This window comes from Nostoc sp. FACHB-892, assembly GCF_014698795.1.
GTDB lineage: Bacteria > Cyanobacteriota > Cyanobacteriia > Cyanobacteriales > Nostocaceae > Nostoc.
This window is the reverse complement of the sequence record NZ_JACJTR010000027.1, coordinates 57,672-99,622: the sequence shown is the minus strand read 5'-3', so window position 1 is coordinate 99,622 and position 41,951 is coordinate 57,672. Positions and strand designations below refer to the sequence as shown.

The window sequence follows — 41,951 nt, the reverse complement described above, 5'->3', positions numbered from 1 at the left end:
CAGGCTTTGGCACAGGTAGTCTGTTTGCCAACATTGATAACGATAACAATGCATCCACAACATCACCTGTGTTGAGAACTATAAACTTTGAGATCGTTGCTTAACTAATGATATGTCTGCAAGTTTGCAGCTAGATGCCAATAGCCGCAATTGCAATCATCAGCATTGCTAATTAGGGGTCTTGAATCCTCCTCGCACATAATGTGCAAGGAGGATTACAATTTAAACTATGGGAGTTCAACAAAGCTAAAAAGCCAGCGCAGGCAAAGCAGGTAAATCTTTAGGGTTAATATCTGAATGGCACTAAGATAACGCCAAACCCATTATATATAAGGCTTTTGGGTATGGGGTATGGCTGAGTGGGTGTAGTAAGGAAGAAATTTATTTGTGTCTACACTCTTATTTACTTTTATTGATTTTTCCCTATACCCCACACCCTACCCCCAACACCCGGCCCAGACGAGCTTTCAGCTTTTCTTAGTGCCATTCGGTCACGGGCAGAGAGCAGAAAACAGTATTCCAACTGAGCCTCCAGCAAGAACTGCCCTCTACCTTTCTAGATAAAAAGTCACTGTACATCTGACTTCCACCCGCGTTCAGGATTTCCGTAGGTTTGATCCCGCCTCGATCTACGATCACCGATGATCGGTTGAAGTTACGCCTAGAAACTCCTCGAAGAGCTTTTCGCTAAGACTGCGCGAAGGTCATAGCGGTCAAGGTTCATCACCTTATCCCATGCTGCTACAAAGTCATTCACAAATTTCTGCTGCGAGTCCACACATCCGTAAACCTCCGCAAGGGCCCGTAGCTGAGAGTTTGAGCCGAAGATGAGGTCAACACGGGTAGCGATCCACTTAGGTTCACCAGTTTTGCGATCACTCCCCTCGAACTCATATTCATCTTCAGAGCTTGCCTTCCACGTCGTGCCCAGATCGAGCAGGTTCACGAAGAAGTCATTGGTCAACGTCTCTGGTCGATGGGTGAAGACGCCGTGTTTGAACCCTCCAAAGTTCGCACCCAGGACGCGCAAACCGCCCACAAGAGCCGTCATCTGAGGGGCTGACAGGGACAGCAATTGCGCTCGATCGACCAGCAGCTCTTCGAGCGATTCGCTGTGTTTGCCACTAGTGTAGTTGCGGAACCCGTCCGCAGTCGGCTCAAGCACGGCAAAGGACTCGACATCTGTTTTCTCTTGCAGCGCATCTGTGCGCCCTGGCTTGAAGGGAACCGTCACGTCGTGGCCAGCGTTCTTCGCCGCTTGCTCAATGCCTGCACATCCGCCCAGAACGATCAAGTCAGCGAGCGAAACCTGCTTCTTGCCAGACTGCGATCTGTTGAACTCCTGTTGGATCGCCTCTAGGGTTTGTAGCACCGTTGTCAGTTGAGTTGGCTGGTTGACTTCCCAATCCTTCTGCGGCACGAGACGAATGCGCGCGCCGTTCGCTCCACCCCGCATATCGGAGCAGCGGAACGTTGATGCCGATGCCCAAGCGGTCGAAACCAGTTGGGAGACAGACAATCCCGAAGCAAGAATCTTGGCTTTGAGAGCGGAAATGTCTTGCTCATCAACCAATTCGTGGGTGGCTGGAGGGATGGGATCTTGCCATAAGAACTCTTCCTCAGGAACCTCCGGGCCTAGATAGCGTGAGCGGGGACCCATGTCGCGGTGCGTCAGCTTGAACCACGCCTTAGCGAACGCCTCGGCAAACTCATCCGGGTTATCGTGATAACGCCGCGCAATCTGGTTGTAGATGGGGTCCATTTTCATAGCCATGTCCGCCGTAGTCATCATGGGGGCGTGCCGTTTCGACGGATCGTGTGCGTCGGGTACTGTACCCGCACCAGCGTCGTCCTTGGGCTTCCATTGCCACGCGCCAGCGGGACTCTTCGTCAGCTCCCAGTCATATTTGAACAGGGTTTCGAGATAGCTGTTGTCCCACTGCGTCGGAGTGGGGGTCCATGCGCCTTCGATACCGCTGGTGATCGCATCGACGCCGACACCCGTGTTGAAGGTGTTTTTCCAGCCGAGACCCTGATCCAGGATGGTAGCACCCCCAGGATCAGCACCTACGTGCGTTGCTTCGCCCGCACCGTGACATTTGCCAAAGGTATGCCCACCGGCGGTGAGTGCGACTGTCTCCTCGTCGTTCATTGCCATCCGACCAAAGGTCTCGCGAATATCGCGTCCTGAGCCGACCGGATCAGGCTCGCCGTCTGGCCCTTCCGGGTTCACGTAGATCAATCCCATCTGAACAGCGGCGAGAGGATTCAGGAGCACCCGATCGCCTTCGTAACGCTCATTGCCGAGCCAGGCTTTCTCAGAACCCCAGTAGATGTCTTCCTCTGGCTGCCAGACGTCCACGCGCCCACCGGCAAAACCCAACGTCTTGAAACCCATAGACTCAAGCGCGCAGTTGCCAGCGAAGATCATAAGGTCGGCCCACGAGATTTTCTTGCCGTATTTCTGCTTGATTGGCCAAAGCAACATGCGCGCCTTGTCGAGGTTTGCATTATCTGGCCAACTGTTGAGGGGTTCAAACCGCTGGCTACCCGAACCCGCGCCGCCGCGACCATCGCCAATACGATACGTGCCTGCGCTGTGCCAAGCCATGCGAATGAAGAGCGGGCCATAATGACCGTAGTCGGCTGGCCACCAGTCCTGGGAGGTGGTCATCAGCTCGAAGATATCTGCCCTCAAGGCAGCTAAGTCAAGACTCTTGAACTCCTGAGCGTAGTTGAACGACTCACCCATGGGATTAGCCTGGGGTGTGTGCTGGTGGAGGATGCTCAGATTCAAATAATTCGGCCACCAGTCTTGGTTCGACGGTCTGTGACGAGGCTGAGGTTTCTGACCTTTGCCCGTAAACGGGCATCCGCTTTCGCTGCTCATAGTATCTTATCTCCCGTCAAATTTTGTGGTACGGATTTTTTGATGTAGTGCTGGTATAGCCAACAAATAGCACATGGGCAATTATTGGGATCATCGATGAGAAATATAATCGAAGAGAAATATAAAAAACGTTATGATTTGAAACAATCCGTTATATCAATAGCCCAAGCAGGGCGAACGCATCTACATCTAAATATTGATGGGCAGATGTACAGTGATAAATTAAATGGCGTTGAGACAAATTAGTGCCATCGAGTTAAGCTTTACTCACTTTAGGCTTACAACAAAGCCGTGTTGATATAGCTTGTAAGTTCCCTGTGATACTTTTAGGCTTAACGCTCTTTGAGTACAAGGTTTATACCCTCAATGACATTACTTGAATGATATCCTGATTTATCAAATAGCTCATCATTAGCAAGGCAATGTTATTTTTGAGGATTATCAACTGAGTAAATCTAAGCAACCAAATTGTCTAGAGCTTGAGCATTATATCCGATGGGATACTACCAACGTACTTTACCGCCTCTGTGGATTGGAGTGGCGATCGCCTTAATTGCCTTTGTTGCCATTGGCATTGCTGAAGGCGGATTAGGCGTTCTGCTGCCCTCTATAGTGTCCACATATAACTTGACTCCAGCCACCGTGACGCTGCTGTTTGTGAGTCAAATTAGCGGCTACATTCTGGCAGCATTCACCAGCAGTCTGGTGAGTAGCCGTTTAGGGTTAGCGCGAATGCTATTGATTGCTGCGGTTGTGCTGACAATGGCGCTGGTAATTTACGCGACCTCACCTTACTGGTTGTTTATGGTTGCTGCTGGGTCAGTGTTGGGATTGGGTATTGGACTGATTGATGCAGGAATCAATACCTACATTGTGCAAGATTCGCGCAGTGCAAATATGATTGGTTTACTCCATGCTTTCTATGGGATTGGTGCATTATCTGGACCCGCAATTGCTACTACTTTGCTATCACTTGGCATGAACTGGCGACAGGTTTATTGGGTATTAGCCGCCATCGTCAGCCTATTGATTGTAAGTGTCTTAGGTGCGATAATTTCTCGCTACACACCAATGACGCTACGGGTATCGACATCAAATACAACTGCCTTAGAAAATTTGGGGCGCTCGCTCCAAAATCCAGTAGTAGTGCTAACTGGGTTACTCTTGTTGGTTTATGTTGGTATAGAAGCTTGCATCGGCAACTGGGCATACACTGTGCAATCCGTCGCTCGCCAAACTCCCGAATTGATTGCAGGTTACAGCGTTAGTGCCTACTGGCTAGGATTAACATTAGGACGTTTCATCTTAGGTTATTTCTTGCAATGGCTTGGGGCAGTCGGCACAATCAGTATGTCGCTGAGTCTTTTAATGATTGGATTGCTTGCTTGGTGGCAACTTCGGGATCAATGGATTAGCTTACCACTAATTGGCTTTGCATTGGCAGCAATCTTTCCCGCCACCATCTGGTTGATACCTCAACGATTACCAAATGCCTTGGTTCCTGCGGCTGTTAGTTTTGCCACCAGCATCGCCAGTTTTGGAGCAGCGATCATACCCACTGGAGCAGGCTGGGTTGCAAGTTGGGCAGGTTTAGAAATTATTCCAATGTTGATGCTGCCATTGGCGTTCATAATGGTGGGTTTACATTGCTGGCTAGTGCAACATTCACTCAGAGGCAAGTAAGGTATTCATGCAGGTATTGGCAGAGTTTACAGTTTAGGCACAAGCCTTGAAAAAATATACCAGCCGTCAAAACAATTCAAAATTCACGCATGATCAATTTCATTATTAAGATTCACTTTTTGAACAAGAATGATACAAGTCTGGGTGGTTTATTTTGGTCTTGCTCATGCCACCACTCGTTGAAATCCTCAAGCCGGAAACCATAATTTTTGGCTGCCTGAAAAAAATCTGATAGGTGATGTATAAATGCTGGGATTTTAATCACTTCTTGATCTCTTTGAAAATTAGCTTGTGTGCCTCGATACTGTCTGAATGGATGAAGTTCACAAATGAAAAAGTATCCTCCTGGAACGAGTACACGGGAGGCTTCTAAAAAAATTTTTGACAAATCTTTGATGTGTTCTAGAACAAGATTACAGGTGATCAAATCAATAGACTCGTTGCCGCAAATCCATTGATTTGTAATGTCTGCGGTAATGAACGTCACGTTGACTGAATTTACTTTCTCTTTCGCCTTCTCGAGCATGGCTGCTGAAAAATCGATTGCATAGACTGTTTGGGCAATTTGTGATAAAAGCAAAGTATTTTTGCCTGTACCACAGCCAATTTCAACGATTGATTTACATTTCAAACGCATTAAAATTTCTTTAGTAATGATTTGATCCAGATCGCGGGTCAGGTTTTGATCAGCATCATAGGTGGTTGACCAATTATCGTATGCGGCTTGAACACTCATATTGACTCAGAAATGGCTACATTTTGGTGAGTAAAATTATCCTACATTTACTTATCTTCGGCAAATGCATAATTCCTCAATTAACCTCTGTTAAATACAACAGTGTTGACTCAATAACACTCCTAAACCGAAACCACAAACGGAAGTGAGTTTCAAAATTAGCCCAGTAAAGGATGCCGAAAGCATTACCCTAGAAGCAAGTTTTTTGTGCCCAAAAACAGCACTCAACTCAAAATTGAGAACTGAAGTTACTGAAAAAAAAGGACCTCGATAACAACATTACGGGTTTGGATAATTCAGATGATGTAATTAATGGTCAGACACAAATTTCAACGATAGATAAGTAAATCTATATAACGCCAAATCTCAAAATTGGCACTTTTTAAGGGAACTCCAAAAAATAAATTATCCTAATTTTTGGATTTAATCCGACTATTCATCCCCCTGCCCTAAACGGGGTGGGATATTTTTTTAGTTGGAAGTCCTAATGGAGCCATTGTAATCCCTTATCGTGTAATTTATGCTCAATATGCTGCATTTCCTGGATAGTTTCTCCAGTAACGATCGCATAAATTTCGGTGAAGATTTTTCCGTATTTGACCTTTTCTAAAGCTGACAGAATAATCAAATCCTTGCGATCTAGTTCTGGTTTTAAGGTGACTAGAATTGAATCCAATGTTCCTTCCATGCGGTAGTCACTGGAATACTTAGCTACTCCCTTTCCCAGCCCTAATAGGGTATTACGCTGCAAGCACAACGGAGTCGAGCCATTGACTCGGAAATTAGCATCGATCGCATAAAATTGTCCGTCTTTATCTTCCAGCACATCAAAGCCAATCACGCCAAAATAGCCTTGTTTGTGAGCATACTGACCAAGGTTGGCAATCATCTCAAAGAACTTGCTCATGTCAGTGTTGCGGTAGTCAATCAGTCCGCCTAAATAGTTGCCTTCTGGAGTGACTAGTTGGCTGGTAGTGCCAATCAGGGTTATGTCTCCTACTTTATTGATATAGAACTGTACGCAGTAATTCTGCACCTCATTTTTGACGAACTCTGAAACAATAATTGTATCGAGCAACTTAATATCAAGATATTTCCTGATTTCTTCAAAACAGTAGTTTAAATCGCTGGGGCTTTTGATGATATAAGTGCCTTCTCCTGAGAGTCCGTGGGAGGTTTTAATTAAGTAGGGGTATTGTGGTAACTGAATGTCTTCGATATTTACTTGGTGTAGATTGTAGCTCTTGTATTTTGGGCATTGCACTCCCAATTCGGCTAGGGTTACTTTGCTGAGTAAGCGGTAATGAGTGTCTGGATCAACAGCGTGTTTTTCAGGTTTGAGGTGATCAAAGGGAAATAGACTAATGAGTTTGTCAAAGCGTTTGCTGTGGCTGAGATCATCTAGATAAGTCGAGCAATCCATCATTGACGTATTCGAGTGACTGAAGCCGAAATGCTCTTGCCAGTAGCCAATTAGCGATATTGGCGGTGGAATAATCACAATTCCGGGAATGCGATCGCCTAACACAGCCAGATTTTTCCAAGGTTCCTTCTGACAAATCTTGTCGAAGGAGGTTTTGGTGGCTTCACTACTGCCATCTTGAATAAAATATTTTTTTCGGTTGGGATAAGCAGCCCAACTGGCAGTTGCAGGGTAATTTAAAATAAACCCATAAGATGCATCTGTAATATCTTGAGCAAACAGATCAGAAAGTGTACTTCCTTGAAAATAATGAAAGTCGTATTTTGACATCTACTCCTCCAAGAAACCGCATCCCTTTGTGGATGTGGTTGTTTATATTAAACAAGTTTTCCGAATTTCCAAGTAACACCAACTTTAACAAACAAAGCTGTATATTCAAACTTGAAAACTCAGATGTAGTTTAGCTTCATTAACTACGTATTACCGTAGCGTAACCCATTACGAATTGGTATGAGTTATTTATTTCTTGGTAAAGAAAGCCACCTTGTCTTGTCCTTCGGTCATATAAGCGCAAGCCATGTGTGATGAGTTATACGCCCAGCCAACGCGTCCTTGACGATCTATAAGGATGCACCCAGCTTCACCTTTAACTTTAGATGCCAAAGTGTCAATTGCCATCTGCGCTGCTTCGTCTGGGTGTCTGTCTCCAGTCAAGAAATCGATCGCAGTTTTAGCCAAAACCACGGGGATAATTGACTCGCCATCACCTGTTGTTGAGCAACCGCCAAATTTATTGTCAGCGTACAAGCCACAGCCAACAAGCGCAGTGTCACCGACGCGACCACTTTGCTGCTTCGTAGTACCGCCAGTTGAAGTGCCAGCAGCGAGGATGCCGCTAGCATCCAAAGCCACACAACCTACAGTATTGGGGCGATCAATTACTTTTTGATCCTCCTTCCACTGCTGCCACTGTTCATCAGCTATCAAGTCTTCTTTTTTACACATTTCGGCTCCATTGTCTGCGGCAAAGCGTTCTGCACCCCGCGCCACTAGCAGCCTGGGTTTATCATCCATAATCTGTCGTGCTATGGAGATGGGATGACGGATACCCTGAGCTGCTGCGATCGCTCCCCAACTTAATGAGCCTTCCATGATCGCCGCGTCTAACTCCACCTCTCCGTCGCTGTTGAGAGTTGCGCCAAGACCAGCGTTAAATGTCTGGTCACTTTCGAGAACTCGAATAGCTGCTTCAACAGCTTCTGCGGCGCTACCTCCACTGATTAGCACTGCCCAACCAGCTTCTGCTGCTGCTGTACAGCCTGCATTGTTGGCTGCAACTTTATCGTCTGTGATAGTTTTTGCCCCACCGTGAACAATGATGGTCGGTGTCATATAATTTCCTTTGGTTAGTATGAATTTTGTGGGACTGCAATCGCTTTAACGGGTTCGTCAATTAGTTGTAGCGATCGCATTTTGAAAGTCTCTAAACCCAAGCGCTGGGTTGCTGATATAAACACAGCTTCGGGATACTCTTGTTGAACTCTAACCAAGGTTTCGCTATCTACTTGGTCAACCTTGTTAAAAGCAATGAAACTTTTGTCTGGAATCTCAGGCATTTCTTCGAGTATTTCCAGAACACTCGCAATATGGCTTTCCCAAGCTGGATGGGACAAATCCACAACATGAATCATGGCATCTGCCTCAACTACTTCCTCCAATGTGGCGCGAAATGCATCCATCAGTGGTGGCGGGAGTTCGTGAATAAACCCTACAGTATCTGTGAGCAGAATCGACCTGCGTTGTTGTGTTTCTGGTTCTGTAATTACTACCTTGCGGGTTGTGGGGTCGAGGGTAGCAAATAGTTGATCTGCGGTGTAAACTTCTGCATTAGTTAACACATTTAGCAGAGTAGATTTACCAGCATTGGTATAGCCAACTAATGCCAGAACCGGAATTTCTTGCTGTTGTCGTTGTTGTCTAATGCGGGCGCGATGTGCTTGTAATTGGTTTACTTCTTCTTGTAGTTGACCAATTCGCCGTTGAATGGTTCGCCGTTCCGTCTCTAGTTTTGTTTCACCAGGGCCTCGCGTACCAATCCCCGCACCTAATCGAGACATTTCCTGACCACGACCGCGCAGCCGAGGTAACATATATTCGAGTTGCGCTAGCTCTACTTGTAATTTACCCTCTTGAGTGCGAGCGCGTTGAGCGAAAATATCTAGAATTACTTCCGTGCGGTCTACAACTCGGATGCCAATCTCTTGTTCTAAGTTGCGGGCTTGAGATGCAGAAATATCTCGGTCAAAAACGATTAGATTAGCTCTTAGTTTTTGAGCCAAAAGGGTGATTTCTTCAATTTTTCCCTTACCAACTACTGTTTGAGGATGGATGCGATCGCGCTTTTGCCGCATTATATCCAGTACAATACCCTTAGCGCTTTCCACCAAACGCACTAGTTCTGCTAGCCCATCTTCAAACCGTTGGACAGATACATCTTCTGTCTGCACTCCTACCAGCAACACCCTGTCTTGGTCAGAGACAATTTCTTGAGATAGGAATATTCCATCCCCAGCATCAGCAATTTCTCTCTCCCATTCGTGAACTAGCTCATCAAATTCTTGTTCGGTTAAGTCATCCAAACTTAGAGGAGGTGAAATTACCCAAGGACTTTCTGGATCAGGAAAAAGGTAAGTTAGAAAAGCTTCTTTTACTTCGCTATCAATCGTGGTTAATATAACAAGAGCGTCTAAGCGCTGACGCATCATTGCGATCAACGATGCTTCATCAGGGGCTGCTGATTTAAATTGAGTAGCAACACAACGGATTCCGCTTAAGCGTTCAGCACTGCGGCGGGGTAATTCTTCAGCTGGAATTTGAGTTTGATTAGGTGTTCCTACAGCAATTCGGATAACTTGCCCACGCCGATTAATATAACAACAAATCGGGTGATGAATTTCTTTACTAATTACAGCTAAGGCTTGAGCAAATTCTGGTGTAACTAATCTATCTGCCGGTTGATTTTGCTCGTAAAGCCGTTGTAATTGTTTTATTTGACTAGCTTTTATCCCGTGAGTATTGCCATAAATCTTTTGCATAAATTAACAGTTGATAATTTGCTTTTTAGCTATCTAACTTATATTTTGCCTTTTTAAGGTTGAATTAACTCTATCAAGCGAAATAAGCAAATTAGTTTATTTTGCGTCCTAAAATAACGTTACTAATTATTGTTCATTGTATACAAGCAAACCATAAAACTGCATGAAAGAGCAAATGTGTAAATACCGCTATGGGTTAGATATTTAATCTATTTTTTCTTTTTGCTAGTGCGATCGCACTTTTAAAATATTCAAGCGGCGATTTGAAACAGGTATATTTATTAAAATTGCCTTTACTCTTTGTTGACGGGGCGAATTGAGGGTTGAAATTTAAACGCAGAGGGGCGCAGAGGTAAGCGCAAAGGTACGCGGAGGATTCGCTACCAATGAATGAAAAGTTGTAGTTAGCTCTACTAATTTAATTAACTGATCTACCACTAGCACAACTCAACTATGAAACTATCCCGCAGATGAAAGTCAGCCTCTGCGCCTTGATGAGTTAACGCCCAGTAAGTTATCTCACCATCTTTATCTTTAATAACAGTCGTAATGGCAACTTCAATAGCTTGCTCCACAGAGATGATTTTATCCAAATCTACATCCAACACAAGTATTAAACCATTCGTTTGATTTTGAATATTACAGGGAAGTATTGTAAAAGCTTTTTCCTCTTGCATTCCTTGACGGTATCCATCAAAGCGATAAACATTCCAATGTCCGGCGGGGGAGAGGTTGAATTCCCAATACCGTGCAGAATCTTTGATGCCAAGGAAAAACTCAAAGCAAGTGTCTTGCCACAATTCGTGCTTGCGTGATGGTGTGTTTGATGGTGGAGGAATTACGATTTCTTTTAAATCGCCTCCAAGCATATTGCAGATAGTAAGTTTATTACCATTTCTGGCAATATTACCTGCAATTTTCAAATTAGGCAGGGATTTTGTAGAAGGAAAGGGTTGTAGGGAAAATGTCTGGTGGTTCATTTCATATCTTTAATAATGTTGCAAATTTGCGTTTCTTGCGATTCAATACTTTCGGTAAGCTTAAACTGAACGATCGCTCTTGCCAAGTTATGTTCTGGATGCTTGACTTTGAAGTAGACATTCCCTGCTAAATAATCAGCAAAAAACCTCAATCCTAGTTCAAAGGCGATGAGACGAATTGCATCGTATATATATGCATAGTCATTCTCAGTCAGAAATGCTTTTGCCACCGAAAGATAACCTTGTAAGATTCCCTGGCACAAGTCGGTATCGAAATAAACACTATCCCAATTCTCGGTTTCTTCTCCAGCCGGATTGCAACCCGATCGCAAGCAATCACCAATGTCGTAATGTACCAGACCGGGTTTCACGGTGTCCAGGTCGATGACGCTGACGGCTTGCTGGGTAGCAATGTCAAACATGACATTATTAATTTTTGGATCGCCGTGCATCAAACGCAAGGGTAGCTTGCCTTCAATTTTGGCATTTTCTAGAATATGTGCAAAGGTTTGGCGATCGCTAACAAACTGCAAACAATAATTAACTTCCGAAGATTGACTAGCACTACTTTTCGCCAACACTTCCTCGTAATGCTGGAGATAAAGCGGTGTAATATGGAACCCTTGAAGCGTGTCGGCTAGCTTTTCTGGTGGCAAATCGCTAATCAGATTGTGGAACATCCCCAAGGCATAACCGATTTCTTTGGCGTGTGAGCGATCGCGCATAGTATCGTAAGACTGGGAGCCTTCAATAAAGCTGATCGCCCGCCAAAAGGAGCCGTTTGCATCCCTCCAGTGGTCTTGAGCATCCTTAGTCAACAGTACGCGTGGCACTTCCCAGCGACGATTCAGGGGTGTATGCTGTAACCGTTTGCGAACATGCTCAGTGAAGGTACACATATTCTGCATAATCAGTTGTGGCTGCCGAAATACCTGCGTATTGATGCGTTGCAGGACAAAATGTTGCTCTTCTGAAGAATCTAGAGCCGCCAAAAAGGTGTCATTGATATTACCACTTCCAAATGCTTTAACGTCTGTAACTTTCCCCACCCTAGCGAATTGATCTGCGATCGCAACTACATTTTCTGCACACTGTGTATTGAATTCTTCTGTCATGTTGTTGACCTTTACTACTCCTCATATACATTGCACAAAGGCAATAGGGGATATCGTAGCGCAAGTGTCAAAATAATTTGTAATTAAAAAGGATTTGTTTCCTGATGCTACAAAAACCTCTACCTAACCCACTGCTCGGTCTTTTCGTTGTGGGATTGGTTCTGCAACCGATGCCTACCCATTCCCAGACTGTAATATATTCATTGAATGCACATTTATTCAAGCTGTCCTTGGTAATAAGTCAAGTTAGACCAGATGGCAGTTGTGAAGCAAACGGCAACTAAGTTTATTTGCTGATACTTTCATTAGTACGTGCTGCAAAGCATCAATTAGACGGGAGTTTCCCAGCCAGTATTTAAACTCTTATTTAGAAGATATCAAAAATGATAAATCAGCCCCCGGTAAAAGGGTTTGGAAGTTATTGAATGATGATAGATTCAATAAGTAAGTAATATTGAAGGAAATTGTATGAAACCCGAAAGTGCAGATAAAACGGAATCCTTCTACATTGCCGTAATTCTTTATGAATCATCCTCCGATGCACCCGATTATCAACCGTTGTACCAGGAATGCTTTGTTTTGCTAAAATCTAATTCTTTAGAAAAAGCCAAAGAAAAGGCTATAAGTTATGCAAAAAAAGAAGAAGTAAGCTATAAAAATGTGGATAGAGAAACTATTATCTGGTCTTTAAAAAAAGTAATAGATGTGAATTCAGTATTAGATGATGGCTTTGAATTGGCTAGTGATGGTGTTGACTTATACGCTAGACATTTTCGTAATTATGAGGCTTATCAATCATTTGAACCATTTTTATCTCAACAGTAATTATGACTATGAGAATTATTCTTGAATTATGAATTTTGATAAATATTGTATATTAACACAGAGCGCGACACCGAATAGCCCATTGGAGATATTGCTCTTGCCGGCCCTGCGCTAATTCAACAGTTAGGAAATTTCGTCGCTATCAACCCACTCATCATAGGATGAATCATAACCAATGTAGTGAAGAAAGTATTGCTGACCTTGGATTTGCTCAATTGTCGCAGAATACCAAGCCTCTTGGTCATCATCCCAACATTTTACCTTTTGACCCACTGCATATCCATTGTCATCCGTAGAGCGAAGATCGCGAGTCCGAATATCATCTTCGCCTACCCACTCGTCATAAGATGAACCGTAACCAAGGTAATGAACAAAGAATTGGTCATCTTGGATTTTCTCAATTGTTCCCTGATACCAATCTTCTTCCTCACTATCCCAGACTTCTACTGTTTTGCTGAGTTCATACTGATTGTTATCTGACTTAACAGCAGATTTAATATCTTGGATAGGCTTTTGTTCCTCTTGCTTAATTTCCTCTTTGACTAAAGTATAGGCTTGCAAAATCAAGCTGCGAGCTACAGTTTGAATTCCCGTATGTTCGTAGTAATTGGTAGTTTGATCTAGGAATGCTGCTACTAAATCTAAATTATCATCAGCAATCTGAATAAAGTTACCCAAATTACTAGAAATTGATTGCGGTGTTATGCCTGTTTTAGATACTAAATTATTCATCCAACCTTGCACAGAGTTGAAACTTTGACTGATAAAACCAACTTTATCAGAAGGATTATTGCCTGGGAGAGAGTTATTGATAGCTAAAAAAACCGGATTTTGAGCGATTACGCCAACATCAGTGCCACTAATAACTTCCTGAATTTTGCTAAGAAAGTCGGGGCCTAAAGGCAGAATTCCGTCTAGGCAAACTAGAGCTACCATCCGCATTAGGGATGCATTTTGATAATTGTTAGCGAGAGAATTAGCAAACTCTTGGGGATTCGGTTGAGGAATGCCATTTAGTTTGCAAAAGGCAATGATTTCGACGGTGATTTTCAGTACCAAGTCAATGGATTGAGTTACGTCAGCTTTCGGAGTAATTTTGCCTAAAAAAGAGAGAAAGCCGATTTTCTCACTAACCTTATTCGCTAAAGCTGCCGTTGCCATAGCTGTGTCTGCCTTATCAATTGTTTGATAAAGTTTGATTGCGAATTGATAGCCTTGTTGAGGATCTTCGTATAGAACAACAGCGCGATCGCGGATTTTTTGAATTACCTTAGCATCGCTAACTCCTGTAATGCTACGAATATTATTCTCAAATCCCGTCAAATTGCTCCACTCACCCGGTGCTACATAATCAAGAGCTTTTAAAACTTTGACAGTAATATTGTCAGTCGGTAATTCGTCAACCAACTGAATAATTGATTTATCCATCAGCCGATCCTCAAAACTCAAAATATTTTTACAACACAGTTCAAATAAACCCACAACAACCAATATCAGTTGCTATCCTACGGGAAGCCTTTCTCTGGTCAACGCTGCACGAATTACTGAATCCTATTAATAGAATTCCCCGACCTGACCAAAAAATAACAACTAGCGATCGCATAGATCACAGCAATATTCTTTACAATGGCTTTTACTGATTTGAGGCAAGTAGAGTATGTAGAAGAATTCGTAGGCACGAAGTACCCGATGAAGTTCTACTAGAATCTGAATGAATAATACGTAAGATGGGAGAAGCAGACTACTTGCTTCTCCCATCTCTTAGGAACTTCCAAAATTTATAATCTAAAATTTGGTCAAGCTGTATTACCTATTTTTCCGTCTCCAGCTGCTCTCGTTGCTTACCATACTCCCGCAACTGCTTCAACAGGTTTTCTTGGGATGAGTTAGGGATAGATGGGCTAGGGGTTGGTTGAAGGTTTGTGTCGGTACTTTCAAAATTAGCAAGTGGGGGATTAGTTAAATACACAGGTAAGGACTTTTCCTTAGACATCGCCTGCTGGGTTGGTGCTGGGGTAGGAACTAAATTTTTCGGTTTGCTCACAGCAGTTTTTACCGAATCTAAAGTAGTAGCAACTTGCACTTGTTGCTGCATCTGTTGTGTAGAAGATACTAAACCACTTAGACCATTCACCAATTGCCGCAAATTTTGGCGGAAAGTAGGATCACCTGTCAACTCATCCAAATCAGATGTAATTTTTTGGCTATTTTCAAACGTTACTCGTGCTGAATCTAAAGTTTGTTGCAGTAGCACCGCATTCTTGGGATCATTTAAGGTTTTAGAAGCATCGCGTAAATTAGCTGAGGCTTGTGCTGCATTTGCTGAAAGAGCTTCTAAATTGTTGAGTAATTGTCCTTGAGTTAATCGATTCACAGATGGTGATAAGCTACCGACTGTAACACGCAGTTGGTTACTGGTTTCGGTGATATTGTTTAAAGCACCAACCAGCGCCGAACGATTTGTTGTCAACAGGTTATCCAGGTTGTTCAGCAAACGAGTTGCTTGAGTTGCAGTTGCACCGACTTGATTTGAAGTTTGAATCGCGGATGCATTAAGTTGGTTTGTCGCTCGTTGCACTGAATTAGCAGTGGCTGAAAATGTATTTAGTTGTTGTCGCAAGCTTTTGGTCAAACCTTGTAAATCCTGACTTAGCTCAGTAAAACTGGATGCTGCGCTTGTGGTAGTTTCTAGAACCCTACTCACATTTCTATAAAATTTGGGTTCAGTGTATACAGCAGCTAGCTGAGTTGAACTGCGAATTAGTTCATCAACGCTGATGCCAACCTGACCTTTTAACCGAGAGCCATTACAAATTATAAGGCTGGGATCACAATTTCTATCTAGAGGTTTAGCAATCACAACCCCAGCAGGTAAGGTTGCTTTTGGCGTGATATCAATAATACTTTCGCTAATTAATCCGCTCTGATTAGCTTCAACCACTACATTCCGGGGGAGAATTAAGTCAGTGTTGGCAATTTCAATCTCTACATCAATGGCATTTGGCCCTGGTCGCACCTGGGAAATAGTTCCTACCTTAACGCCTCGATAGCGAACTGTTGCTCCCTTTTGCATTCCGCCAGCGTTAGCAAATTCTACGATAACTTTGTATGCACGGCCAGCAGCAGTGAATCTATTTAGCCACAGAAAGAGTAATCCAAATACCCCTATTCCTAGCAGGATTAACAACCCCACAGAGCCTTCTCTAAATGTTCGCCCAGACGCGAAGCGGCTTGTCATAAGACCTCGCATTTTTTTGCCTCCACCCAATAATTAGTTAGGAGTTGGGAGTTGGGAGTTGGGAGTTAGGAGTTAAGAATTAGGAGTTAGGAGTTAGGAGTTAGGAGTTAGGAGTTAAGAGTTGAATTTAACTCTCGCTCTTCATTCTTAACTTACGCCGTGTGCAACTTTCTCTCAAACCTAACCCCCAACCCCTTCCTTTGTAGGGAAGGGGAGCAAGAATCAAAGCCTCTCTCCTTGCAGGGGAGAGGTTTGGAGAAGCGTTAACTTTTAATTCCTCATTCTTAACTCTTCACTTTTAACTCCTAACTCCTGACTTCTCATTTTTCACTTTCTAACCGACGACTTGAATCGGCCCTTTTACACTTCCACTGAGAAATTGTCTAATCAAGGGATGTTCTGTGTTGTATGTTTCACTAACTGTACCCTGCCATTGCACTCTACCTTCATAGAGAAATATAAGTCTATCAGCTGTACGGCGCATAGTGCTGTCTTGATGGGTAACAACAGCATAGGTACTACAAACTCCATGTAAACATTGCAAATGGCGGATCAAATCTTCGATTACTGTTGAGGCAATGGGATCAAGTCCGGCTGTTGGTTCATCGTATAGTAGAACTTCTGGGGTTTCTGAAGGATTATCGGGGTTAGCCATAATTGCACGGGCAAAACTTACCCGTTTTCGCATTCCCCCGGAGAGTTCGGCTGGGTAGAGGTCGCTTACTTCTGGCAAACCTACCATTTCCAATTTTTCTTTTACCAATTCTTGAATACGCGATCGCGGTAGCTTTGAATTTTGATAAAGTAAAAATCCCACATTTTCCTCCACGGTCAGCGAATCAAATAGCGCCGCCTGCTGAAACACCATGCCAATGCCAACCTGCTGGCCACCATCCTCAATCAAACCGTCTCGCCGCACTCCTTGCACATAAATTTCTCCTTCATCGGGAGTAAGTAACCCCGCGATTACCCGTAAAATTGTTGATTTACCAGTCCCTGATGGGCCAATAATCCCCAGTGCTTCTCCCCGATAAATGGTCAAGTCTACATTATCTAGAACTTTATGGCTACCAAAGGACTTAGAAACACCTTTCAGTTCAATCAATGGTTCAGTCATTAGTTATTAGTCATTAGTCATTGGTGAGCCAGTGCTAAGGGAGAGGGTTTCCCAATATGTACCTTTAAAGGACAAATATGCCCAATAGTGATGTCATAGTTATTGGTCGGGCATTTTATGGTACATTATAAGTATATAATTAGCATTTTAATTAGCAAAATTTATTTTTTTAGCATAATACTTAGTTCTTTGCAATATTTAACGTCTTAGAATCCCCCTAACGTAAGGCTGACAAAGACACCATAGTATTTTAAAGTCTCAGTAACGGAAAGCTAAGACTCCAGTTCTTGTGGACATCAGCAAAATCATACAATAGTATCAACTACTTAGCATAAATATGCAGATTGTTGCTATAAATACTCAGAAAAAAGCTACAACAAAAACTAATTAACAGGTTGCTGAAAGGCATAGCAATTGTTATATAGCGGTTCCCATTCAAATGCGGTACAAGATTATATTGCGAGGTGTAGGGGCACGGCAGTGCCGTACCCTTACGGGTGTACCTTACGTAAATGAGAACCGCTATATTTAATTTCTTGAAAATCAAAAGGTTCAGCTTCCTGATTTTTTAAATAACTCGGAAATTTTGTTATTCACAAATGATTAATTAGAGCTAGATAAATATCTAGTTTACTACCATTACAAATTCTTGAAATTAGCCGAGTTATTAGATGGTTTGAGAGGTTAATATAGCGTTTCCTGATCACATGAGGTACATCAGAGCAAGCTCCTCACTTGCGAGGAGAGGGTTGAGGGTAGAGTTGTTGTAACCCACTCAAGCGAAAATCGATATAACATCCCCCGTCAATTTTGGAATTGCCAAATTTAAAAAATATTCACTAATATTATAATTACTGATAAAAATTAAACGAAAGATTATGATTAGCCAATTAGAACAGTTTGCAAGTGATAATTCCTCTGGGATTTGTCCAGAAGCACTCGAATATATGATTAGGGCAAACCAAGGTAGTGTTCCAGCCTATGGAAATGATGAATGGACTCAAAAAGCCACAGATTATTTTCGGGAACTCTTTGAGATTGATTGTGAAGTATTTTTTACTTTTAATGGTACAGCCGCGAATTCTTTATCTTTAGCGGCCCTTTGTCAGTCATATCACAGCGTCATTTGTCATGAAACATCTCACATAGAAACAGATGAATGTGGCGCACCTGAATTTGCGTCTAATGGCTCTAAACTGTTACTAGCTCATGGTAAAAACGGCAAGTTAACATCAGAATCTATAGAGACAATAGTCACTAAACGGACTGATATTCATTATCCTAAACCTAAAGTTATTAGCATCACGCAATCAACTGAATTAGGAACTTTATATTCTATTGAAGAACTTCTGGAAATTCAAGAAGTTGCAAAAAAGTATAACTTAAAGATCCACATGGATGGCGCTCGTTTTGCAAATGCAGTTGCCGCTATGAATAAAACCCCTGCTGAAATTACTTGGAAAAGTGGAGTAGATGTGTTGTGCTTTTGTGGTACCAAGAATGGAATGGCATTAGGTGAAGCCATTCTTTTCTTCAACAAAGAGTTAGCAGAGGATTTTGATTATCGATGCAAGCAAGCAGGTCAGCTAGCCTCAAAAATGCGGTTTATCTCTGCTCCCTGGTTGGGTTTATTAGAAACTGGTGCTTGGCTAAAAAACGCCAGACACGCCAATCAATGTGCTGAATACTTAGAAAATAAATTATTGAACCTAGAAAATGTTGACTTGATGTTTCCTAGAGAAGCCAACGCCGTGTTTGTTAAACTACCCGAACAAGTCATTCATGCATTAAAAGCAAAGAACTGGCAGTTTTATACATTTATTGGTGTGGGGGGAGTACGTTTTATGTGTTCTTGGAATACGACTCAATCAAGGATTGATGAATTGATTAGTGATATTAAAAAAAGCAATTATTGATAAAAATTACATATGAAATAATTTTATAAACAGGCGTTAGAAAAACCCACTCTTTTTAAAGATGGGATGAGAAACGCCCCAACGCCTGCGTGAAATTATTTTCCCAAATCTCTGTTAACGCTCTAAGTATTAATATTGTAGCATAAAAAACATTTAATATCAATTAAATGCTCCGTAGAGAAACTACAAGTATAAGTACTTAGAGAGTCAAAGTTTAAATTTTGCTGAGAAATCCATAAGAACTTTCTCAAGTAAATATCAGCTTTTTAGAGATTAATTCTTAGATATTTATCATCTTTAGACTCATTATTTAAGCAATAATTAGTTTATTGATTGATGTATTGAGGAATTTGAATCATGAAAATTAGATATTTACTAATACTAAGTTTGTTTTCTATTATCATGATTAGCTGTGCCCGAAAAGTATCAAGTAATCAGTTGAACGAAAGTCCAATCGCTGTGAATACATCTGTTCCTGCATCTTCAACTCCGGCGAAATCTTTAGCCCTCTCAGCACAATCTCAGGAGTCTACTGCTATCAAGTCAGGCACTTTTGTTTCTGGAGAACATACAACTCAAGGAACAGTCAATATTACCACAAAAAACGGTAAATCATTTCTAGAGCTTGAGCAGTCGTTTAAAACCTCTGAATTAGGGCCAGATTTAGTAGTAGTTTTGCATCGTTCAAATAACGTAATTGGTTCAACTAAGCCACCATCTTATCCTTTAAAAAGTGGAGATTATATCATTATTGCTCCCTTAAAAGAATATAGCGGCGCTCAAACATATTCTATTCCTAGCAATATCAATTTAGCAGATTACAAATCTGCCGCTATCTGGTGTCGCAAATTCAATGCTACTTTTGGTGCTGCCAATTTGAGTAGTTAAAATCCAACCAAACAATCAATATAATTTATAATTGCAATCAGTGTGAACTTCTGTATTCTCCACTGCTTAATCGACCACTAAATTTTTAGTGTAGTGGTACCTCTGTGCCCATTGTTTAGTATAACTACAAGCGATCGCTAACTAAATGAGTTAACAAAATTAAATAAATTTAGTAACTTAAATTTTGGCTATCAGGCTCATAAGTTAAACAAAATTAACATTCTGATTAGGCAGTTTAGAGGTAAAAACGATTAAATGCTCTAACTGCTTCAGGAATTAGCTCGATTTACCAATACCCATTTGTTTAATCTGCAAACCAACTAATTATTGCAAGTGCTGGTTGCCCAAACTCGTCATCTTTTGCTCCAAAGAATTCACAGAATTTTGCACCTAAATGACCACTTTGGCCACTGATTAGCAGGTAAGATTTTAGTTGGGATTAACCGAAAATTGCTCTCTTATGTGTATTGAATTTGGGCGGGAAACCTGCGGCAATCTTGACATTGCAGAATCGCGGGAGTGGTTAGTTACTAACGGTATTGGTGGTTACGCCTCTGGGACTGTGGCAGGTTTATTGACTCGGCGCTATCACGGACTACTGGTAGCAGCATTAAAACCACCTCTGGGTCGCACTTTAATGCTGGCAAAACTAGATGAAACTGTTCTGTATGATACTCGCTCTTATTCTATATACACCAATCGTTGGGCAGATGGTATCGTCAGTCCTCACGGTTATCAAAATATTGAACGCTTTTCCTTGGAAGGTACAATTCCCCTATGGCGTTTTGCTGTTGCTGATGCTTTGTTAGAAAAACGGGTGTGGATGCAACAAGGCGCGAATACAACCTATGTCCAATATACTCTGCGTCGTGCCACTCAACCTCTGAAGTTGATCCTAAAAGCATTGGTCAACTACCGTGATTATCACAGCGACACTCAAAGCAATGGTTGGCAGATGTCTGTTGAACAGGTGGAACAGGGGATTTGTGTAACTGCCTATCCAGATGCTGTACCACTGTATCTGTTGAGCGATTCGCCTTTAAGCGATAGCTGTACTGTTGCCCACGATTGGTATCATGGCTTTGACTTAGCTGTTGAACGTTATCGGGGATTGAGAGATAAAGAAGACCATCTCCACGCTGCGACTTTTGAAGTTACACTGAATCCTGGGGACGCGATGTCTACGACGGGCTGCGCCTACGCATTTGTAGCCACCACAGAAAAACAATCAAATCTCAATGGCGAAGCCGCACTTAAGTTACGTCGCGCTCAAGAGCAGAAACTAACAGGACTTTGGAATAGTAACCGATCCAACACTAAAGAATCACCTGCTTGGATCAAGCACCTAATACTAGCTGCTGACCAGTTTATTGTTGACCGCCCATTGCCAGAAAATCCCCATAGTAAAACTATCATTGCTGGTTATCACTGGTTTGGCGACTGGGGACGTGACACAATGATTAGTCTACCGGGTTTGACAATTTCGACTGGTCGCCCAGAGGTAGCATGCTCAATTCTCCGCACCTTTGCCAGATACGTAGACCAAGGAATGTTGCCCAATCGCTTTCCCGATGCGGGTGAGCAACCAGAATATAATACAGTCGATGCCACTCTTTGGTACTTTGAAGCAGTCCGCGCTTACTACAGCGCTACGGACGATGATAATTTGCTGGCTGAACTATTTCCAGTGCTTGCAGACATCATTGATTGGCACTGTCGTGGTACACGCTACAACATTCACCTTGATGCAGCCGATGGCTTACTTTATGCAGGTGTGGCAGGTGTACAACTGACCTGGATGGATGCCAAAGTTGGCGATTGGGTAGTTACGCCCCGAATTGGCAAACCAATTGAAGTTAATGCCCTTTGGTATAATACTTTACGGACGATGGCAAAGTTTGCCCGTCAGCTTGGTAAACCACACCAAGAATATCAGGCAATGGCAGACCGGGTTCAGTATAGATTTTCTCGCTTCTGGAATGAGAATACAGGTTATTGCTATGACGTTATAGACAGCCCTGATGGTGATGATTGGTTGTTGCGACCTAACCAAATATTTACTGTTTCATTACCAGAAAGCCCCCTCACACCTATCCAGCAAAGGGGTGTGGTGGAAGCTTGCGGACGAATGTTGCTGACTTCTCATGGATTGCGATCGCGTAGCGTGTCCGCAGAACTCTCGCTTGCTTCCAACCATCCTCAGTACAAAGGTAAATACGGTGGCAATCAGTATCAACGCGATGGAGCTTATCACCAGGGAACAGTTTGGGGTTGGTTGTTGGGGCCGTTTGTCTTAGCACACCTGCGCGTTTACAAAAATCCTGAGCAGGCTCGTCAATTTTTGGCACCAATGGCTAATCATCTGACTGCACACGGTGTTGGCAGTCTCAGTGAAATTTTTGATGGTGATGCTCCTATGACTCCACGGGGATGTATTGCCCAAGCGTGGACAGTAGCAGAGGTGTTGCGTGCTTGGTTGGCAACAGAAATTTGATGCACTGAATAACTATCGGTTTGTTACCTATTTAGAATTACATCAGAAATTTTCCGTACTATATTATCTCTATTAAACGAGCAAGATATACTTTTAGCCATTGTACTCAAACAAGAAAACATACAAAAGTAGAAAATTTCAGGTGATTCTCATCAGAAATTAATTTAACTACTAGTAAATTCATTTAACTTATTATTAGATAAAGATTTGCAGAGTTGAGAGAGCGATGAAATAAAAATATTTAGCAATCTTTTTAGAATGGCTGCCGCTTTCACTGTTGGAATGCAATAAAGGTAAGTTAAAATTAGCTATAACTAAATATGTAGCAGTTGATACTAACTTTACATTTAGCAGCCTAATTTTATTCATACAACCTTATTAAAGACCTAAGACGCAACCAAAACAGTGAAGCAAACCAAAAAAAAATGGATAAATATAGACCCCTTTTCATTACAGTCACGCCTCACGCTTGTTATTGCAGCATTTTCAGCTTTGGTATTAGGTAGCCTAGCTACATGGACTAGTTGGAAAATGCAGCAAATTTTAGTTGAGAGTCATAAATATAATATAGAAGAAATTGCCAAGCGCTTGCCGCAAGATTTGCAAATTTATAGTGAAATGATGCGACTTGAAACTGGGTTGCAAAAGGCTATTGATAATTTAGCAAATACCAACACACTATTATGGGTAAAAAGTTCTGATAATAAAATTTTAGTAAAATCTGCTCATTTAAATTTATTATCTGAGGCTACAGTAGCTGAGTTGATGTCCCTGACTGAGATGCCGATTAAACCACAAGTTTACAGAGTTAACCAAAACCACTTTGTTTTATATGGTAATTCTGTGCAAGTGCAGGGTAAGTTGTTGGGTGAGTTATTTATAGTAAAGGATATTACCCGCGAACAGAAAATGTTTGTGGTAATGGTGCAAAGTTTAGGTATTACTAGTATTTTGGCAATTATTGTATTAACAGCTGCGATCGCATCTTATATTAAGCATTCTCTGCAACCCTTGCGCCAGCTAAATCAAATGGCTTCTGTGATTTCTGCTGAAGATTTAGGACAAGCGCAGCTATATCTTCATAATGCACCCAGCGAAGTCAAAGAATTAGCTCAAACCTTAACTATGTTGTTATCACGCCTCTCGCAATCATGGGAGCAAGAGCAAGAATTTGTGAGTAATGTTTCTCACGAATTACGCACACCTTTGACAATTGTACTTGGTTATTTGCAAAGCGTATTACGAAGGCAGAATAACTTAACCCCAACCCAACAAGAAGCTTTAGAAACTGCTGCATCTGAAGCTGAACGCACTATCCGTCTGCTACAAGATTTACTTGATTTAGCACGAGCCGATAGCGGTTACTTATACTTCCAGATGAAATCTTATGTGCTAAATGACTTGGTTGAAGAAGTTGTCATGATGGCAGAAACATATAGTGATCGCATAATTAAAATTGAGTCAAAAGTTTATCCAATTGAGATAAAAGCAGACTACAGCCGCCTCAAACAAGTATTATTAAATTTGATTGATAACGCTGTTAAGTATTCTGAAGCCGATACACCTATAATATTCAAATTAAATAAACTTCAAGACAAAGCAATTATTCAAGTTTGTGACAAAGGCTATGGCATTCCTTTGCAACAGCAAGCACGGATATTTGATAGATTTTACCGCGTAGATGAATCCCGCTCTCATGCTACTGCGGGTTGTGGTTTGGGTTTATCTATTGTCAAGACACTTGTAGAAGGTATGGGGGGTAATGTAAATGTACAATCTAAGTTAGGAGAAGGGAGTACGTTTACAATCAGTTTACCTACATATAACAGTTCTATCTAACCTAACAGGACTTTAAAAGGAAGAAATTAAGCCAACCTAACCCTCCTTTTTAATAAAAAAATTAGACTCCCCTTTTAAAGAGGAGTTAAGAGGGGAGTTTCCAGAGCCAAATATCACTAACTGTATTACTCTATAAACCGTAGATAATTCTAACCTTTCTCAGGAATATCAATTCTGGCTGTTCCAATTGGAATTTCTCCCATCAACCCAACTCTTTGACCGCTCACTCCATAGAGTAGTATATTCCCGCCTAAACTCTTTCTTCGCACGCCTATTAGCTCCACCTCTAAAGAACTATCAGTAGCTAGAGGTTGGTCAAAGGTGATTAACAAACGTTCTTTACTAATCTCCGTCTTAGCTGTAACTTCTTTACCAGATTGGTCTGTAATCCGAACTCCATTAAAGCGTTCCATCTGACTTGGTAGAGAAATTATTAGGTTTTGCAGAGACATTCCCTTTACAGCCAATCTGATAAAATGAGTATCATTTCGGATGCCAGAATTCGTAATATGAGGAACGTTAAAGTTGAAGTTTGCTTGGGATAGTATATGTGTATCTAAACTTGATCGGTGGTGATCTTTCACAGGTTTAGCTAAAGCCGTAGCAGACATAGTGAGTATTAAAGCAGATAAACTACCGAAAAATAAAACTTTCATGATGAATACTCGCTTTTAGATGAATTAATGGCTCAAGGTGGAACAAGAACCTGTAATTAATAGATTCATCCATGAATATGAGAACAGGCTGACTCACAAATTAAAATATTCTAAGATTTAAAAAATAATATTTTTATAAAATATTTGCTAACAAGATGATAGGAAAAACCTTATATATATAAAATTACCGTTCTCTCAGCAAAAACTATAACTCTATTCAGAGACTATCTGGACAAGTTGGTTTTATCGATTGTGAAACATCTGGTAAAAGGTATGGGAGGCAAAGTTACCATCCTTTCAAAACCAAGCTACGGTAACACTTTTATTTTCACATTACCTGCTCTAGGAGTAAATTTATGACAGCACATATCCTTGTGGTAGAAGATGAAGTTAAACTGGCGAGATTTGTCGAATTAGAACTTAGTAGCGAAGGATACACAGTTAGCGTAGCCCATGATGGTATTGCTGGTTTAACCCTAGCGCGAGACTCATCGCCAGATTTAGCTATTCTAGATTGGATGCTCCCAGGTTTAACAGGTTTAGAAATTTGTCGCCGTTTGCGAACAACAGGTAGCACAGTACCAGTAATTTTGTTGACAGCAAAAGATGAAGTGAGCGATCGCGTGGCAGGATTAGATGCAGGAGCCGATGATTATGTAGTTAAGCCCTTCAGCATTGAGGAACTATTAGCCAGAATTCGCGCCCATCTCCGACGCACCCAAGAAACAGACGAGGATTTGTTGCAATTTGAAGATTTAAGCTTAAATCGCCGCACCCGTGAAGTTTTTCGGGGAAAACGAAGCATTGAGTTAACAGCAAAAGAGTTTGACTTATTAGAATATCTTCTCTCACATCCGCGTCAGGTGTTTACTAGAAACCAAATTCTAGAGAAAGTTTGGGGTTACGATTTCATGGGTGATTCTAATATTATTGAGGTATATATTCGTTATCTGCGATTAAAATTAGAAGACAATAAGGAAAAGCGTTTGATTCATACAGTGCGTGGTGTAGGTTATGCACTACGGGAGCAATCTTGATGACTTGGTGATTTCGGCTCAAAGAAACATATTAAAGACGAAAGGCGATTATGAATAAAAAATGGGCTGTTAAACGACTCACAGTAAATCTCACAACCGAGGAAATGAACAAACTTAAATCTTACTGCGCTTCGACAGGAAGGCCAGCAACAGATGTAGTTCGAGAATTGCTCCGAACTCTTGAGGTTGACGATGCTGAAAACTCTCAGATGAAAACAGCAGACTCAACAAGAACAGTTGGCATCTCGTCAAAATCACAGTAACTATTAACTCGAAGATCCTGTCCTGCCAAATCTCAGAAATCTGCTATCGTGATTCCCGGCAGATAGGCTACGGTGTACACACAAGTCCTTGAGAGTTGCCCCACATCCCCCCAATCCCCTCTACGGTGTGTACACAAGTCTTTGGTGAGGCTATTTACTGATTTATCGTATAGCCTCTGAGATACCTCACCCTGGTTTTGCTTAAGCAAAACCTGTCCCTCTCCTTACCAAGGAAAGGGATGTCCTATAGGACAGGGTGAGGTTTTTTGGTTTTAGGTAATTAAGCTCGGTGACTTAATCTATATACTTCTGTCTCGCCTTCACCTTATAAAAGTAAAGCCTTTTTTCTTTGCCATGTCTTAACAAGCATAAATTGTGGGCATCATAATCCCAAGCCGAATACATCAGCTAGCAGCCATAAAATTCTTTGACAGCAGGTTTCTTATTATACAACTATAGTATCGACCTATGGTAGATAGTTTTAAAGCTTATCTCTTTTTTTCCCGATATAGTTTATACACTGAATTGGTTTTGGGTTGCTTACAGATTCAATTGGGAGTCATCTGTAGCATAGGTATTTGGACATTATCAGAAACTAAGTTACAAGCTGTCCAAGCACATCAGACCTGGAAACCACCTTCAGAATTGACCGAGCAAGCCACCAAAGTAAATGCTGAGTCAGCAGAGCAAGAGTCGAAACTTAGAATCCACAGAGATTTCAGAGCGCTCACTTGGGCCGGTAGTACAGGGTTAGCAAGTGCGCGAGTGTCTGGCAAACTGAACTTTGGTGATTTAGAATTTCCGATGCCGTTACCTTATCGATTAAAGCCAAAACCTATTTTGATGGCAGCACCCGAAAACTTTAATCCTGATCTGCGATTACCGCCAGCGCGACCAGAACCACCGCAGAATTCTAGTCCACCAACAACTTCCAGCGAACCAAAAACGCCAGATGCAGTTAGCAAACCAAAAACGCCGGATGCAGTTTTGGAAAGTATTTATACGGACTATCGCTATGACACAGACAACTTTGGCCAAACCAATTTATTCTTTGAACCAACGGTTCAGTTTCGATTGAATAATGGCAATAAAATATTTTTCAAGACAGGTTTTAACCTCTTTGAGCAACGCGGTGTTGAATCAGTTACCAATTTTCCCTTACAGGTTGGATGGCAGGGAAAAATTGGGCAAGCAACTCTGCGAACAGCAGCCGGAGTCGATGTGTTCAATCGTTTACCTACAGCTATTAATCTCAATGCTAAGGTGGAGGTTCCCATTTCGCCGCCGCGAGTTTCATCATCCGGCCAATTGCTATCGGCAGTAATATTATCAGGCAATTTAGAACAAGGGCCTTATAAATCTAATGCCCGAACTTTAGACAATCAAATTACTTCTTGGCGATTTGGACCTGATTTATACTGGCAGATTGACCGCAACACCAGCTTATTCTCGTCATTACGTTTGGGTAGTTACAACGATGGTAATTCTGAGGTGCAGTCATTTAATAGGTTAGAGCGCAAGTTCGGACAGTTTTCTCTGGCAGCTAACTTATTCAATTGGAGTTTTGATCGCAATTTAGAACGCACAAGTGGCTATTTTTCTCCATCAGATTTTTTAGTTTACAACGCTGAGGTGGCTTGGGAAGGAGATATTGCTAATTTTTTACGCTGTCGTCTCGCTGCTAACTTAGGACAGCAGCGACTTAAAGGAGAATTTGACAACGCCTATACCTATCAAACGCGCTGTACGGTAAAAGTTTCACCAAATATAGAAGCAGACCTTGGCTATAGCTTTAGTAATGTCCGAAATCAAGAAACAGGGGGAAGTGCCTATGGTGGTAATTCTTTGACAGGGCAGTTGCGGGTCAAATTTTAGGACTCACTAAATAATTCGTAATTTATAAGCTCAAAAATGAAAGCACCAATTATTAATTTTTAATTCTCAATTTTAGCAACGACTTCAGCCGGAGATCAGACTTAAAAATGAAAGCACCATTACCTGATAACGAAGCACAGCGAATCGAATCTCTTTTGGAGTATAAAATCCTCGATACTAGTCCAGAAGCTGCCTTTGACGACCTCACCCTTTTAGCTTCATATATTTGTGGAACTCCCATTGCCTTAATCAGTTTAGTTGATAGCGATCGCCAGTGGTTCAAGTCAAAAGTTGGTTTGGATGCCCTAGAAACACCTCGAAATGTAGCATTCTGCGCCCATGCTATTTTGCAACCTGAGGCTTTTGTTGTGCCTGATGCCACACAAGACGAAAGGTTCGCTACAAACCCACTAGTCACCTCTGGCCCTAATGTTCGGTTTTATGCTGGCATACCACTGACTAACCCTGAAGGATATGCCTTAGGAACCCTTTGTGTAATTGACCGTGTACCAAGAAACCTCTCTCCAGAACAAGTTGAAGCATTACGAATTCTAGGTCATCAGGTAATCAAGCAACTAGAAATGCGGCGCAATTTAGCAAGTTTGGTCTTGGCGAGTCATACACGCAAATATGCACAGAAGGGACGCAAACAATTTTTTAAAAGAATAGCCGGAGGGTTTGGGTTAGCATCGGCAATTTTAGTTTTGATTGGCGTGATTTCTTATCAAAACACACGCCTATTGATTGATACTAGTAATCAGGTACAAGAAACCCAAGAAAAAATCAGTAAACTGAAAGAATTACTCTCCGAGATGAAGGATGCTGAGACTGGACAACGTGGTTACATCCTCACTGGACAAGAAAGTTATCTGGAACCTTATCAAGCTGTAGTTACAAATATCGATCCAAAAATTGCAGAACTGAAAAATTTAATCGCAGATCAACCTAGCCAAAAAAAGCAGTTTACAACCCTGGAATCTCTGATAGCTGCAAAACTTGCCATACTCAAGCAGACTATATACCTGCGTCAAAATCAGGGATTCGAGGCGGCATTGCAGGTAATCCAGACAAATGAGGGAAAACATCTCATGGATGATATCCGCAAGGTTATCCATGAGATAGAGAATGAGGATAAAAGGTTGCTTCAACAGCAATCACAAGCTGCAAAAGCTAGTGCTAAAAACACAGTTTTGACACTTGCCTTCGGTATTTTTCTAAGTTTTCTGACTCTGGCTATAGTCTACTACTTCATTTCTCGTGAGGTAACAGAGCGTAAATTAACAGAGGAAACACTAAACACAGAACGCAACTTTATCTCAGCAGTCCTTGATACAGCCAGTGCTTTGGTGATAGTTCTTGACACACAAGGGCAAATCCTTCGCTTCAATCATGCTTGTGAACAAATAACTGGTTACTCATTTGATGAGGTAAGAGGAAGGCATTTCTGGAACCTATTTCTACTTCCTGAACAGGTAGAGATGGTTAAAGCAGTTTTTGAGCAGTTGCAATCTGGTAAGGGTCCCAAAGAGTACGAAAGCTATTGGGTAACAAAGGATGGCAGCCGCCGACTCATTGCCTGGGCTAATACTGTCTTGGAAGACTATGAGGGCAACGTTGAATATATTGTTACCACAGGTGTTGATATCAGCGATGTTGACGAAGAGCTTCGTTTACGTAAACGAACTGAACAACATTTAAAAGCACAATATTATACAACACGCGTCTTAGCAGAGTCAACTACAATCAACGAAGCCATGCCCCAAATTCTACAAGGAATATGCGAAAGTTTGGGATGGACTTTTAGTGAATTTTGGATAGTAGATCAGCAAGCAAATCTACTGTCCTTGCAAAATACATGGTACAAAATCTCCCTTGAGATGCAAGAATTTGACATCCTCAGTCGACAGATTACGTTTGCGCCAGGAATTGGGCTGCCTGGTCGTGTCTGGGCTACTGCAAAACCTGTTTGGATCGCTGATGTTGTTAAAGATCAGAATTTCCTTCGCTCTCAAATCGCTGCCCAAGCAGAACTGCACGGAGCTTTCGGTTTTCCGATCCGTACTGGTAAAAAAATCCTTGGTGTCATTACCTGCTTTAGCAATGAGATTCAACAACCTGACCCGGATTTGGCAACAGTCATGCATTCTATTGGTGAGCAAGTAGGGCAGTTTATTGAGCGCAAGCAGGCAGAAGAAGAACTTCAACGGCAAAACTTGCGATCGCAACTATTTACTGAAATCACCCTCAAAATCCGTCAGTCTTTACAAATTAAAGAAATTCTCCAAATTAGTGTTACAGAGGTACAAAAAATTCTCCATAGCGACCGAGTTTTGATTTATCAACCTTTGGCAGATGCATCTGAACCCACTATCGTTGAGGCAGTAGTTTCTGGCTGGTTGGCAATCAAAGACAAAAAGCTTACTGATGCTTACTTTCAAGCAGAATATACACAGCAGTACTATCTACAGCAGTATCGTCAAAAACGGAATATCGGTTTTGCTGACTTGGATCTAGTCGAAGTCCAAAAAAGCCACATAGAATTACTGCAACAATTTGGAGTCAAGTCCAATTTGGTCATACCCATTCTTGTCAAAGAAGAACTCTGCGGTTTGCTAATTGTCCATCAATGCGGCAGTTCCCGCCAATGGTCTAGCTTTGAAACTCATCTTTTACGGCAAATAGCCGATCAAGTAGGTATTGCCTTAGCCCAAGCCCAAATGTTAAACGCAGAGACTCAACAGCGACGAGAACTCGAAGTTGCTCGTCAACAAGCTGAATTAGCTTCTAAAACCAAAAGTGCCTTTTTGGCAAATATGAGCCATGAAATCCGAACTCCGATGAATGCTGTGTTGGGCATGACAGGCTTAATGTTAGAAACTCCCTTAAACTCGGAGCAACGAGATTTTATCGAAACAATTCGCATTAGTGGAGACGCTCTCTTAAGCCTAATCAACGAAATTTTGGATCTGTCCAAACTTGAGGCTGGGGAAATGGCACTAGAAACTCTAGATTTTGACTTATCTACCTGCGTGGAAGAGGTGTTGGAATTATTGGCTCCCCCAGCCCATAATAAGGGATTAGAAATTGCTGCGTTAATTTATCCCAATGTCCCCACCCATTTGCAAGGTGATGCTGGTCGCCTGCGGCAAATCCTCATGAACCTGATTAGCAACGCGATCAAGTTCACCAGCAATGGAGAGGTGGTAGTCCGGGCAGAATTGCGATCAGAAAATTCTACTACAGTCACCATCCATTTCACAATCACAGATACTGGTCTTGGCATTACCTCTGAAGACCAATGCAAACTCTTTACCCCATTTACCCAAGTAGATGCTTCCACCACCCGCAAATATGGCGGCACAGGTTTAGGATTAGCCATTTGCAAACAACTGGTGAGCTTAATGGGAGGAGAAATTGGCGTAGAAAGTCAGTTGGGTAAAGGATCTAAGTTTTGGTTTGAAGTAACTCTCCCCAAGCAACTTCACTCTCTTTCCTCAGAAGGCGATGGCTTTGCCCATGCCAAGAGCGATCGCGGACTTCTGAGTAATCGGCGCTTGTTAGTAGTGGATGATAATACCACTAATCGCAAAATCATCCACCATCAAGCTACTCGTTGGGGAATGGTGGTAGATCAGGCTGCTTCGGCTGCTACTGCTCTTAAAGCTATTCAGGAGGCTGCCAAGCAGAAAAACCTTTATGAAGTTGCTGTGATTGATATGCAGATGCCAGAAATAGATGGCATGACTTTGGGAGAACAAATTAAAGCAAATCCAGCGATCGCTGGGTTACCTTTGATTATGCTTACCTCTACTAATCAACGGGATGAAATCCAACGAGCGCTAAAAATAGGATTTGCCGCTTATTTGGTCAAACCTGTTAAACCGTCCCGACTCCTTGATACCATCATAACTATTTTAGGAACGCAGCCGGAACTCAATAGTCAGGAATTAAAAGTGAAAAATTACGAAAATAAGAGCAATGATCATTCTCCTGGCACTGACTCCCCCAAACTTAGAATTCTTTTAGCTGAAGATAATCTAGTGAATCAGAAAGTTGCCCTGAAGCAACTCCAAAGCTTGGGTTATAGCGCCGATGTTGCTGGTAATGGGAAAGAAGCCTTGCAGCTATTAGAAAAAATTCCCTACGATTTAATTCTGATGGATTGCCAAATGCCAGTTCTTGACGGTTTTGAAACTACAAAAGAAATTCATCGTTGGCAAGAAAGCAGCTTTGTCAGTGGTCGTTGTCCTGTAGTAATTGCGATGACAGCTAATGCCATGAAAGAAGATCAACAAATGTGTCTAGATGCAGGCATGGATGACTATCTAAGCAAGCCTGTAATCAAAGAAAAATTGGCTGCGGCGCTAGAGCGTTGGGGAAGTGTAATATTCAGGGAAAAAGAAATAGATGCTTGGGAGCAGACAGCTTCTATAACAGATGTGACAGATGTAGATTCAATTGACCTCCCAATTGATTGGGAACGCTTGCATCAACTCTCAGAAAACAACCCAGAATTTGAATTGGAACTACTGCAAATATTTGTTGAAGATATTCAACCTCGTTTAGAGATAATTAAAATAGCGATCGCAGATAGTGACTATGAGCAACTAGCGATCCAAACCCATCAAATTAAAGGTGCTAGTGCCAATGTTGGAGCTACAACCATGCATTTAGCAGCAGAAAAACTAGAACAACTATCTTACAATCAAGAACGCCGAGGTACTACTAACTTAATCTTAGAGTTAGAAGAGTTTCTTAAACGCATTCAAGAATTTTTAATTAGAACTCCTAACTCCTAACTCCTACTGTAAATTTAGTAATATTTACTAATAAATAAACAGTAACGATTATCTACTGTCGGCTCATAACTTAACTTATCGGCAATGGCAGACATGATTTTTAAACCTCGACCGCGCCCTTGATCATTCTCCTCAAATTCACATATTTGTTGCAATTTCTGCTCTAAGTCAAAGGGTTCACCTTGAGACCAAATCCGAATTTCTATGTATTTATCTAACCGCACAGCTTCTATCTCAATAGGAGTTTCAACAGGTAAATTTTTGTGAGCATGTTCAACGATGTTAGTAAAGCCTTCCATCATCAGAGTTTGACATTGCCACCAAATTTTTTTATCGAGAATAGGTGGTTGATTCATCTGATCGAACCAAGACAACACTTGAGGCGAGGCTGTAAGGTCTGTGTTAACTTTGAGATAAATTTTATTCACTTCTTAACCAATAAAATATTTTGAGATAATCATATTCGGTAATTTACTTAATTTGAGTATTTTCACTATACATTCTAAACTCAATTGCATATAAGTTTAATTAGAGCAATTACTTACTTTTCTTTTTACTTAGTAAATTTTAATTTATGTTTAAAATTTTGGTTATTGATGATGACCCTATAGTGCGAACAGTACTGAAAAGAACACTGCAAAATCAAGGTTATGATACCAGTGTAGCCAGCAATGGCGAAGAAGGAATTACACAAGCACAATTACTACGTCCTGCTCTAATTATCTGTGACTGGATGATGTCCCAACTAGATGGGCTAGAAGTATGTCGTCGAATTAAGGTAGATCCAGAGTTGGCAACTACTTTTTTTATTCTATTGACTGCTAGGGGAGCAGCGCGAGGAGAGGAGGAAGATAGAGTTAAAGGGCTTGACGCTGGAGCAGATGAGTTTATCTCTAAACCAATAGAGATGAATGAATTGAAAGCACGGGTAAGAGCAGGATTAAGATTACACCAGCTAAATCAAGATTTACAAAGTCAAAAAAAAGCCTTGGAGACACTAAATCAGGATTTACAAACTCAAAAGCAAATTTTGGAAACAGAATTGGAACAGGCGGCTGGTTATGTGCGATCGCTTTTACCCTCGCCACTTGTAGGAGCAGTAACTACAGAAAATTTGTTTATTCCCTCAGCACAGCTAGGGGGTGATTGCTTCGATCATCATTGGATCGACGAGGATAATTTAGCAATTTATTTGTTGGACGTATCAGGGCATGGGGTGGGTTCAGCCCTGTTATCTGTATCTGTGCTGAATGTTTTGCGATCGCAATCTCTACCAAACACTAACTTTTGTCAACCCAGTGAAGTTCTAAAAGCGCTTAATCAAGCCTTCCAAATGACGAAGCACGGTGATAAATACTTCACAATCTGGTATGGAGTTTATCACCGCCTTAAACGTCAACTTATTTATGCTAACGCCGGACATCCACCAGCTTTGTTGTTATCTAATACCTCTACAACAAGTATGCAAGTTAAACAGCTAAGTTCTTTAGATTTACCAATTGGGTTTTTAACTAATGTCCAATTTGAGGATGCTATTTCTGAGATTGAAGAAAACAGCACTTTATACATCTTTAGCGATGGTGCTTATGAAATTAATCAGTCAGATGGAAAAATTTGGGGTATTGATGCTTTCATTGACTTACTAACTAAACATAGCCTGAAAGATACGTGTCAGCTAAAACAACTATTAGCGGACATTCTCAACTTAAATGCTCAAGATAATCTAGATGATGACTTATCTTTGGTAAAAGTTAACTTTAGTTAGTATAGTCAAAAATGCATTAAAAGTTTATATTGTCTACAGCTTATTGTGTTGCCAATACTTGGCGCTTGAATTCCTCTTGGTCAGCAAAGCTTTGAAAAATTCTATCCATTTTAGTCAGTTCAAACAACATCCTGACTTGATCGCTGATAGAACAGACAAAAAGTTTACCATTAGCATTCCGCACCATTTGCGCTGCTGATACTAAAGCGCCTAAACCAGAGCTATCGATAAAGTTTACTTCTTTCATGTCAAGCAACACAATATCAGAGCCGTTCGCCAGAACGCCGCTCATTTGACGACGTAGTTCATTACCTCTAATGCCATCTAAAATTCCAGATAATTCTAGTATTGTAACACTCAAATTCATTGTTTTAGCCTATTATTTGATTTCAAAAAATGTATTTATATTTTGGCATTAACATCAGAAAAACTGCAATAGAGATAATATACTTTTATGTTTTATATGTAATCAAACACAGTTGATTCCTTAGTGACTATTAGCTATTGCAGTAAAAAAGCTAGCATCCACACATTGGCGGGAAATTTCAAAAGCTTCAAAGTAACCATCTTTCTGACCTAACTCCCGCGCCCAAAAGCGAGATAGAACCAGTATGGCATCAAGTTGCATAAATGCCTTGTTTGACTCTGATTCATAACAACCAATAGCTGCAACTTTTTCTTCAATTACAGAGGTAATATCTACAAAAAAATTGGGTTCAAAACCACGCAAAAAAACAGGTGGGGCTGAATACCATAAACTTATATTTTTGCGGGTAGCAACATTAGAAACTGCGATCGCACACACTTCATGATCTCTATGTCCATATTTTTCAGGTTGTGGTGTGTGAGTAACAATCAAATTTGGTTGCCAACGCCCAATAGATTCTTCAGCAACTTTAATTACTGCTTGTGTAGAGAAATTGCACTCTTCAAGTGCATGAAACTCGTAAGTTGCACCGATAATTTTACCTGCTGCATCTGCTTCCTGATGGCGTGTACCTTTAGTAGGCGAACTAGAAAGGCTACCATCAGTCAAAATTAAGCAACGTACATTCCATCCTGCTTTAGACATCAAACTGAGAGTGCCAGCAGCAGGTAGAACTTCATCATCAGCATGAGCATAAATTGTTAAAACAGTTAGTTGACCAAAGTTTTTTGAATCTGAATCAGTGTTCATTGCTGTTTTTTTCTAGATTGGATTTATAAGAGACTTAGGAGTTAAGAGTTATTCTCTTTGTCTTTTTGTCGCTCTTAAACCTCTTTCGGAGGTTGCCAAACAGCTGCGCGGATGATCGCCGACAAAAGTAACAAGTTATAGATAGCCCATGCACAGTTAAGTAGGTGAACTTCAGGATAATTTAAATGACCAATAGCAAAACGGTAAAGGCTCCATAACATCCCCAAAATAGTAAGGATAAAGACAGCTAACTGTGGCCAAACTAGTCGAAGATAAATTCCAGATTGCCGTTGCTTAGGCGTTACTTGGAAATTAATTTTTTGTCCTGTGAACACACTCCATACAGCTTGGATTAATAAGGGAAATAAAGCGATCGCATATTGTTCAGAGCGCCAAACTTCACTAGCTGGAATACCCCAGGTCGCTGCTAAAAAAGTGAGACGGTTGATAATAAAAGCTGGAAAAAAGTGGATGGCAAAGTCAGTTCCGTAGGTTTTAACTGGAACAATATCCGTAAAAAAATAAATAATTGGACAAGAGATAAAAACCAAAGTTGCAAAACCAGAGAAATAACTATACATCGTCTTAAAATATTGCAACCTTTGCCAAAAAGTTAGCCCTGATTTTGTCAGTGGATTTTCTCTTACTAACACTTGGATAGTTCCTTGTGCCCAGCGTAGCCGTTGTTTAAGAGTAGAACTCAAATCATCTGGCGCTAAACCTTCTGCCAAAAGTTCATTGTGATAAATAGATTTCCAGCCAGCACTATGCAGACGCATGGCTGTATTCATATCTTCGGTAATGCTATTACTCGATACTCCGCCAACTAAATTAAATTCATCTAAACGTTTTTCATCTTTGGCAAATTCATCAGCAAAATTTTGCAGTCCTACACTAACTAATGCCTCACGCCTTAGTATCGCATTTGTGCCTGTATAGAACGCAGCATTCATGCCATCTTTACCTTGTTGAAGTGGCCCATAAAATAAATTTGCTCGATGTCCAAAAGGATCGCCTGGGGGAATATTGTAAAAATCCTGGCGAGTCTGTACAAAAGCAATTTGATTCTGGTCGTATTTCCCTGTTGAAAGATTATATGTGTAGAAGTAAGGTAAAACTCGCTTAATAAAATTTGCCTTGGGAATGTGATCAGCATCCAGAGTAACAATAAAATTTCCTGCCGTTTCTCCAGAAAAAATCGCGTAATTGATGTTGCCTGCTTTAGCATGATGCGCTACACCAGGCGTTTTGGGACGAGCAATATAGCGAAATCGGGAGAGTTCCAGCAGTTCTAGTTCTTTCTTGCGAATAGTTTTTTCTAAAGCTTTCTTTTCAGTAATTAGGCGTTCGCTAATACTTTGATGATTTGGAGGTAGCCAAAGAATAAACTGTCGCAGACTTTGCACAAATTCGGTAGCAATTTGGTTAACCACTGGTTCCGATGATGATTGCAACCATTGTTCAGCAGCTTGAGTATTAGGTGTTAAATTTTCCAGTTGCTTCAGGCGTTCCAACAAACAAGAGTGTTCTGCATCAATTCGATTTGCTTCTTGTTGTAGTTGTGGTGACTGCAAATCCTCAATACACAATCTTTCTGTCATAGCCCGCATATCAGCTGAGTTGCCATCATCTAGGACATAAACGCATAACTTTGTTGGTGGGTAATCCATTGCTAGAGCCGCTTTGACAGTTTCTTCTACAATTTCTGGCGGCTCGTTGTAACAAGTCACAAACACATCTACTGTTGGCCATTCTGATCTGGGTAGAGGTGGGATCATCTGGTCGAAAGACTTAACTTGCCGCACTAAGGGACGCCATAACCCAATTACAAACATTACACCGCCGAAATAGCTATAAATTTCTGCTATCAGTAAAGGAATAGAGATCCACAGTGCATCAAAATTGATGGAATGGGTGATGCGCCATTGCAAATACCAGAACCCAAAAATTAAATTTATTTCTGCTAGGTAGCGAAATAACAGCGTTCTTTTTTTGAGCGATGAGCGAGTGTTACCGGGAAATTTTGAGGAATTATCACTAATAGAAACTGAAGTCATGTTAGTACCAGTAATTAAAACAATTAAAAATTGAATTCGTTTAAGTCTTAATTTTTAATTTTTGAGAGGTCAAGCATTAGTGGATGTCTACCTCTGGCTTGGTAAAGCAAACTTTCTAAAACGATCGCATTCGTATTAATGTCAACTGAAGCATTAATACCTAGTTTGGAATTTTCATATTTTCCTGAAAAATAGCCGCGATTTTTATCGGATAAATTTTGGGCGAAGTCTCGTAGCTTTTTCGTATAAGGCTCATCTGGTATGAGGGCAAACCAAGAAAATGCTGCTTTGGTACTAACAAACCGTAATTGAGGATAGGTTTTTCCACTGGTGTTCACAGCTTGCCAAGATTGGCCATTGGAGTAAACGCTGTAATACAGAAAGTAAGGAGGACGATCTAAAGAATCTTCATTTACAGCAGTTAAAATTCCAGTGCGTTTAAACCTTTGTTGTTGCACTTTTAAAAGGTTTTGCACTTGAGATTTAACAGCATCATTCCAACCTATTTCTAAACCCCAAAGTAAATAAGGATCATTTGTCAGGTAGTTAGTAGCTCCAGAATTTTTGAAATTACGTTCGTCAATTTGCAGCGTAACACCATCAACCTTAACCATTTTGGCTGGTGGATTAGAGAGAGCATTAGTGGCTGGAAGATTCCACAGCTTTAAACTGTGAGCAGCATATTGCTCGTAGCCTAATCGCCCTTCTTGCACTTGGAGAAGTTTACCTGCTCTAGGAATAGCACCGTTTAACCAACCATCTTTGATAAGTTTCGATAGATTCCAGCGAGTTACGATGCGATTAATGTGATTGCTATATTCTGGATAATGCGATCGCATAATATGCAATCCTAATAAAAATCGCGCCATATCCAAAGCTGACCAACCACTTGTACCCTTAGGATCGGGTGTGTCATTGAGATGACGCATCTGGGCAGTACGGGTGCTATAAGCTTTGTTGGGCAAACCAGTTGCAGGTAACGGCAGTTTTTCCAACGTCTGTAGCAATGTCTTCATTCGCTTTTGGAAAACATCTTTCGGCAATAACCCTAACTGGTAAGCTGCATGAATTCCTAATAAGGCACTACCCTGATCCCACCAAGTTGTCCAAGGCAAGTTGTCTACCGAATTTACTAAACCTGTTTGGGGATTCCAGTTACGCTCAAAATATTTCCAAGCCCGCGCGGCGGCGATTTTATCCGCTTCTTGGGTTAACCGTGGGAAATAAGTTGTGGGCGTTGGAGTAGGAGGTTTTTCTGGCGTAGCAGTTGGTTGTGGTGGTGTCGGTTTTGGTTTTGGCGGTAATGGCGTGATTATAGGAGCAGTAGGTTTTGGAACGGTTTGTGACGGTGGTGTTGGGATATCAGGGTTAAAGTTATCAGGGGCAGCAATGATTATAGATGGGGTAGTACATTGCCATGTCGCAGGACTCGGACAAAGCAGGGGTTCTTGATTTGTTGTTGCGTACAAAACTGATTGCAAAATCATGCTTTTGATGCCGATTGTTGCCATTTATATCTTCTTTGCCAACTCAGCAGGCGATAAATAGCCGAAAGCCGGATTATTTACCGCATCTTTATAACCAGAAGATTTACCGCTATTACTGTTAATTGCCCAATCACATTCCTTATTAATATTGAAGTAAAGAATGCCTCGCACGCCCATCGCAGCTAGCTGAGTGTAAGAGTCTCGTAACCATTGGTCTTTGGCAGTCTTGGGCAAACTATTTTGCGTATTACTCGTACTAGCTGTTTGAGCGATGAAAATCGGCTTACTGCCAGCCATAATCTTCATCCGGTTGATATATGGTTCAAAAACTTCTTTTGGGCTACTCCAGTGTTTCCAAGAAGAATTACTACAATACCCCCAGTTGTAGGCGCTAAAGGCAACGACATCTACCGACTTGTCCCCAGGATAGTAGTTTTCAAAGCGATGTTCATTGTTTTCACTCCAACCATTAGGTGCAAATACCCAACGGATTGCTTGTGAAGATACACCAGCTTCTTTAAATATCTTTTGGATACGTTGATAAGCTAACTTGAAGTTCTGCGGATCTTTGCTGTATGTTTCTCCGGGAATGTTCATCTCTTGCAACGGAGCAATAAACGCAATACGGTTATCGCCTTGTTTTGCCCAGTCAGAGTATGCTTTTGCCACTTTTTGCAGAGAACTATCTATGTCTCCCCTAGCAATCTGCGCTGCTGAACGAGTGGATTTGAGATTAATAAAGGCTGTGTATCCGTTGCGCTTCAGTTGTTCTAGGGAAACTGGGATGTTGTAGGCAGGATTTGAGTCTTCGATATCAAAGAAAAATCCAGCAATAGAATGGCGCTTACCAACCCATTGATCGATTTGACGCAATTGGTTGTCAATTGTACTTTGACTTCCGATGTAATCTGGAGTGTATAGCCCCAGGAGTACAGGAGTATTGGAAGCTGTTTGGTTGCGAATTGGGTTTAATTTTCGGTTTTCGACTTGCTTTGAAGGATCAGCGATCGCCATGAGATTTTTACTCGCAAAGATGCTTCCTAGTAAAATCAGCATCGTCAGCGCCAGTCGTACCTTGTTCATAGATTTGAAGGAATAACTAGGGATTTTGAATCGAGATATCTGTTACTCGTGCAAGCTACTAACTGCATCATGTACAAGTATTCCCAAATACAACTGATTAATAACAACACATGGCTTTGTAATTACAGTGAGTTGCATTTTAATGAAGAGATAGGGGGAAGTGACTTCTTCCTCCTGCCGTTGAATGAAGGGGAGAACATGGGTTTGAGTCCCAGTGATTCTCGTACCCTACGGGAAGCTAGCGCAACAGGTGGGGTCAAATCCTCATTCATTTCCATCCGCTCTGCTCCTTGCTCCCTGCTCCCTTGCCTCGGCTTTTGTACCAGTTACTAGTGGAGTATTTTTGCTACCTGAAACCCAGTAACTTGCAGAATTATCAGAAATTAACTTGGTTTGTTGTATGGCAGTACTAGGTAGACCTCGCCCAGAATCTCCTTTGGTAACAGCCTGCCACCAAGGAGATTTCATGTTGGTAGCCGGACGAATTAGGGGTTGTTGATTCATCACCTTGTACAGCAAGGATTGCAAAATCATACTGTTGGTGCTGCTGGTGAAACCAATTGCCGTTTTACCTGTGGCTTCATAGAAACCCTCATAAAACCCAGTTAATGGATTGTATAAGTCAGTCGTTCCTTGCAGTAACTGTTGACTATACTTGTTTTCTGGAAGCAAGGCATGATAGGCAAAAGCGACTGCTGTACTTACCAATCGCCCCTTTGGTACAGGTTGACCGTCATCTCCTAAAGCCACCCAAGACTCACCCTGCCCAGTAATTGCGCTGTGGACAGTGTAAGGTTTACGATCAATTAGGGTGGTGGCTGAGGCTGTAAGAGTACCGGTGCGGCGGTAACGTTCAGCTTGCGCCTGGAAAATTGGCTCAAAGAGCGATCGCATTTTTGGATCTAGTCCAAACTCCAGTGCATAGAGTAAGAATGGATTGCTAACTGTGTATTGGTTAACTTTAGAGTTAGTATCCGTGCGACGGCGTTGAATTGGGACTTTCACTCCTTCTACTGAAGCTGTTTGATATTCACCGCCAACAGCAGAACGCTCAACATTAAATCCCCATAATTGAAAAGCACGAGATGCATATTCCTCATAACCCAAACGGGTTTCGGGGTTGACGCGGGTAAGCGATCGCCCATCTTCCTGTTTGGTAACGGTAGCACTGGAGAGAATACCCTCGCGTACCACACGCAAGTATGACCAATCTAGGACAATTTTATCTACAGCAGCCGTGTATTCTGGATGACAGGTTTTTAAGTTGTAAAGCGCTGCCAGCATTCTACCTAAATCTAAAGCTGACCAGCCGTTTCCTTCTGGAATCGGATTTCCACCGTAATCTACAGATTGTAGCGATCTGGTATCGTAACCCCGACTCGGTAACTCTCCTGCAAACAATGGTAATTTTGTCAAGGCTGCTAAAAGATGTCGGGTGCGTTTGTCAAATTCTTTGGCGGTAATTATATCGAGCGATCGCGCTGCATGAAGTGCTGCAAGATAATCTCCCAAT

The 41,951-nt window shown here is 41.6% G+C and carries 31 protein-coding genes (1 of these 31 only partly in view); 13 read left to right on the top strand and 18 right to left on the bottom strand.

The window, feature by feature from the left end; all coding sequences use genetic code 11:
• Positions 1–661: 661 nt before the first annotated feature.
• Positions 662–2,890, bottom strand: a complete 2,229-nt coding sequence (gene katG, locus H6G96_RS27335) for a catalase/peroxidase HPI (RefSeq protein WP_190915380.1) — start codon at positions 2,888–2,890, stop codon at positions 662–664.
• Between the two features lie 495 nt (positions 2,891–3,385).
• Here katG and H6G96_RS27330 point away from each other — a divergent pair, with 495 nt between their 5' ends.
• Positions 3,386–4,573, top strand: a complete 1,188-nt coding sequence (locus tag H6G96_RS27330) for an MFS transporter (protein WP_190915378.1) — start codon at positions 3,386–3,388, stop codon at positions 4,571–4,573.
• Between the two features lie 112 nt (positions 4,574–4,685).
• Here the strand turns inward: H6G96_RS27330 and H6G96_RS27325 are convergent, their stop codons facing one another.
• The 6 genes from H6G96_RS27325 to H6G96_RS27300 all read right to left on the bottom strand — a co-directional run bounded on the left by H6G96_RS27325 (position 4,686) and on the right by H6G96_RS27300 (position 11,922).
• Complete coding sequence (locus H6G96_RS27325) at positions 4,686–5,309, bottom strand: class I SAM-dependent methyltransferase (RefSeq protein ID WP_190915376.1); 624 nt, start codon at positions 5,307–5,309, stop codon at positions 4,686–4,688.
• A gap of 484 nt (positions 5,310–5,793) precedes the next feature.
• Positions 5,794–7,062: an ATP-grasp domain-containing protein gene (locus H6G96_RS27320; RefSeq protein WP_190915374.1), complete on the bottom strand. Its 1,269-nt coding sequence runs from the start codon at positions 7,060–7,062 to the stop codon at positions 5,794–5,796.
• Positions 7,063–7,251: 189 nt separating this feature from the next.
• Complete coding sequence (locus tag H6G96_RS27315) at positions 7,252–8,124, bottom strand: isoaspartyl peptidase/L-asparaginase family protein (RefSeq protein ID WP_190915371.1); 873 nt, start codon at positions 8,122–8,124, stop codon at positions 7,252–7,254.
• Between the two features lie 14 nt (positions 8,125–8,138).
• Entirely contained in the window at positions 8,139–9,827 is a 1,689-nt protein-coding gene (gene hflX / locus H6G96_RS27310) for a GTPase HflX (protein ID WP_190915369.1), read from the bottom strand.
• Positions 9,828–10,264: 437 nt separating this feature from the next.
• Positions 10,265–10,807, bottom strand: a complete 543-nt coding sequence (locus tag H6G96_RS27305) for a DOMON-like domain-containing protein (protein ID WP_190915367.1) — start codon at positions 10,805–10,807, stop codon at positions 10,265–10,267.
• On the bottom strand, positions 10,804–11,922 hold the full coding sequence (locus tag H6G96_RS27300) for an aminoglycoside phosphotransferase family protein (protein ID WP_190915365.1): 1,119 nt from the start codon (positions 11,920–11,922) through the stop codon (positions 10,804–10,806). The genes H6G96_RS27305 and H6G96_RS27300 overlap by 4 nt, the downstream gene beginning before the upstream one ends.
• A 104-nt stretch (positions 11,923–12,026) precedes the next feature.
• On the opposite strand from H6G96_RS27300, the gene H6G96_RS27295 reads away from it, so the two are divergent.
• Both H6G96_RS27295 and H6G96_RS27290 read left to right on the top strand, forming a co-directional pair.
• Complete coding sequence (locus tag H6G96_RS27295; protein WP_190915363.1) at positions 12,027–12,206, top strand: hypothetical protein; 180 nt, start codon at positions 12,027–12,029, stop codon at positions 12,204–12,206.
• 184 nt (positions 12,207–12,390) lie between these two features.
• Positions 12,391–12,747 carry a DUF4288 domain-containing protein gene (locus H6G96_RS27290; protein ID WP_190915361.1) on the top strand — a complete coding sequence of 119 codons (357 nt, stop codon included), beginning with the start codon at positions 12,391–12,393 and terminating at the stop codon, positions 12,745–12,747.
• 123 nt (positions 12,748–12,870) lie between these two features.
• Here the strand turns inward: H6G96_RS27290 and H6G96_RS27285 are convergent, their stop codons facing one another.
• Complete coding sequence (locus H6G96_RS27285) at positions 12,871–14,175, bottom strand: Tudor-knot domain-containing protein (RefSeq protein WP_190915359.1); 1,305 nt, start codon at positions 14,173–14,175, stop codon at positions 12,871–12,873.
• Here H6G96_RS27285 and H6G96_RS27280 point away from each other — a divergent pair.
• Entirely contained in the window at positions 14,163–14,387 is a 225-nt protein-coding gene (locus H6G96_RS27280; protein WP_190915357.1) for a hypothetical protein, read from the top strand. The genes H6G96_RS27285 and H6G96_RS27280 overlap by 13 nt on opposite strands.
• A gap of 170 nt (positions 14,388–14,557) precedes the next feature.
• On the opposite strand, the gene H6G96_RS27275 is transcribed toward H6G96_RS27280, so the two are convergent.
• Positions 14,558–15,997 (bottom strand): MlaD family protein, encoded by a 1,440-nt coding sequence (locus H6G96_RS27275; RefSeq protein ID WP_190915355.1) that lies wholly within the window; start codon positions 15,995–15,997, stop codon positions 14,558–14,560.
• A gap of 322 nt (positions 15,998–16,319) precedes the next feature.
• Complete coding sequence (locus tag H6G96_RS27270) at positions 16,320–17,102, bottom strand: ABC transporter ATP-binding protein (RefSeq protein ID WP_190915353.1); 783 nt, start codon at positions 17,100–17,102, stop codon at positions 16,320–16,322.
• 878 nt (positions 17,103–17,980) lie between these two features.
• On the opposite strand from H6G96_RS27270, the gene H6G96_RS27265 reads away from it, so the two are divergent.
• The 4 genes from H6G96_RS27265 (at position 17,981) to H6G96_RS27250 (ending at position 24,239) form a co-directional block, all read left to right on the top strand.
• Entirely contained in the window at positions 17,981–19,018 is a 1,038-nt protein-coding gene (locus H6G96_RS27265) for a low specificity L-threonine aldolase (RefSeq protein WP_190915351.1), read from the top strand.
• A 357-nt stretch (positions 19,019–19,375) separates the two neighbouring features.
• On the top strand, positions 19,376–19,906 hold the full coding sequence (locus H6G96_RS27260; protein ID WP_190915349.1) for a DM13 domain-containing protein: 531 nt from the start codon (positions 19,376–19,378) through the stop codon (positions 19,904–19,906).
• A 460-nt stretch (positions 19,907–20,366) separates the two neighbouring features.
• Positions 20,367–22,400 (top strand): amylo-alpha-1,6-glucosidase, encoded by a 2,034-nt coding sequence (locus H6G96_RS27255; protein WP_190915347.1) that lies wholly within the window; start codon positions 20,367–20,369, stop codon positions 22,398–22,400.
• A 405-nt stretch (positions 22,401–22,805) separates the two neighbouring features.
• Complete coding sequence (locus tag H6G96_RS27250) at positions 22,806–24,239, top strand: ATP-binding protein (protein ID WP_190915345.1); 1,434 nt, start codon at positions 22,806–22,808, stop codon at positions 24,237–24,239.
• Between the two features lie 149 nt (positions 24,240–24,388).
• Here the strand turns inward: H6G96_RS27250 and H6G96_RS27245 are convergent, their stop codons facing one another.
• A complete protein-coding gene (locus H6G96_RS27245; RefSeq protein ID WP_190915343.1) occupies positions 24,389–24,895 on the bottom strand; it encodes a hypothetical protein in 507 nt (168 codons plus the stop codon).
• Between the two features lie 356 nt (positions 24,896–25,251).
• On the opposite strand from H6G96_RS27245, the gene H6G96_RS27240 reads away from it, so the two are divergent.
• The 4 genes from H6G96_RS27240 to H6G96_RS27225 all read left to right on the top strand — a co-directional run bounded on the left by H6G96_RS27240 (position 25,252) and on the right by H6G96_RS27225 (position 32,869).
• Positions 25,252–25,932 (top strand): response regulator transcription factor, encoded by a 681-nt coding sequence (locus tag H6G96_RS27240; RefSeq protein WP_190915341.1) that lies wholly within the window; start codon positions 25,252–25,254, stop codon positions 25,930–25,932.
• 50 nt (positions 25,933–25,982) lie between these two features.
• A complete protein-coding gene (locus H6G96_RS27235; RefSeq protein ID WP_190915339.1) occupies positions 25,983–26,195 on the top strand; it encodes a CopG family transcriptional regulator in 213 nt (70 codons plus the stop codon).
• A 468-nt stretch (positions 26,196–26,663) separates the two neighbouring features.
• On the top strand, positions 26,664–28,070 hold the full coding sequence (locus H6G96_RS27230) for a cellulose synthase subunit BcsC-related outer membrane protein (RefSeq protein WP_242063408.1): 1,407 nt from the start codon (positions 26,664–26,666) through the stop codon (positions 28,068–28,070).
• A gap of 107 nt (positions 28,071–28,177) precedes the next feature.
• Positions 28,178–32,869 (top strand): response regulator, encoded by a 4,692-nt coding sequence (locus H6G96_RS27225; RefSeq protein ID WP_190915337.1) that lies wholly within the window; start codon positions 28,178–28,180, stop codon positions 32,867–32,869.
• A 14-nt stretch (positions 32,870–32,883) separates the two neighbouring features.
• Here the strand turns inward: H6G96_RS27225 and H6G96_RS27220 are convergent, their stop codons facing one another.
• Positions 32,884–33,297 carry an ATP-binding protein gene (locus tag H6G96_RS27220; RefSeq protein WP_190915335.1) on the bottom strand — a complete coding sequence of 138 codons (414 nt, stop codon included), beginning with the start codon at positions 33,295–33,297 and terminating at the stop codon, positions 32,884–32,886.
• A 146-nt stretch (positions 33,298–33,443) separates the two neighbouring features.
• On the opposite strand from H6G96_RS27220, the gene H6G96_RS27215 reads away from it, so the two are divergent.
• Positions 33,444–34,634 (top strand): SpoIIE family protein phosphatase, encoded by a 1,191-nt coding sequence (locus H6G96_RS27215; RefSeq protein ID WP_190915333.1) that lies wholly within the window; start codon positions 33,444–33,446, stop codon positions 34,632–34,634.
• Positions 34,635–34,674: 40 nt separating this feature from the next.
• Here the strand turns inward: H6G96_RS27215 and H6G96_RS27210 are convergent, their stop codons facing one another.
• The 6 genes from H6G96_RS27210 to H6G96_RS27185 form a co-directional block, all read right to left on the bottom strand.
• Positions 34,675–35,001 carry an STAS domain-containing protein gene (locus H6G96_RS27210; RefSeq protein WP_190915331.1) on the bottom strand — a complete coding sequence of 109 codons (327 nt, stop codon included), beginning with the start codon at positions 34,999–35,001 and terminating at the stop codon, positions 34,675–34,677.
• A gap of 120 nt (positions 35,002–35,121) precedes the next feature.
• Positions 35,122–35,811 (bottom strand): PIG-L deacetylase family protein, encoded by a 690-nt coding sequence (locus H6G96_RS27205; RefSeq protein WP_190915329.1) that lies wholly within the window; start codon positions 35,809–35,811, stop codon positions 35,122–35,124.
• 74 nt (positions 35,812–35,885) lie between these two features.
• Positions 35,886–37,868 (bottom strand): glycosyltransferase, encoded by a 1,983-nt coding sequence (locus H6G96_RS27200; RefSeq protein WP_190915327.1) that lies wholly within the window; start codon positions 37,866–37,868, stop codon positions 35,886–35,888.
• Positions 37,869–37,915: 47 nt separating this feature from the next.
• Complete coding sequence (locus tag H6G96_RS27195) at positions 37,916–39,379, bottom strand: DUF3131 domain-containing protein (RefSeq protein WP_190915325.1); 1,464 nt, start codon at positions 39,377–39,379, stop codon at positions 37,916–37,918.
• Entirely contained in the window at positions 39,380–40,438 is a 1,059-nt protein-coding gene (locus H6G96_RS27190; protein WP_190915323.1) for a hypothetical protein, read from the bottom strand. It lies immediately after the preceding gene.
• Between the two features lie 264 nt (positions 40,439–40,702).
• Positions 40,703–41,951, bottom strand: the end of a protein-coding gene (locus H6G96_RS27185; RefSeq protein WP_347242283.1) for a DUF3131 domain-containing protein. Its footprint extends 1,631 nt past the window's final position; the window shows 1,249 of its 2,880 coding nt (coding positions 1,632–2,880); its start codon lies off the right edge, out of view; it ends in the stop codon at positions 40,703–40,705.

Bases quoted from the DNA above. Each gene is read 5' to 3' on its own strand.
- H6G96_RS27190 (WP_190915323.1), bottom strand. From the start codon at position 40,438: ATGAACAAGGTACGACTGGCGCTGACGATGCTGATTTTACTAGGAAGC.
- H6G96_RS27245 (WP_190915343.1), bottom strand. From the start codon at position 24,895: ATGAAAGTTTTATTTTTCGGTAGTTTATCTGCTTTAATACTCACTATG.
- H6G96_RS27215 (WP_190915333.1), top strand. From the start codon at position 33,444: ATGTTTAAAATTTTGGTTATTGATGATGACCCTATAGTGCGAACAGTA.
- H6G96_RS27225 (WP_190915337.1), top strand. From the start codon at position 28,178: ATGAAAGCACCATTACCTGATAACGAAGCACAGCGAATCGAATCTCTT.
- H6G96_RS27325 (WP_190915376.1), bottom strand. From the start codon at position 5,309: ATGAGTGTTCAAGCCGCATACGATAATTGGTCAACCACCTATGATGCT.
- H6G96_RS27305 (WP_190915367.1), bottom strand. From the start codon at position 10,807: ATGAACCACCAGACATTTTCCCTACAACCCTTTCCTTCTACAAAATCC.
- H6G96_RS27260 (WP_190915349.1), top strand. From the start codon at position 19,376: ATGAAAATTAGATATTTACTAATACTAAGTTTGTTTTCTATTATCATG.
- H6G96_RS27255 (WP_190915347.1), top strand. From the start codon at position 20,367: ATGTGTATTGAATTTGGGCGGGAAACCTGCGGCAATCTTGACATTGCA.
- hflX (WP_190915369.1), bottom strand. From the start codon at position 9,827: ATGCAAAAGATTTATGGCAATACTCACGGGATAAAAGCTAGTCAAATA.
- H6G96_RS27240 (WP_190915341.1), top strand. From the start codon at position 25,252: ATGACAGCACATATCCTTGTGGTAGAAGATGAAGTTAAACTGGCGAGA.
- H6G96_RS27265 (WP_190915351.1), top strand. From the start codon at position 17,981: ATGATTAGCCAATTAGAACAGTTTGCAAGTGATAATTCCTCTGGGATT.
- H6G96_RS27285 (WP_190915359.1), bottom strand. From the start codon at position 14,175: ATGGATAAATCAATTATTCAGTTGGTTGACGAATTACCGACTGACAAT.
- H6G96_RS27230 (WP_242063408.1), top strand. From the start codon at position 26,664: ATGGTAGATAGTTTTAAAGCTTATCTCTTTTTTTCCCGATATAGTTTA.
- H6G96_RS27290 (WP_190915361.1), top strand. From the start codon at position 12,391: ATGAAACCCGAAAGTGCAGATAAAACGGAATCCTTCTACATTGCCGTA.
- H6G96_RS27235 (WP_190915339.1), top strand. From the start codon at position 25,983: ATGAATAAAAAATGGGCTGTTAAACGACTCACAGTAAATCTCACAACC.
- H6G96_RS27300 (WP_190915365.1), bottom strand. From the start codon at position 11,922: ATGACAGAAGAATTCAATACACAGTGTGCAGAAAATGTAGTTGCGATC.
- H6G96_RS27270 (WP_190915353.1), bottom strand. From the start codon at position 17,102: ATGACTGAACCATTGATTGAACTGAAAGGTGTTTCTAAGTCCTTTGGT.
- H6G96_RS27205 (WP_190915329.1), bottom strand. From the start codon at position 35,811: ATGAACACTGATTCAGATTCAAAAAACTTTGGTCAACTAACTGTTTTA.
- H6G96_RS27275 (WP_190915355.1), bottom strand. From the start codon at position 15,997: ATGCGAGGTCTTATGACAAGCCGCTTCGCGTCTGGGCGAACATTTAGA.
- H6G96_RS27330 (WP_190915378.1), top strand. From the start codon at position 3,386: ATGGGATACTACCAACGTACTTTACCGCCTCTGTGGATTGGAGTGGCG.
- H6G96_RS27210 (WP_190915331.1), bottom strand. From the start codon at position 35,001: ATGAATTTGAGTGTTACAATACTAGAATTATCTGGAATTTTAGATGGC.
- H6G96_RS27195 (WP_190915325.1), bottom strand. From the start codon at position 39,379: ATGGCAACAATCGGCATCAAAAGCATGATTTTGCAATCAGTTTTGTAC.
- H6G96_RS27295 (WP_190915363.1), top strand. From the start codon at position 12,027: ATGCTACAAAAACCTCTACCTAACCCACTGCTCGGTCTTTTCGTTGTG.
- H6G96_RS27320 (WP_190915374.1), bottom strand. From the start codon at position 7,062: ATGTCAAAATACGACTTTCATTATTTTCAAGGAAGTACACTTTCTGAT.
- H6G96_RS27200 (WP_190915327.1), bottom strand. From the start codon at position 37,868: ATGACTTCAGTTTCTATTAGTGATAATTCCTCAAAATTTCCCGGTAAC.
- katG (WP_190915380.1), bottom strand. From the start codon at position 2,890: ATGAGCAGCGAAAGCGGATGCCCGTTTACGGGCAAAGGTCAGAAACCT.
- H6G96_RS27315 (WP_190915371.1), bottom strand. From the start codon at position 8,124: ATGACACCGACCATCATTGTTCACGGTGGGGCAAAAACTATCACAGAC.